General features: G+C 50.3%; 57 protein-coding genes and 1 pseudogene (1 of these 58 running past the window's edge). 37 read left to right on the top strand and 21 right to left on the bottom strand.

Annotation, left to right across the window (positions count from 1 at the left end; all coding sequences use genetic code 11):
- From CHU32_RS04165 to CHU32_RS04155, 3 genes and pseudogenes are all read right to left on the bottom strand, one after another.
- On the bottom strand, positions 1-28 hold the 5' end (the start) of the coding sequence (locus tag CHU32_RS04165) for a DMSO/selenate family reductase complex B subunit (protein WP_103674535.1). It extends 593 nt beyond the left edge of the window; 28 of the gene's 621 nt are visible here — the first part of the coding sequence; the start codon lies at positions 26-28; the stop codon falls past the left edge of the window.
- A 10-nt stretch (positions 29-38) separates the two neighbouring features.
- Positions 39-2,473, bottom strand: a pseudogene (gene ynfE / locus CHU32_RS04160) (selenate/tellurate reductase subunit YnfE).
- A gap of 193 nt (positions 2,474-2,666) precedes the next feature.
- Positions 2,667-2,969: a DUF1161 domain-containing protein gene (locus CHU32_RS04155; protein WP_103674534.1), complete on the bottom strand. Its 303-nt coding sequence runs from the start codon at positions 2,967-2,969 to the stop codon at positions 2,667-2,669.
- A gap of 104 nt (positions 2,970-3,073) precedes the next feature.
- On the opposite strand from CHU32_RS04155, the gene CHU32_RS04150 reads away from it, so the two are divergent.
- A complete protein-coding gene (locus CHU32_RS04150; protein WP_176691612.1) occupies positions 3,074-3,784 on the top strand; it encodes a YnfC family lipoprotein in 711 nt (236 codons plus the stop codon).
- 14 nt (positions 3,785-3,798) lie between these two features.
- Here the strand turns inward: CHU32_RS04150 and speG are convergent, their stop codons facing one another.
- On the bottom strand, positions 3,799-4,353 hold the full coding sequence (gene speG / locus CHU32_RS04145; protein WP_103674532.1) for a spermidine N1-acetyltransferase: 555 nt from the start codon (positions 4,351-4,353) through the stop codon (positions 3,799-3,801).
- Between the two features lie 35 nt (positions 4,354-4,388).
- Positions 4,389-4,736 carry a DUF1283 family protein gene (locus CHU32_RS04140; RefSeq protein ID WP_103674531.1) on the bottom strand — a complete coding sequence of 116 codons (348 nt, stop codon included), beginning with the start codon at positions 4,734-4,736 and terminating at the stop codon, positions 4,389-4,391.
- Between the two features lie 145 nt (positions 4,737-4,881).
- On the opposite strand from CHU32_RS04140, the gene CHU32_RS04135 reads away from it, so the two are divergent.
- From CHU32_RS04135 to CHU32_RS04105, 7 genes are all read left to right on the top strand, one after another.
- Positions 4,882-5,208 (top strand): YnfA family protein, encoded by a 327-nt coding sequence (locus CHU32_RS04135; RefSeq protein ID WP_103674530.1) that lies wholly within the window; start codon positions 4,882-4,884, stop codon positions 5,206-5,208.
- A gap of 107 nt (positions 5,209-5,315) precedes the next feature.
- Positions 5,316-6,530, top strand: coding sequence for a starvation-sensing protein RspA (gene rspA, locus CHU32_RS04130; RefSeq protein ID WP_103674529.1), 1,215 nt, complete (start codon positions 5,316-5,318; stop codon positions 6,528-6,530).
- Positions 6,531-6,541: 11 nt separating this feature from the next.
- Positions 6,542-7,561: a Zn-dependent oxidoreductase gene (locus CHU32_RS04125; RefSeq protein WP_103674528.1), complete on the top strand. Its 1,020-nt coding sequence runs from the start codon at positions 6,542-6,544 to the stop codon at positions 7,559-7,561.
- Positions 7,562-7,613: 52 nt separating this feature from the next.
- The gene (locus CHU32_RS04120; RefSeq protein WP_103674527.1) at positions 7,614-8,990 is read left to right on the top strand and encodes an MFS transporter; all 1,377 of its coding nucleotides are present in this window, start codon (positions 7,614-7,616) and stop codon (positions 8,988-8,990) included.
- 79 nt (positions 8,991-9,069) lie between these two features.
- Entirely contained in the window at positions 9,070-10,476 is a 1,407-nt protein-coding gene (uxaC, locus tag CHU32_RS04115; protein WP_103750785.1) for a glucuronate isomerase, read from the top strand.
- A gap of 27 nt (positions 10,477-10,503) precedes the next feature.
- Entirely contained in the window at positions 10,504-12,048 is a 1,545-nt protein-coding gene (locus CHU32_RS04110; protein ID WP_103674525.1) for an MFS transporter, read from the top strand.
- 151 nt (positions 12,049-12,199) lie between these two features.
- Positions 12,200-13,663, top strand: coding sequence for a mannitol dehydrogenase family protein (locus tag CHU32_RS04105; protein ID WP_103674757.1), 1,464 nt, complete (start codon positions 12,200-12,202; stop codon positions 13,661-13,663).
- A gap of 49 nt (positions 13,664-13,712) precedes the next feature.
- Here CHU32_RS04105 and CHU32_RS04100 read toward each other — a convergent pair whose 3' ends face one another.
- Positions 13,713-14,399 (bottom strand): GntR family transcriptional regulator, encoded by a 687-nt coding sequence (locus tag CHU32_RS04100; protein ID WP_103674524.1) that lies wholly within the window; start codon positions 14,397-14,399, stop codon positions 13,713-13,715.
- Between the two features lie 88 nt (positions 14,400-14,487).
- Positions 14,488-15,234, bottom strand: a complete 747-nt coding sequence (ydfG, locus tag CHU32_RS04095; protein ID WP_103674523.1) for a bifunctional NADP-dependent 3-hydroxy acid dehydrogenase/3-hydroxypropionate dehydrogenase YdfG — start codon at positions 15,232-15,234, stop codon at positions 14,488-14,490.
- Positions 15,235-15,440: 206 nt separating this feature from the next.
- Here ydfG and dcp point away from each other — a divergent pair, with 206 nt between their 5' ends.
- The gene (gene dcp / locus CHU32_RS04090) at positions 15,441-17,489 is read left to right on the top strand and encodes a peptidyl-dipeptidase Dcp (RefSeq protein ID WP_103674522.1); all 2,049 of its coding nucleotides are present in this window, start codon (positions 15,441-15,443) and stop codon (positions 17,487-17,489) included.
- A gap of 56 nt (positions 17,490-17,545) precedes the next feature.
- On the opposite strand, the gene CHU32_RS04085 is transcribed toward dcp, so the two are convergent.
- Together CHU32_RS04085 and ftrA are read right to left on the bottom strand one after the other, a co-directional pair.
- Complete coding sequence (locus CHU32_RS04085) at positions 17,546-17,788, bottom strand: biofilm development regulator YmgB/AriR family protein (protein WP_103674521.1); 243 nt, start codon at positions 17,786-17,788, stop codon at positions 17,546-17,548.
- Positions 17,789-17,980: 192 nt separating this feature from the next.
- Complete coding sequence (ftrA, locus tag CHU32_RS04080) at positions 17,981-18,994, bottom strand: transcriptional regulator FtrA (protein WP_103674520.1); 1,014 nt, start codon at positions 18,992-18,994, stop codon at positions 17,981-17,983.
- Between the two features lie 68 nt (positions 18,995-19,062).
- Between ftrA and CHU32_RS04075 the strand changes: the two genes are divergently transcribed.
- The 7 genes from CHU32_RS04075 (at position 19,063) to urtE (ending at position 26,382) form a co-directional block, all read left to right on the top strand.
- The gene (locus tag CHU32_RS04075) at positions 19,063-19,473 is read left to right on the top strand and encodes a rhodanese-like domain-containing protein (protein ID WP_103674519.1); all 411 of its coding nucleotides are present in this window, start codon (positions 19,063-19,065) and stop codon (positions 19,471-19,473) included.
- Positions 19,474-19,621: 148 nt separating this feature from the next.
- On the top strand, positions 19,622-20,725 hold the full coding sequence (locus CHU32_RS04070; RefSeq protein WP_103674518.1) for a cobalamin-independent methionine synthase II family protein: 1,104 nt from the start codon (positions 19,622-19,624) through the stop codon (positions 20,723-20,725).
- A gap of 190 nt (positions 20,726-20,915) precedes the next feature.
- Complete coding sequence (gene urtA, locus CHU32_RS04065) at positions 20,916-22,187, top strand: urea ABC transporter substrate-binding protein (protein WP_103674517.1); 1,272 nt, start codon at positions 20,916-20,918, stop codon at positions 22,185-22,187.
- Positions 22,188-22,232: 45 nt separating this feature from the next.
- Complete coding sequence (gene urtB, locus CHU32_RS04060; RefSeq protein ID WP_103750784.1) at positions 22,233-23,804, top strand: urea ABC transporter permease subunit UrtB; 1,572 nt, start codon at positions 22,233-22,235, stop codon at positions 23,802-23,804.
- Positions 23,804-24,877 (top strand): urea ABC transporter permease subunit UrtC, encoded by a 1,074-nt coding sequence (urtC, locus tag CHU32_RS04055; RefSeq protein ID WP_103674515.1) that lies wholly within the window; start codon positions 23,804-23,806, stop codon positions 24,875-24,877. The genes urtB and urtC overlap by 1 nt, the downstream gene beginning before the upstream one ends.
- Positions 24,877-25,674 carry an urea ABC transporter ATP-binding protein UrtD gene (gene urtD, locus CHU32_RS04050; RefSeq protein ID WP_103674514.1) on the top strand — a complete coding sequence of 266 codons (798 nt, stop codon included), beginning with the start codon at positions 24,877-24,879 and terminating at the stop codon, positions 25,672-25,674. Before urtC ends, urtD begins: the two co-directional genes overlap by 1 nt.
- Positions 25,675-25,683: 9 nt before the next feature.
- On the top strand, positions 25,684-26,382 hold the full coding sequence (urtE, locus tag CHU32_RS04045; protein ID WP_103674513.1) for an urea ABC transporter ATP-binding subunit UrtE: 699 nt from the start codon (positions 25,684-25,686) through the stop codon (positions 26,380-26,382).
- Between the two features lie 142 nt (positions 26,383-26,524).
- On the opposite strand, the gene ydeE is transcribed toward urtE, so the two are convergent.
- Positions 26,525-27,715, bottom strand: a complete 1,191-nt coding sequence (ydeE, locus tag CHU32_RS04040; RefSeq protein ID WP_103674512.1) for an efflux MFS transporter YdeE — start codon at positions 27,713-27,715, stop codon at positions 26,525-26,527.
- Between the two features lie 183 nt (positions 27,716-27,898).
- On the opposite strand from ydeE, the gene eamA reads away from it, so the two are divergent.
- The gene (eamA, locus tag CHU32_RS04035) at positions 27,899-28,798 is read left to right on the top strand and encodes an O-acetylserine/cysteine exporter (protein WP_103674511.1); all 900 of its coding nucleotides are present in this window, start codon (positions 27,899-27,901) and stop codon (positions 28,796-28,798) included.
- A 29-nt stretch (positions 28,799-28,827) separates the two neighbouring features.
- Here the strand turns inward: eamA and marB are convergent, their stop codons facing one another.
- From marB to CHU32_RS04015, 4 genes are all read right to left on the bottom strand, one after another.
- On the bottom strand, positions 28,828-29,046 hold the full coding sequence (marB, locus tag CHU32_RS04030; RefSeq protein ID WP_103674510.1) for a multiple antibiotic resistance protein MarB: 219 nt from the start codon (positions 29,044-29,046) through the stop codon (positions 28,828-28,830).
- A 30-nt stretch (positions 29,047-29,076) separates the two neighbouring features.
- The gene (marA, locus tag CHU32_RS04025; RefSeq protein WP_103674509.1) at positions 29,077-29,460 is read right to left on the bottom strand and encodes an MDR efflux pump AcrAB transcriptional activator MarA; all 384 of its coding nucleotides are present in this window, start codon (positions 29,458-29,460) and stop codon (positions 29,077-29,079) included.
- A gap of 17 nt (positions 29,461-29,477) precedes the next feature.
- Positions 29,478-29,912, bottom strand: coding sequence for a multiple antibiotic resistance transcriptional regulator MarR (marR, locus tag CHU32_RS04020; RefSeq protein WP_103674756.1), 435 nt, complete (start codon positions 29,910-29,912; stop codon positions 29,478-29,480).
- A gap of 240 nt (positions 29,913-30,152) precedes the next feature.
- Positions 30,153-31,346, bottom strand: a complete 1,194-nt coding sequence (locus CHU32_RS04015) for a sugar transporter (protein WP_103674508.1) — start codon at positions 31,344-31,346, stop codon at positions 30,153-30,155.
- A 186-nt stretch (positions 31,347-31,532) separates the two neighbouring features.
- On the opposite strand from CHU32_RS04015, the gene CHU32_RS04010 reads away from it, so the two are divergent.
- Positions 31,533-32,321, top strand: a complete 789-nt coding sequence (locus CHU32_RS04010) for a PhzF family phenazine biosynthesis protein (protein ID WP_103674507.1) — start codon at positions 31,533-31,535, stop codon at positions 32,319-32,321.
- Between the two features lie 33 nt (positions 32,322-32,354).
- On the opposite strand, the gene CHU32_RS04005 is transcribed toward CHU32_RS04010, so the two are convergent.
- Genes CHU32_RS04005 through CHU32_RS03990 form a run of 4 tightly spaced genes read right to left on the bottom strand, consistent with a single transcriptional unit; the run spans position 32,355 to position 36,779 of the window.
- Positions 32,355-33,674, bottom strand: coding sequence for an MFS transporter (locus CHU32_RS04005; RefSeq protein ID WP_139156237.1), 1,320 nt, complete (start codon positions 33,672-33,674; stop codon positions 32,355-32,357).
- A 59-nt stretch (positions 33,675-33,733) separates the two neighbouring features.
- Entirely contained in the window at positions 33,734-34,684 is a 951-nt protein-coding gene (locus CHU32_RS04000) for a phosphoglycerate dehydrogenase (RefSeq protein WP_103674506.1), read from the bottom strand.
- Between the two features lie 48 nt (positions 34,685-34,732).
- A complete protein-coding gene (locus CHU32_RS03995) occupies positions 34,733-35,617 on the bottom strand; it encodes a dihydrodipicolinate synthase family protein (protein ID WP_103674505.1) in 885 nt (294 codons plus the stop codon).
- Positions 35,618-35,627: 10 nt separating this feature from the next.
- Entirely contained in the window at positions 35,628-36,779 is a 1,152-nt protein-coding gene (locus tag CHU32_RS03990) for an iron-containing alcohol dehydrogenase (protein WP_103674504.1), read from the bottom strand.
- A 175-nt stretch (positions 36,780-36,954) separates the two neighbouring features.
- Here CHU32_RS03990 and dtnK point away from each other — a divergent pair, with 175 nt between their 5' ends.
- The 3 genes from dtnK to CHU32_RS03975 are packed head-to-tail and all read left to right on the top strand — an operon-like array spanning position 36,955 to position 39,944.
- A complete protein-coding gene (gene dtnK / locus CHU32_RS03985) occupies positions 36,955-38,202 on the top strand; it encodes a D-threonate kinase (protein ID WP_103674503.1) in 1,248 nt (415 codons plus the stop codon).
- Positions 38,195-39,181, top strand: coding sequence for a D-threonate 4-phosphate dehydrogenase (locus tag CHU32_RS03980; RefSeq protein WP_103674502.1), 987 nt, complete (start codon positions 38,195-38,197; stop codon positions 39,179-39,181). Before dtnK ends, CHU32_RS03980 begins: the two co-directional genes overlap by 8 nt.
- A gap of 1 nt (position 39,182) precedes the next feature.
- Positions 39,183-39,944: a DeoR/GlpR family DNA-binding transcription regulator gene (locus CHU32_RS03975; RefSeq protein ID WP_103674501.1), complete on the top strand. Its 762-nt coding sequence runs from the start codon at positions 39,183-39,185 to the stop codon at positions 39,942-39,944.
- 7 nt (positions 39,945-39,951) lie between these two features.
- Here the strand turns inward: CHU32_RS03975 and CHU32_RS03970 are convergent, their stop codons facing one another.
- Positions 39,952-40,896, bottom strand: a complete 945-nt coding sequence (locus tag CHU32_RS03970; protein ID WP_103674500.1) for an L-lactate dehydrogenase — start codon at positions 40,894-40,896, stop codon at positions 39,952-39,954.
- 89 nt (positions 40,897-40,985) lie between these two features.
- Entirely contained in the window at positions 40,986-41,861 is an 876-nt protein-coding gene (gene ptrR / locus CHU32_RS03965; RefSeq protein WP_103674499.1) for a putrescine utilization regulator PtrR, read from the bottom strand.
- Between the two features lie 106 nt (positions 41,862-41,967).
- Here ptrR and sad point away from each other — a divergent pair, with 106 nt between their 5' ends.
- The 12 genes from sad to CHU32_RS03905 all read left to right on the top strand — a co-directional run bounded on the left by sad (position 41,968) and on the right by CHU32_RS03905 (position 53,408).
- Positions 41,968-43,350 (top strand): succinate-semialdehyde dehydrogenase, encoded by a 1,383-nt coding sequence (sad, locus tag CHU32_RS03960; protein ID WP_103674498.1) that lies wholly within the window; start codon positions 41,968-41,970, stop codon positions 43,348-43,350.
- Positions 43,351-43,431: 81 nt separating this feature from the next.
- Positions 43,432-45,021, top strand: coding sequence for a methyl-accepting chemotaxis protein (locus tag CHU32_RS03955; protein ID WP_103674497.1), 1,590 nt, complete (start codon positions 43,432-43,434; stop codon positions 45,019-45,021).
- A gap of 62 nt (positions 45,022-45,083) precedes the next feature.
- Positions 45,084-46,010, top strand: coding sequence for a glutaminase B (gene glsB / locus CHU32_RS03950; protein ID WP_103674754.1), 927 nt, complete (start codon positions 45,084-45,086; stop codon positions 46,008-46,010).
- Positions 46,010-46,375, top strand: coding sequence for a DUF4186 domain-containing protein (locus tag CHU32_RS03945; RefSeq protein WP_103674496.1), 366 nt, complete (start codon positions 46,010-46,012; stop codon positions 46,373-46,375). Before glsB ends, CHU32_RS03945 begins: the two co-directional genes overlap by 1 nt.
- A 180-nt stretch (positions 46,376-46,555) precedes the next feature.
- Complete coding sequence (locus CHU32_RS03940; RefSeq protein WP_103674495.1) at positions 46,556-47,548, top strand: diguanylate cyclase; 993 nt, start codon at positions 46,556-46,558, stop codon at positions 47,546-47,548.
- A gap of 52 nt (positions 47,549-47,600) precedes the next feature.
- Positions 47,601-48,569, top strand: coding sequence for a sensor domain-containing diguanylate cyclase (locus CHU32_RS03935; RefSeq protein WP_103674494.1), 969 nt, complete (start codon positions 47,601-47,603; stop codon positions 48,567-48,569).
- Between the two features lie 82 nt (positions 48,570-48,651).
- Complete coding sequence (locus CHU32_RS03930) at positions 48,652-49,179, top strand: GNAT family N-acetyltransferase (RefSeq protein ID WP_103674493.1); 528 nt, start codon at positions 48,652-48,654, stop codon at positions 49,177-49,179.
- A 117-nt stretch (positions 49,180-49,296) separates the two neighbouring features.
- Complete coding sequence (locus tag CHU32_RS03925) at positions 49,297-50,748, top strand: tagaturonate reductase (RefSeq protein ID WP_103674492.1); 1,452 nt, start codon at positions 49,297-49,299, stop codon at positions 50,746-50,748.
- Between the two features lie 235 nt (positions 50,749-50,983).
- Complete coding sequence (locus CHU32_RS03920) at positions 50,984-51,898, top strand: bestrophin family protein (protein WP_103674491.1); 915 nt, start codon at positions 50,984-50,986, stop codon at positions 51,896-51,898.
- A 17-nt stretch (positions 51,899-51,915) separates the two neighbouring features.
- The gene (locus CHU32_RS03915; RefSeq protein ID WP_103674490.1) at positions 51,916-52,143 is read left to right on the top strand and encodes a DUF1272 domain-containing protein; all 228 of its coding nucleotides are present in this window, start codon (positions 51,916-51,918) and stop codon (positions 52,141-52,143) included.
- The gene (locus tag CHU32_RS03910) at positions 52,140-52,592 is read left to right on the top strand and encodes an NUDIX hydrolase (RefSeq protein ID WP_103674489.1); all 453 of its coding nucleotides are present in this window, start codon (positions 52,140-52,142) and stop codon (positions 52,590-52,592) included. Before CHU32_RS03915 ends, CHU32_RS03910 begins: the two co-directional genes overlap by 4 nt.
- Positions 52,593-52,700: 108 nt before the next feature.
- The gene (locus CHU32_RS03905) at positions 52,701-53,408 is read left to right on the top strand and encodes a phage antirepressor KilAC domain-containing protein (RefSeq protein ID WP_103674488.1); all 708 of its coding nucleotides are present in this window, start codon (positions 52,701-52,703) and stop codon (positions 53,406-53,408) included.
- 1 nt (position 53,409) lies between these two features.
- Here the strand turns inward: CHU32_RS03905 and CHU32_RS03900 are convergent, their stop codons facing one another.
- Complete coding sequence (locus CHU32_RS03900; protein ID WP_103674487.1) at positions 53,410-54,315, bottom strand: LysR family transcriptional regulator; 906 nt, start codon at positions 54,313-54,315, stop codon at positions 53,410-53,412.
- Positions 54,316-54,418: 103 nt separating this feature from the next.
- Between CHU32_RS03900 and CHU32_RS03895 the strand changes: the two genes are divergently transcribed.
- The 4 genes from CHU32_RS03895 (at position 54,419) to CHU32_RS03880 (ending at position 57,456) form a co-directional block, all read left to right on the top strand.
- Positions 54,419-55,279, top strand: coding sequence for an aldo/keto reductase family oxidoreductase (locus CHU32_RS03895; protein ID WP_103674486.1), 861 nt, complete (start codon positions 54,419-54,421; stop codon positions 55,277-55,279).
- 515 nt (positions 55,280-55,794) lie between these two features.
- The gene (locus CHU32_RS03890; RefSeq protein WP_103674485.1) at positions 55,795-56,031 is read left to right on the top strand and encodes a DUF2171 domain-containing protein; all 237 of its coding nucleotides are present in this window, start codon (positions 55,795-55,797) and stop codon (positions 56,029-56,031) included.
- Between the two features lie 141 nt (positions 56,032-56,172).
- Positions 56,173-56,826 (top strand): YrbL family protein, encoded by a 654-nt coding sequence (locus tag CHU32_RS03885; RefSeq protein WP_245880179.1) that lies wholly within the window; start codon positions 56,173-56,175, stop codon positions 56,824-56,826.
- A 123-nt stretch (positions 56,827-56,949) separates the two neighbouring features.
- Positions 56,950-57,456, top strand: coding sequence for a GNAT family N-acetyltransferase (locus tag CHU32_RS03880; RefSeq protein WP_176691611.1), 507 nt, complete (start codon positions 56,950-56,952; stop codon positions 57,454-57,456).
- The last annotated feature ends 215 nt before the right edge of the window (positions 57,457-57,671 follow it).

The raw sequence follows: 57,671 nt of genomic DNA, 5'->3' as shown, positions 1-57,671 counted from the left end.
CGATATAAAATCCATACTGAGTACTCATTTACAACTCCTTATACCTTTTCGATTTCAACCAAATTGGTATGCTGTGGATTGCCTTTCGCCAGGGGTGACGGGCGGTGGGTGGTAAGCGTATTCATGCACGAACCATGATCAACGCGGTCTCCGGCCATGTCTGCGTCGTGCCATGCTCCCTGGCCCATTGCGCTAACGCCGGGCATAATGCGTGGCGTGACTTTAGCGGCAATTCTTACCTCACCGCGGCCATTGAAGACGCGGACCATATCGCCATTGGCAATACCTCGTTTTTGCGCATCAATGGGGTTGATCCACACTTCCTGACGACAGGCACTCTTTAATACGTCAATATTTCCATAGCTGGAATGGGTACGCGCTTTGTAATGGAAACCAAAAAGCTGAAGCGGGAACTGCGCGCGCTGCGGATCGTCCCAGCCTTGAATGTGGAGGCATAGACTGGCAGGGGGCTTATTACTTCATCCTTTTCTAATTCCCAACTTTTTGCGATTTCAGCAAGGCGGCTGGAGTAAATTTCAATTTTCCCTGAAGGGGTTTTGAGTGGATTGGCGAGTGGATCTTCACGGAATTTTTTATAAGCGATAAAATGCCCGGCAGGATCTTTACGTTTATAAATCCCCATTTTTTTCAATTCTTCATAAGCAGGAAGCAGGGGGTCTTTTGCAATCATTTTGGCATAAAGGTATTTTAGCCATTCTTCCTGGGTGCGACCCTCGGTAAAACGCTCATAAACGTCGGAACCCAGCCTTTTTGCGATTTCGCTCATTATCCAATAAATGGGGCGGCGCTCAAATTTTGCAGTGGTTGCTGGTTGGATAAAGATCAAATAGCCCATATTCCCGGCGTAGTCGTTAGGAATAATATCTTCCTGTTCGACGGTCATTAGATCCGGCAGCACTATATCGGCATATTTTGCGGAAGAGGTCATGAAATTATCAATAACGACGATAGTTTCGCATTTGCTCTCGTCCTGAAGGATATCGTGAGTCTTATTGATATCAGAATGCTGATTGGTAATGGTATTACCCGCATAGTTCCAGATAAATTTGACGGGAACATCAAGTTTATCTTTTCCACGCACGCCATCGCGGGTCGCCGTCATCTGCGGGCCGCGCGCAATCGCATCGGTCCAGCTAAAGCAGGAGATTTGCGTTTTAACCGGGTTATCCGGCAGCGGCATACGTTCAATGGTCATTGTGTAGGTTGATTCACGTGCGCCACTATTACCGCCACTAATGCCGACATTGCCGGTCAGGATCGGCAGCATGACTATCGCCCGCGAGGTTAATTCACCATTCGCCTGACGTTGTGGTCCCCAACCTTGACAGATATAAGCCGGTTTTGCTGTACCAATTTCACGCGCCAGTTTGATAATACGATCTGCCGGGATACCGGTAATGTGCGCTGCCCAATCAGGCGTTTTCGCAATGCCGTCATCACCATCCCCGAGAATATACGCTTTGTAATGACTATTGGCAGGCGCGCCTTCTGGCAGCGTTTTTTCATCGTAGCCCACGCAGTAGTTATCCAGAAAGTCCTGATCGACCATGTTTTCCGTGATGAGCACCCAGGCCAGTCCGGCTACCAGCGCGGCATCTGTACCAGGACGGATAGGTATCCATTCATCTTCTCGTCCGGCGGCTGTGTCAGTATAACGCGGGTCTATAACGATCATTTTGGCATTTGAGCGCTCGCGCGCCTGTTCAAGAAACCAGGTAATGCCGCCGCCGCTCATTCGGGTTTCAGCCGGGTTATTACCGAACATCACCACCAGCTTTGAGTTTTCAATATCTGAGGTGCTGTTGCCTTCGTTAGAACCGTACGTGTATGGCATCGCGCAGGCAATCTGCGCCGTAGAATAGGTACCATAATGGCTTAAAAAACCGCCGTAACAGTTCATCAGCCGGGCAACCAGCGAGGCGTAGGGTGAAGAACGGGTAATATTGCCACCCACGATCCCGGAAGAATAGTTAATATATACTGCTTCGTTACCGTACTTTTTAACCACCTGCTCAAGACTATGGCTGATGGTATCCAGCGCTTCATCCCAGCTGATCCGCTCAAATTTCCCTTCACCACGCTTACCAACGCGTTTCATTGGATAGTTCAGGCGATCAGGATGATTGATGCGGCGGCGAATTGAACGTCCACGCAGGCAGGCGCGAACCTGATGATCACCATAGATATCATGGCCTGTATTATCAGTCTCAACCCAGTACACTTCATCATCGCGTACGTGCAAACGTAATGCACAGCGGCTGCCACAGTTGACCGAACAGGCTCCCCAAACCACTTTATCGGCGTGTTGTGTTGCCTGTTGTACGGCGGCGGCCGCAGCGTTAAACCCAAAAGGTAAAGAAAAATTTCCGGCTGCCAGCGCCAGCGAACCTAGTGCTGTTGATTTCACGAGCGTTCGTCGGCTGATTCCACCGGGGCTTTCGACATTGGACATAATTGCTCCATCATAATTATCGTAATAAAAACATTACCGGCCGAAATTAATACCGGCCTAATGATGGGTAATCCTACCGCTTTTGGGGTACAGGTTATTATCACCGGTCAAAAACAGGGGCTTTTAGTGGGGGAAGATGGCGTTTAATAGACTGTGCTCACAGTATTAAACGCCAGGTTGAGAATGAACTTATTTACTGCGGTTCAACAGATTGTCCATCCTGCGAGGTAGTCGCGCCTTCAGTGCTATTCCCGCTGCTGGTTCGGGTATAAAGGATCTTCCAGGTATCGTTTGCACAGTGGCCTACCACTTGTGAGTCAGGCCGATCGGGCTGATCGCTGGGTAGAATAGCGAGGGTGAAGCCAGATTCCGGAACGCCATTATTAATGATTTTCTGCTGTATATCACTTTTAACCCGCTCACATGACTCCGGGGCCGCCAGCACGGGGGCTGAACTTGCTATTAACAGTGCAAGTAACCAACGTGAAGTTTTCATCATCGTCTCCTGAACGTAGGAATTCAGGTAAAGCATAGCACAAACAGTGTAAACGTCTGTATTTGCTATTATAATTGAGAAAGGTCCTGATGCAGGTAGACAATGTGAAAAGATTACTGATGTTAATTCCCTGCGGGGCGCTGCTGGCTGGCTGCGATAAACCCTCCGAGCCAGTAGCTTTTACCCCGGAGATGGCTGGTTTCTCAAGCGAATTCGATTTCGATCCCTTGCGTGGGCCCGTAAAAGCGTTCACCCAGACGTTGGTCGATGACAAAGGCGAGGTGGCAAAACGTGTCTCAGCATCAATGTCGGAAGAGGGATGTTTTGATGTGCTGGAGCTACACGACGTGGCTAACGATTCCGGTGTCGCGCTTATCCTTGATGCCAATTTTTATCTTGATGCCCAGACGCACGAGAAAAAAGTGCGTACTCAAGGGAAATGCCAGCTGGCAGAACTGCCAGCGGCAGGGTTATCCTGGGAAACCAACGATCGTGGGTTCATCACCATGGCAAAGGGGCCTGACGTTCAGATCAAGTACCAGTATGACAATGAAGGTTATCCATTAGGCAAAATCTCGCAGGCAAAAGACAAACGACTTACCGATGAAATTAAACCCTCTGCCGATCCGCATAAAAAAATGGACTACACGGCGGTCAGTCTTTTGAATGACAAACCTATGACCCGCGCAATACAATCCTGTGATTACGACAGCCACGATAATCCGGTAAGCTGTAAGCTACAACTTACCGATGAGAGTGCATCGCCGGCAGTGCAGACACAATACACTATCAAATATACCACGGAATATTATTGAACTAACCGCGCCTTTTATTGCGCGGTCGGTTTTAATAATGTCTGGCCGGACGGTTTATGATTTTCCAGATACTCTTGCTGGAAAATACACATACGAATAGTGTTGCGATATTCGCCATTAATGAAGAACTCATGGATAAGCTCGCCTTCAATTCTGAAGCCGAGCTTGCGATAAATATGAATGGCTTTCTCGTTTTCTTTATCAACAATGAGATACAGCTTATAAAGATTTAATACTGTAAATCCATAGTCCATAGCCAGTTTTGCTGCCCGCGAAGCCAGACCTTTTCCCTGATGCTCCGGGGAAATAATGATCTGAAACTCTGCCCGGCGATGAACATGGTTAATTTCTACCAGTTCAACGAGGCCGACATTATCGCCGTTACATTCAACTACAAAACGGCGCTCACTCTGATCGTGGATATGCTTGTCGTAAAGATCTGACAGCTCGACAAACGCTTCGTACGGTTCCTCAAACCAGTAACGCATAACGCTGGCGTTATTATCGAGCTGGTGTACAAAGCGCAAATCTTCACGTTCAAGGGGGCGAAGTTTAATCACATCACTCATCAGAATTCCTTTCCTGTCATCATTCATCATGCATTTTATGGCGTAATGGCGCGACCAGTGCGGCGATCCAGGCAGCGAAGGGTGTTAGGCTCCCAGTAAGCGTTGACATTGCTACTTTGCTGGCATTTATCTTCGGCATCGAAAGCAACGTCGGCTTTATCCCACTCTTTCTCGGCGCGCTTGTTAACTTTTTGACGCAGGGAGCGGGTATCGTCCCATTGTTCTTTATCCATCGCGGCATTTTGGCGGCTTTGAGCGCTGTCGCCCGACTCAATTACCAGCTTGCTGGTTTCGGCATACACGGTGCCGGAAGCGGTATACATCACGGCAGCCAGCGCCAGCATGGCTGTCAGGCCCAGGCGTTTGCTCAATGTTATTTTCATCGCTAATTCCTCTGTCAGTGCACGAAACATCATATTGCCAATTCTACTCTATCTCTTACGGGACGCCTACCCGCAGTAGGCGAGTGAATACGATTGGCTGATTATACAGTATGATGTTTCAACCAATCCTCACCGAAACGGAACGATGCTAAAAACAACCCTCCTTTTTTTTATCACTGCGCTTTGTGAAATTATTGGCTGCTTTCTGCCGTGGCTGTGGCTGAAGCGGGGTGCAACGCCACTGTTACTCATTCCGGCTGGTCTGGCGCTTGCCATGTTTGTATGGTTATTAACCCTCCATCCGGCGGCAAGCGGTCGGGTATATGCGGCTTATGGGGGTGTTTACGTCTGCACCGCGCTTATGTGGCTAAGGGTTGTTGATGGCGTAAAGCTGAGTATTTACGACTGGGCTGGAGCACTTATCGCGCTGTGTGGGATGTTAATTATCATTGCAGGATGGGGGCGCGCGTAAGCGCCTTTTTTGTGATCGAAGGCCGCTTTTTTGATCATAATACTTGTATGGTAGTAGTTCAGGTGAGTAAATTCCCGGCATCACATATCAAGATGTAAGGGATAAAAATGAAAATTGTTGGCGCTGAGGTCTTCGTTACCTGTCCAGGTCGTAACTTCGTTACGTTAAAAATCACCACCGATGAAGGTATTACCGGGCTGGGTGATGCCACCTTAAATGGCCGCGAGCTTTCTGTTGCGTCCTACCTGAAAGACCATTTGTGCCCGCAGTTGATTGGCCGCGATGCGCATCGGATCGAAGACATCTGGCAGTTCTTCTATAAAGGCGCTTACTGGCGTCGTGGCCCGGTGACTATGTCAGCCATTTCGGCCATTGATATGGCGCTGTGGGATATCAAGGCCAAAGCGGCCAATATGCCGCTCTACCAGCTGCTCGGCGGTGCTTCACGTGAAGGCGTTATGGTCTACTGCCACACCACGGGACACTCACTGGATGATGTGCTGGAAGATTATGCCCGGCATAAAGAAATGGGCTTTAAGGCCATTCGCGTTCAGTGCGGCGTCCCAGGGATGAAAACGACCTATGGAATGTCGAAGGGGAAAGGCCTGGCCTATGAGCCGGCGACCAAAGGCCAGTGGCCGGAAGAGCAACTCTGGTCTACAGAAAAATACCTCGATTTCACGCCAAAACTGTTCGCTGCCGTGCGCGATAAGTTCGGTTTCCATGAGCATCTGCTTCACGATATGCATCATCGTCTGACGCCGATTGAAGCAGCACGTTTTGGTAAAAGCATCGAAGATTACCGTCTTTTCTGGATGGAAGATCCCACCCCGGCCGAAAACCAGGAGTGCTTCCGTTTGATCCGCCAGCATACCGTTACGCCTGTTGCCGTTGGCGAAGTATTTAACAGCATCTGGGACTGCAAGCAGCTGATTGAAGAACAGCTCATTGATTATATCCGTACCACCATCACCCATGCAGGCGGGATCACCGGGATGCGGCGCATTGCTGACTTTGCCTCTTTATATCAGGTCCGTACCGGCTCGCATGGTCCTTCCGACTTATCGCCGGTCTGCATGGCAGCAGCGCTGCACTTCGACCTGTGGGTGCCAAACTTCGGTGTCCAGGAATATATGGGGTATTCAGATCAGATGCTGGAAGTGTTCCCGCATAACTGGACCTTTGACAGTGGCTACATGCACCCGGGAGACAAACCGGGATTGGGCATCGAGTATGATGAAAAACTCGCCGCGAAATACCCCTATGATCCTGCCTGCTTACCGGTCGCCCGACTGGAAGATGGTACGTTGTGGAACTGGTAAGGGAGCGCGCTATGAAAAGCATCGTTGTTAAAAATCCTGATGAATTAGTCATTGAAGACCGTCCGCTGCCCGCTCCGGCGGCAGGTGAGGTGAGAGTACGAATCAAGCTCGCCGGGATCTGCGGCTCTGATAGCCATATTTATCGCGGGCATAATCCGTTTGCGCAATACCCACGCGTCATCGGGCATGAATTTTTCGGTGTGATCGATGCGATAGGTGAAGGGGTCGATAGCCTTCGTCTGGGACAACGGGTTTCCGTCGATCCGGTGATCAGCTGCGGCCATTGTTATCCATGTTCGGTCGGCAAGCCCAACGTCTGCACATCACTGGTAGTACTGGGCGTACACCGAGACGGCGGATTCAGTGAGTACGCCGTGGTGCCGGCAAAAAATGCCTTTGCCATTCCCGATAACCTTGCCGATCATCACGCCGTGATGGTGGAGCCTTTCACGATTGCCGCGAATGTGACCGGCCAGGTTAATCCGGGTAAAAATGATATTGCGCTGGTTTATGGTGCCGGACCAATGGGGCTGACGACCGTTCAGGTGCTGAAAGGGGTTTATAAGGTCAGACAGGTTATCGTCGTCGATCGCATTGATGAACGTCTTGCCATGGCGCAGAAAAGCGGTGCCGACACAGTAATAAATAACAGGGAACACTCTCTCGCTGCCCGGTTGATCGAGGAAGGTATACAGCCCACGCTTATTGTTGATGCCGCCTGTCATCCCTCTATTTTACAGGAAGCCATTTCACTGGCCTCACCGGCGGCGCGGATCGTGATCATGGGCTTCTCCAGCGAACCCACTGAAATTATCCAGCAGGGAATAACGGGAAAAGAAATATCTATTTTTTCTTCACGACTGAACGCTAATAAATTTCCGCTGGTCATCGACTGGTTAACTCAGGGGCTAATTGATCCGGACAAATTAATTACTCATACCTTCGATTATCAACAGGTTGCTGATGCCATTGAGGTTTTTGAGAAAGACCAGCGGCAATGCTGCAAGGTTTTACTCACGTTTCCTTCATAACTACATAAATGCGAGTAAGTAGTACGCATCTTACCTTTTTGAGATTGCCAATATGACGCAGATAAAACATGAAAGAAGCACAAAGGACTTAGTGCGGGCCGCTTTATCCGGTTGGTTAGGAACGGCGCTGGAATTTATGGACTTCCAGCTTTATTCCCTGGGCGCTGCGCTGGTTTTTCATGAAATATTTTTTCCGGAGCAATCAGCCGCCATGGCGCTTATTCTGGCAATGGGTACCTATGGTGCGGGTTATATTGCACGCATTGTCGGTGCGTTTATTTTTGGCAAAATGGGTGACACCATTGGCCGGAAAAAAGTGCTATTTATAACTATCACGATGATGGGGATATGTACGACCCTTATCGGCGTGCTGCCGACCTATGCGCAAATTGGTATTTTTGCACCGGTCTTACTGGTCACACTGCGTATTATTCAGGGCCTTGGCGCGGGCGCTGAAATATCAGGTGCAGGTACGATGCTAGCTGAATATGCGCCTAAAGGTAAGCGCGGTATTATTTCTTCGCTGGTGGCGATGGGTACCAATTGTGGAACGCTAAGCGCTACGGCTATCTGGGCTGTGATGTTTTTCTTGCTCGACCGGCAAGAATTACTGGCATGGGGCTGGCGGGTGCCGTTCCTGGCAAGCGCCGTGGTTATGGTCTTTGCCATCTGGTTGCGTTTAAATCTGAAAGAAAGCCCGGTGTTTGAGAAAGTCAATGATGGCGAACGTTCACCGGTTAAGGCCCATCCACATAAAGCAACCTTAGGAGCAATGTTTAAAAGCAAATCCTTCTGGCTGGCAACCGGGTTGCGTTTTGGTCAGGCAGGAAATTCGGGGTTGCTTCAAACCTTCCTGGCCGGTTATATGGTTCAGACCCTGCTGTTTGATAAAAGCATTCCTACCGATGCGCTGATGATAAGCTCCGTCCTGGGCTTTATCACCATTCCGGTATTGGGGTGGTTATCAGATAAGTTTGGTCGCCGCCTGCCTTATATTATCATGAACATATCCGCAATTATTCTCGCCTATCCGATGCTGGCAATTATCGTCGATAAAACCTATAGCCCTGGCGTAATTATGATGGCGCTAATAGTTATCCATAACTTTGCGGTGCTGGGACTGTTCGCGCTGGAAAATATTACTATGGCGGAAATGTTTGGATCGCGTAACCGCTTTACCCGAATGGCGATTTCAAAAGAAGCCGGGGGATTAGTCGCGGTAGGATTTGGTCCGGTGCTGGCGGGCATATTCTGTAATATGACAGGCTCCTGGCTGCCAATTGTAGTGATGCTAATTGTGTATTCGTTAATTGGCCTTGTTTCCGCATGGATTATGCCTGAGGTTAAGGATCGCGATTTAAGCATTGCGGAAGATGCCGCTGAAAGTCAGCAGGTAATAAACACAGCCAACACCCGTCACTATATCTGACTGCGTAAGGCACTGTAATATCAGTGCCTTTCCACTCGGCACCGCCAGTGAGTTTATTTCGACAGAAATGGGGAATACCATGAGCTTTATAAACGATAGCTTTATGATCAATAATCAGTCTGGTATCGAGCTTTATAACAGGGTAGCGAAGCATCTGCCTGTTATTGATTATCACTGTCATCTTGATGCTAAAGAAATTTATGAAAATAAGTCTTTTGAAAATATTACCCAGCTGTGGCTGGCGGGCGACCATTATAAATGGCGCGCAATGCGTGCGAATGGCATCAGTGAGGATCTGATTACCGGAGACGCTAGCGCAGAGGAGAAATTCCAGGCATGGGCGCAGACGGTGGAGTCATGCTTTGGTAATCCGCTTTATCACTGGACGCACCTTGAGCTGGATTTTTATTTTGCCTGCGACACTATGCTGGATAGTCATAACTGGCGCGAGGTGATGGAGCACTGTAACCGACGTTTAAAAGAGGAGGCATTTACGCCCCAGGCGCTCATTTCGCGCTCGGGCGTAGAGGTGATATGTACCACCGATTCGCCGCTTGATTCATTGCACTATCATCAACTCCTGGCCCAGGACAACGCATTAACGTTTCGTGTTTTACCCACCTTCCGACCGGATGACGTATTTAATGAAGACCCGGCTACTTATGTGGCGTTTATTGATAAGCTGTCTGCGTTAACCGGTAAAAATATTGCCTCACTTGATGATTTTGAGGCTGCAATCGCCCGGCGAATTGACTTTTTCCATGAGGTGGGGTGCCGTATCTCCGATCATGGGCCTCAGGAAATAAACTATGTGGCCGCAGATAAAGCACAGGTTGCGAGTATTTTCATAAAAAAACTGCATGGTGAAACGCTAACCCGCAATGAACATGCCATCATCAGCAGCGCGATGTTTCTATTGCTGGCAAAACAGTATAAAAAACGCCGCTGGGCAATGCAGATTCATTTTGGTGCGATCCGCAACAATAATACCAAAATGTATGAGACAGTAGGTATCAATAGTGGATTCGACTCGATTAACGATCAAATCAATTTAGCCTCCAGCCTGAACGGCCTGCTGGATGCGATGGCCCGTCAGGACGCATTACCTAAAACCATTCTTTATAACCTCAACCCTGTTTATAACGATATTGTGGCAACCACCATCGCTAATTTCCAGTCTGGCGATGAAGGCGTTAAATCGCCGATTCAGTTCGGCTCAGGCTGGTGGTTTAACGATACCCGGCGGGGGATGGAAAGCCAGCTCAACGCACTGGCCGACCAGGGGCTATTGATGAATTTTATTGGCATGTTAACCGACTCGCGCAGTCTGGTGTCCTATACCCGACATGATTATTTTCGTCGCATTCTCTGTAATTTAATCGGTGGATGGGTAGAACGTGGCGAGGTCCCTGATAACCAGCAAATACTGACGCGGATGATAAAAAATATTTGCCACGACAATGCTGAGAATTATTTCAAATTTTAATTAGTTAGCTTCCGATGAGGATAGAACATGACCCGCAAAAATAAAAAAATAACCATACCGGTAAGTATCGGCTATGGTCTGACGGACATTATGGGTGGTGGGGCATTCACGGTTATTGGTGCCTGGTTATTATTCTTTTATACCACGTTTGTTGGCCTGTCACCGGTAGAAGCCGCATCTATTGTGGCCATTGCCCGTATTGTCGATGCTATTGTCAGCCTGTTTATGGGAAGTTTCACCGATCATTTCTACAAGAATGTATTGGGTAAAAAATTTGGCCGCCGTCGCTTCTTTCTTTTAATTGGTGCGCCATTAATGCTGGTATACGCCTTGTTGTGGCTGGATGGCATGGGCTATGGTTTTTATCTTGCGGTTTATCTCGCCTTTGAAATCATTGCTGCAATGGTGCTCATTCCCTGGGAAACGTTGCCTTCTGAAATGACCAGGGATTTCAATTCACGTACCAAACTCTCGACTTGCCGCATGTTTTTATCTGCCACCGGAACATTCCTGGCTACGTTTATCCCCGGTCTACTGATCAATCATTTTGGCGAGCATAACGCGAATGCTTATTTGATTAACGGGATTGTGTTTGCCGCATTATTTATGCTTTGCGTGTTCATTTCATGGAAAGTCACCTGGGAGCGAGAATTAACGCCGGAGATGCTGTCTGAACTGGAAAGCACGGCTACGCCAAAAACATTTGCAGAAAAAATACGTATGGTCGGTGGACTATTTAAAGAGTATGCCTCAACACTCAAAGTGAGAGCGTTTAGAAAACATCTGGCTATTTATCTGTTTTCATTCACCGGTAAAGATGTCTATAACACGGTATTTGTCTTCTTCTGCGTATATTGTCTGAATGTCTCATCTGCTTTCGCAGGCAGTTTACTTTCGATGAGTATCGTAGGTTTACCCGTTACCTTACTGGCTGGCCTTGCCATCATCAAATTTGGTCCTTCGCGTCTGTATGTATTTGCCTACAGCGTTATGTTGCTTTGTTTACTGGGTTTTTTCGTTGTCTATCAATTCCCGGCATGGAATACGGTTCCAACACTGATTGCACTGGCGGCTATCTACCAGGTAGGACGCTGCGTTCTGGAATTCACTCCCTGGAATGTGTTCCCGTTTATTCCGGATATTGACGAAATGATCACCCGTCAGCGGCGTGAAGGGCTGTTTGCCGCCGTGATGACGTTTTCACGCAAAACAACGGTCGCGATTGCCACGTTTGTCGTGGGCGTATTGTTACAAAGCGGTGGCTATGTGAAAGGCAGCCAGGTGCAGCCACCAGAAGCCATCAACATGATCGCGATGTTGCTTTTTGTTGGCACGGCAGGGCTTCTGGCTATTGCGTTATGGCAGGCGCTCACTTTCCACCTAAACAAACAAACGCATAAGATTTTTGTTGATGAAGTGGAACGTCTGAAAGCTCACGGTTCTAAACAAGACGTTGACCCACAGACTCGTCGTATTGTGGAAGACCTGACCGGCTATCGCTATGAGCAACTCTGGAATACGCCAGCAAAGGCGGAAATAGCGAAAGAAACCACTTTTTCGAAAGCCAACTGATCCCAGGTGACAGTAGTGGTCATGTGCCAATGCTGTCACACATGTTTGTTTTTTTGTTATACCAATCGCACAAGATTTAATGCAAATCAATATCCTTGCTGCTTCGGAGCGTAATCTGATGCAGTGTAATCATTTCTATAGTGAGTTAAACATGGAAAACGGACTCTTAACTGCAAAAGCAACTCTTCCACATTATGACCGTAGCCGTCTGGTACCACGTATTGTTCATCTTGGATTTGGCGCGTTTCATCGTGCGCATCAGGGCGTTTATGCTGATATCCTTGCCTCAGAGCAGGGTAGTGACTGGGGTTATATTGAGGTGAATTTAATTGGCGGCGAACAGCAGATTGCCGATCTTAAAAAGCAGGATAACCTCTATACCGTAGCTGAAATGTCAGCCGATGCCTGGACCGCCCGGGTGGTCGGAGTGGTAAAAGAAGCGCTTCATGCTCAAGTCGATGGGCTTGAATACGTACTGAGCAAAATGTGTGAACCGCAGATTGCTATCGTCTCGTTGACGATCACTGAAAAAGGATACTGCCATTCTCCGGCAACCGGACAACTGATGTTAGACCATCCGCTGATCGTAGCCGATCTGCAACATCCACAGCAGCCAGCATCAGCGGTCGGCGTGGTCGTTGAAGCACTGGCGCGCCGTAAAGCTGCCGGGTTGCCAGCCTTCAGCGTAATGTCCTGCGATAACATGCCGGAAAATGGCCACGTCATGCGTAATGTGGTGTGCACTTATGCCCGCGAGGTTAATAACGAACTGGCCGACTGGATTGAGCAGCACGTTACGTTTCCTTCTACCATGGTTGACCGTATTGTACCGGCAGTCACGCCGGAGACACTGGCAAAAATAGAGCAGCTCACTGGCGTACGTGACCCGGCGGGCGTGGCTTGTGAACCCTTCCGCCAGTGGGTCATTGAGGATAACTTTGTCGCAGGCCGTCCTGAATGGGAAAAAGCCGGTGCAGAACTGGTCGCTGATGTGTTGCCATTTGAAGAAATGAAACTGCGGATGCTTAATGGCAGTCACTCTTTCCTCGCGTATCTTGGCTACCTTGCGGGCTATCAGCATATCAATGATTGTATGGAAGATGCTCATTATCGCCGGGCGGCTCATGCGCTGATGCTACGGGAGCAGGCCCCGACGCTAAAAGTACAGGGTGTCGATCTTGAGCGCTATGCTGACCGGTTGATTGAGCGTTACAGTAACCCGGCACTGCGCCATCGTACCTGGCAAATTGCCATGGACGGTAGTCAGAAGCTGCCACAGCGCATGCTGGATTCTGTGCGCTGGCATTTGGCCCACAATAGTGGTTTCGATTTACTGGCGCTCGGCGTAGCGGGCTGGATGCGCTACGTTGGCGGTGTGGATGACAGCGGAAATCCGATTGAAATTTGCGATCCGCAACTCTCTGTCATTCAGGCGGCAGTGAAGCGTAGCGAAGAGGGGAAAGCGCGAGTACTGGCTTTGCTGAGTATTGAAGCGATTTTTGGTAAGGCATTGCCGGATGACAGCGCGTTTGTCGCCAAAGTCACGCAGGCTTATGAAACATTACGTCAGCACGGCGCGAAAGCAACCGTAGCGCAATTTGCCGCTAATTGCTGATAATGAATACGCCGGGCGGTTCAAACTTGTCCGGCGTATTGCCGTGAGCTTAATCTTCACTAAACCAGTCGCGGTTTTCCTGACGAATAAGCTGCACAGAGCCGCTGATTTCCTGTAAATGCAGCGCCATAGCATTTTCAACTGCCTCTGCGTCGTGCCGCTCAAGCGCGGCAAAGATGTCCAGATGCTGACGTAGCAGCATCTCAGGTGGTGAGACATGGTCGAGGCTCATATACCGTACCCGGTCAATCGCCGCTTTGATATTTTCAACGGTATCCCATGCCAGCTGACAGTCCGCAATTAGCGCCAGTTTCTGATGAAACTCATCATCCAGCTGAAAAAAATCGTTGAGCTGTTTGCGATCAATGGCAATTCGCTGCTGGTGCAAATTTTGCTCAAGCTGCCAGAGTTGCTCATCGTTTATCATTCCCGCTGCACGCCGGACCACGGCACATTCAATCGCCTGGCGCACGAAACACCCGTTCCGAACCTGAGCAAGGGAGATCTTATTGACATAACTGCCACGCTGCGGGCGGATTTGTATAAGACCATTTTCCGCAAGCTTAATAAATGCTTCGCGTACAGGCTGACGAGAGACATCGAAACGGACTGAAATTTCTTTTTCAGAAAGGGGCGTGCCGGGTGCAATCAGGCAATGCACAATATCCCGGCGTAGAATCCGGTAGATTTGCTGATTCACAGGCTGCGTAGGGTTAAGTTGGGTCTCAAAGGTCATTCATTCTTACTTTTTAGACGATTAACCGGTTGATTTTACCATCACTTCACCATTTTCAATACCCGACCTTGCGGTCGGGCGAAAAAAATTACCCGCGATGGACACTTAATCCTGCATAGGTCTGACTGATTGGCATCATTTCGAGGGTATTAATGTTGACATGTTTTGGCAACGTAGCGACCCACCATACGGCCTCAGCGATATCCTCTGCGGACAGCGCGGTGGTATTTTCATAGGTTTTATCCGCCTTCGCATCATCACCTTTAAAACGCACATTAGAAAACTCGGTACCGCCTACCAGGCCTGGCTCAATGTTAGTCACGCGCACAGCGGTACCATGAAGATCGGTGCGTAAATTGAGGCTAAACTGCTGTACAAACGCCTTGGTCGCGCCGTAGACATTTCCACCTGCGTAAGGCCAGCTACCCGCAGTAGACCCAAGATTAATAACATGGCCCCGATTACGTTCGACCATTCCCGGCAGGATGGCGCGGGTCATGTATACCAGCCCTTTATTATTGGTGTCGATCATCGTTTCCCAGTCATCCACGTTCGCTTTATGCGCCGGTTCCATGCCCAGCGCCAGCCCCGCATTATTAACCAGAATATCAATGTCACGCCACTCAGCGGGCAGGGACGCTATTTTTTCATCAATGGCTTTGCGATCGCGGACATCCAGCTGAAGCGGGTAAATTGCCTCACCCAGTTCTGCCTGTAACGCCTGAAGTCGCTCCAGGCGGCGGCCAGTAGCAATGACTTTATGTCCATTTTCCACGAAGCGGCGGGTGATGCTTTCACCAAAACCTGCCGTTGCGCCTGTTACCAAAATAATCATCTCACTGTTCCTCAACGCTTTTTATGTTGTATAACCTTACCATGCGTTCCCGGATTGCGGGAAATCGATGTTAAGTGTGGCAAAAAAGTCCCGCCTGCGTTTGGATTGAGGGCGCATCCCCACTATTTTTGGGCGAATGTCTGAATTGAGCGCGGTATTTTAGTGTAGTGCCTGGTCAGAAACGGTTGGGCGTTCAGGAGAAAATGATGTCGGTAAATAATCCGTTTTTTTATACGAGCACGTTGCCTTATCAGGCCCCTCATTTTGATGTCATTAAAGATGAACATTATCGTCCGGCTTTTGATGAAGGTCTGCGGATAAAGCGTGAAGAAATTCATGCTATTGCGCAAAACCCGGCGCTCGCTGATGTTGAGAATACCTTTGTGGCACTGGAGAAAAGCGGCGTGTTGTTGGGACGGGTGACGAGTGTGTTTTTTGCGATGTCACACGCGCACACTAACGACACTTTGCAAAAGCTGGATGAGCAATTCTCCGCGGAACTGGCTGCGCTGGCCAACGATATTTATCTCAATGATGCGTTGTTTGCGCGGGTTGAACAAGTCTGGCAGCAACGTGAAACGCTTTCACTGGACGATGAGTCACGACGGCTGGTCGAGGTTGTCAGGCAACAGTTTGTTCTCGCCGGGGCAACTCTTGGTGAAGCAGAGAAAACGGCGCTTAAGGCGCTTAACACTGAAGCAGCGACGCTCACCAGCCAGTTTAATCAGCGGCTGATGGCAGCCAGTAAAGCAGGCGGACTGGCCATTAAGCAGGTTTCACAGCTGGCGGGGCTGAGCGAGGATGAAATTGCTGCGGCCGAAGAGGCGGCGCGAGAGAAAGGTCTCGATGGTTGGTTACTGCCGTTATTGAATACCACGCAACAGCCGGCATTAGCCGCTTTGCGCGATCGCCAGACCCGCGAGCAATTGTTTCGGGCGGGCTGGGTGCGCAATGAAAAAAATGATGAAAATGATACCCGATCGCTGATATTACGGCTGATACAGGTGAGAGCGGAACAGGCAGCATTATTAGGTTTCAGCGACTATGCCAATTGGAAGACCGCCGACCAAATGGCGAAAACGTCCGCAGCTGCGCTGGCATTTATGCGCAAAATCGCGCCCGCCGCCAGAGCTCGCGCTGAGCAGGAATATTCGGCTATCCAGCAGGTGATTAATGAGCAGCAGGGAGAGTTTCAGGCCCAGGCCTGGGACTGGGATTTTTATGCCGAGCAGGTCCGTCAGCAAAAGTATGCGTTTGACGATTCTCAGGTCAGGCCCTACCTGATGCTTAATGCGGTGCTTGAAGAAGGGGTATTCTGGACGGCATCACAACTTTTTGGGATTCGTTTTGTCGAGCGCGTTGATATTCCGGTTTATCATCCGGATGTACGGGTTTGGGAGATCTTTGACGCCAGTGGCGAAGGACTGGCGCTGTTTTATGGGGACTTTTTTGCCCGCGATTCGAAAAGCGGCGGCGCATGGATGGGAAACTTTGTTGAACAGTCGACGCTGCTCGGCACTCAGCCGGTTATTTACAATGTCTGCAACTATCAAAAACCGGCAGCAGGCCATAGTGCGTTAATCTCATGGGATGATGTTATTACGCTGTTTCATGAATTTGGTCATACCCTTCATGGGTTATTTGCCCGTCAGCGTTACGCCAGCCTGTCAGGAACGAATACCCCGCGTGATTTTGTAGAATTTCCTTCGCAAATTAATGAGCACTGGGCGACACATCCGCAGGTTTTTGCCCGTTTTGCCCGCCATCATCAAAATGGAGAACCTATGCCTGAGGCTTTACAGGCCAGTATGCTGCGGGCAGCTCAGTTCAATAAAGGGTATGAAATGACGGAACTGCTCAGCGCGGCGCTGCTGGATATGAACTGGCATAGCGTAACGCGGGACCGGTTGCCTGATTCAGTGGATGATTTTGAAATAACGGCTATCCGCAATGAAAATCTGGATCTCCCCGCCGTGCCACCACGCTATCGTAGCAGTTACTTTGCCCATATTTTTGGCGGAGGCTATGCGGCGGGCTATTACGCTTATCTGTGGACACAGATGCTGGCCGACGATGGTTACCAGTGGTTTATAGAGCAGGGCGGTTTGAGCGCTGAAAATGGCCAGCGTTTTCGCGAGGCAATTTTGTCCCGGGGCAACAGTGCCGATCTGGAGACGGTGTATCGCCACTGGCGGGGAAGCGATCCGCAAATCGAACCGATGCTTAAACACCGTGGTCTCAGTGAAAGTGCGTAATAAAGAAAAACGGGCAAACGCCCGTTTTTTTTATCTGTCCTGTTTGCTGACGTAAGTTAAATATCGTCAGGCGTATTCAGTACAACCATTTCTAATGCACTGCGGTAGATATCCAGTTTTACGACATCTTTCTCGATTTCCAGCCGCATGATCAGCTCAAGAATGATGTCTTTATTATTAACGGCGGTTTTTCTGGACAAAAGATCCTGCGTAATCTCAGAAATGACGTTTTGCCCGGCATCATCATGGCCATAACCAAACGACAACGGGGAGCTCTGGTCGACTTCTTGTATTGACATGTTTTATGTTACACCGTGCATAGTTAACGATCGTGGGCAATACCCGCCATTGGCGGGGTCTTCAACTCAACGATTTTAAACTAGTCATAAACCCGAGAATGTACAAATTCAAATGCAAAAATATTTTCAAAAGTTCAAATAAATAACAATAGTTTAACTTTTTTAATCAATTTCCCCTCTCATTAGTGGCGTTTATATAAACGACATCTTTTTACCCTGGCTATTTTCTTTACGAAATTGCGTTGGAGATAGCGCAAAGTGCTGGCGAAAATGCTGACGTAATACGCTGGCATTGCAAAATCCACTGAATTCCGCAATGGCTTCAATGCTATGCTGACTGTGAATGAGATACTCCTGAGCGCGGCGCAGACGTTGATGCAGTAGCCAGCGAGCGGGCGTTGTTCCGGTGACCTGCGCAAAACGACGCACCAGCGTTCGCGGGCTCATTCCTGCTCGTGTGGCCAGAGAGGCAACACTGTGCACTTGCCCCAGATTTTGATGGAGATAGTCAAAGAGTTGACCCAGTGACTGACTTTCGCGCGCCTTTGCAACGGGACGATCGAGGTTTTGCGTTTGCGAACCGTCTCTGTGCGGCTGAATCACCAGCCTGTGAGCAACACTATTCGCTTTTTCCAGGCCGTAATCTTCACGTACAACATGCAAACAAAGATCGATACCTGCTGCGCTGCCTGCTGAGGTCATAATGCGCTGCTCATCAACATAGAGAACATCATTCAGCACTGTGATATCAGGAAAGCGCTGCTGGAGAATGTGCGTATAGCGCCAGTGCGTAGTGGCTTTCAACCCGCGGAGTAATCCTGCGGTTGCCAGCACAAATACCCCTGAGCAGATGGAGATTATCCGACAGCCCCGATCACGCGCCTGGCGTAGCGCATTGATGAGTGCATCAGGGACCGGTGAATCGATGCCGCGCCAGCCCGGAATGATAATCGTATCCGCCTGGCTGAGTAACTCCAGTCCGCCATCGGTCATAATGCGGATACCTCCTGTGGCACGCATTTCACCACTCTCAATCCCCGCCACGGCAAAGTGATACCACTGCGCGCCAAATTCCGGGCGCGGCAGGCCAAAAATCTCTACTGCCACGCCAAACTCAAAAGTGCAAAGTCCATCATAGGCAAGTGCAATTACCCGGTGAGGTGTGCTGGCAGCGATCATTGTCATTTTCACGGCGTTTTCTGACATTTTGATGGGCGGTTTTAAGGGGCGTTATTGGGTTAACTTAGTGTTAACACAAACATGGAGAACACGCTATGAGTTACGTAACTGATTATCCCGCCGCTTTCCCCGGGGAGGCCGTAATCCATTTCTCTCGCCGCCTGAGCGTGGAAACAGATTGTTCAGATGTCCATGAGGCTATCACTCACCATCAGCAGGATTTTGTTTTGCTGCACGTGGTGGGACGAGAGGCTGATTTTGCTAACAGACATGTGCCGGGAGCGATACATCTTCCGCATGCGCACATCACGGCTGAAAGGTTAGCGCAATGGCCGACGGATACCGTATTTATCGTTTACTGCGCAGGTCCCCATTGTAATGGTGCTGACAAAGCCGCACTCAAAATTGCCACCCTCGGGCGACCGGTAAAAATCATGCTGGGTGGGATCACCGGCTGGCAGGATGAAGGTTTTGCATTTGCCAGCACAACGTTAACGGCAACATGAATTATTTTCACGAGCCATGAAATTTTCTCCTTTGCGCCATCGCGTTGTTTATGTCATCTTTTGGACATATAGCCATCCAGAAGTCTATAAGTTTACAATCTGAATTATCACTGTGGGCAATGATATGGTCACAGGTAAAGGAGAAAATATGTCGCATCCTCATGGTCCGTACCGCGCGGATATCGTTGGCAGTTTTTTACGTCCGGACAGCATAAAGCTGGCACGTCAGCAGTGGGCAAAAGGCGACATCACCGCCAGCCAGCTTCGCGACGTGGAAAACGAGGCGATCCGGCACGTTGTGCAACAACAGTGCGAGTGTGGTCTGCATGTGGTCACTGATGGTGAGTTTCGCCGCGCCTGGTGGCATTTCGATTTCTTCGACGGATTACAGGGTGTGGAACGCTATGATTCAGAGAAGGGCATTCAGTTCAACGGCGTGCAAACTAAAGCGCACGGTGTCCGCGTGACCGGCAAACTGGCTTTTGGCGATCACCCGATGCTGGAAGATTTTCGTTATCTGAAAAGTATCAGCGGTAACGCTGAAGCGAAAATGACGATTCCGTCGCCAAGCGTGCTCCATTTTCGTGGCGGTCGTAAAGATATTGATGCCAGCGTTTACCCTGATCTTGCAGAGTACTTCGCCGATCTGGCAACCACCTGGCGCGATGCTATTCAGGCGTTCTACGCTGCAGGCTGCCGCTATCTTCAACTTGATGATACGGTGTGGGCGTATCTGTGCTCTGACGATCAGCGCCGACAGGTACGTGAACGGGGTGAAGATCCTGATGAGCTGGCGAAAATTTATGCTCACGTGCTAAATGCCGCGCTGGAGGGTAAACCGGAAGATATGACAATCAGTCTGCATGTTTGTCGGGGTAATTTCCGCTCCACCTGGATTTCAGAAGGCGGTTATGAACCTGTAGCCGAAATCCTCTTCGGCAGCGTCAATGTAGATGCATTCTTCCTTGAGTATGATAACGATCGCTCAGGTGATTTTGCCCCTCTGCGCTTTATTCGCCCTGGTCATCAGCAGGTGGTGCTGGGCCTTATCACCACAAAAAACGGTGAGCTGGAAAATCCGGAGGGTATCAAGGCCCGACTTCAGGAAGCGGCAAAATATGTTGATTTAAAACAGATTTGCCTGAGTCCGCAGTGCGGCTTTGCCTCCACGGAAGAGGGGAACTCGCTGACTGAACAGCAGCAATGGGACAAGGTTCGTCTGGTCACCGATATCGCCGCTCAGGTCTGGTAACTACACCGCACAGCATTGCACTGTAATAATGCAATGCTGTGCCACAATAATGCTTTACGCCGCTTTTTCCCTGTCCTTGTTAATACTTCCCTGCCGATTTGCACCTGATAACAGACCTGGCATCCTTTTTGCCTGATCGCTACTGAATGCTTTCTTCGACCTCAGTCATTTGAATATTCAGGAGTGAATTATGCACCGTCGTACCCTGTTAAAAGCTTTTGCGCTCTCTGCCACCGTTGTCAGTATGGGAATGAGTTTCAGCGTTTATGCCGCCGACACGATTAAAGTCGGCATTATGCATTCACTCTCCGGCACGATGGCCATTTCTGAAACCCCGCTCAAAGATGTGGCGCTGATGACCATTGATGAGATCAACGCCAGGGGCGGCGTGCTGGGCAAAAAGCTTGAACCGGTGGTCGTTGACCCGGCCTCTAACTGGCCGCTCTTTGCTGAAAAAGCCCGCCAGTTGCTGACCCAGGATAAGGTTGCCGTGGTGTTTGGTTGCTGGACGTCGGTGTCACGCAAATCGGTCTTACCGGTATTTGAAGAACTCAATGGTCTGCTGTTCTACCCGGTGCAGTATGAAGGCGAGGAGATGTCTCCTAACGTATTTTATACCGGCGCGGCCCCTAACCAGCAGGCTATTCCGGCGGTGGAGTATTTGATGAGCGAAGACGGCGGCAGCGCCAAACGCTTCTTCCTGCTTGGTACTGACTATGTTTATCCGCGCACCACCAACAAAATTCTGCGCGCGTTCCTGCATTCAAAAGGCGTACAGGATAAAGACATAGAAGAGGTGTACACCCCGTTTGGTCACAGCGATTACCAGACCATTGTGGCGAATATTAAAAAATTCTCCGCCGGGGGTAAAACGGCGGTGGTCTCGACCATCAACGGTGACTCCAACGTACCGTTTTATAAAGAGCTGGCGAATCAGGGGCTGAAAGCGACCGATGTACCGGTCGTGGCGTTCTCCGTTGGGGAGGAAGAACTGCGCGGGATCGACACCAAACCGCTGGTCGGCAACCTGGCTGCCTGGAATTATTTTGAATCGGTTGATAACCCGGTTAACCAGAAATTTGTTGCCGATTACAAAGCATGGGCTAAAGCGCACAAGCTGCCCAACGCGGATACGGTGGTGACCAACGATCCAATGGAAGCCACTTATGTCGGCCTGCATATGTGGGCGCAGGCGGTAGAAAAAGCCGGGACCACCGATGTGGATAAAGTTCGTGATGCGATGGCCGGGCAGTCTTATGCCGCGCCGTCGGGCTTTACCCTGACGATGGATAAAACCAATCATCATCTGCACAAACCGGTCATGATTGGCGAAATCGAAAATAACGGTCAGTTTAACGTCGTGTGGCAGACCGACGAACCAGTCCGCGCTCAGCCATGGAGCCCGTTCATTCCAGGAAACGATAAAAAATCCGACAGCCCGGTTAAAACGGGTGGGCAATAACGAGTAGCCCTCCTGCGGGAGGGCGCGTTTCGGGAGAAACCGGTAATGAATGTTGTACGTATCCTTTGTTGTTTAATGCTGGCCTGGTGGTTCACGTGGAGTGCGCACGCTGCCGATGCCGATGAATTTGTCGCTGCCCGCCGATCCGGGCAGGCAGCATTACTGCAAAAATGGGCCGCTGCGCCCCCGGCGCAGCGTATACCCTTTCTGCGTGCGCTGACGCAGGAAAACCTGAATATGGAGGGCCAGCGACATGCCTTTATGCTGGAGAAAGGGCGTCCGTTAGCCCTGGGCGATAGCGCGGCGGTTGAGGGCAGTTTGAAAAAGGTTCGCCTGACGAACCGGCTACGTACGCTGGCGGCCACGGCGCTCGCCACGCACCTGTTAATAAGTGACAACGTCACCGAAAGGCGGGCAGCGGCATTAACCCTGCGCCGCGACGTGCAACCGGCGCTGTTACCTTTATTACATCAGCGTCTCAGCCAGGAGAGCGATGAAGACGTTAAACAGCAGTTGAGTATGGCACTTGCCAGTCTGCTCCTCACCAGCTCCGACGCCGCTGAACGTCGTCGTGCTGCGCAAGAACTGGGCAAGTCCAGCGATCCTGACACGCAGGCGTTGCTGGCTCCTCTGACCGACAGCCAGCATGAACCCGATGCCAGCGTGCGCGATGCAGCCCAGGCCAGCCTGAAGCTTGTCAAGCAGCGGCTGGTCCTTGGCGATGTGCTGGGCCAGGCGTTTATGGGACTGTCGCTGGGGTCTATTTTATTGCTTGCCGCGCTGGGCCTGGCAATTACCTATGGTCTGCTTGGCGTCATTAATATGGCGCATGGCGAGATGCTGATGCTGGGGGCGTACAGCACCTGGCTTGTACAGCAGGCGATGTCTCAACTGGCCCCTCAATGGCTGGCCTTTTATCCCCTGATTGCTCTGCCGGTTGCCTTTAGTGTGACGGCAGGAATGGGAATGCTGCTTGAGCGTACGATTATCCGCCATCTTTACGGACGGCCGCTGGAAACACTGCTGGCGACCTGGGGGATCAGTCTGATGCTTATCCAGTTGGTGCGCATGCTGTTTGGCGCGCAGAACGTTGAGGTCGCAAATCCCGGCTGGCTATCGGGAGGTATTCAGGTACTGCCGAACCTGATCTTACCGTGGAACCGGGTAGTGGTCCTGGGATTTGTCCTGCTGGTGCTGTTTTTTACCTGGCTTATTCTTAATAAAACGCGGCTGGGTATGAACGTGCGGGCGGTAACGCAGAATCGCGCGATGGCCGCCTGCTGCGGTGTACCGACCGGACGCGTTGATATGCTGGCATTTGGTCTTGGTTCGGGGATCGCCGGACTGGGTGGCGTCGCACTCTCTCAGCTTGGCAATGTGGGGCCGGAGCTGGGCCAGGGCTATATTATTGACTCTTTTCTGGTGGTGGTCCTCGGTGGCGTTGGTCAACTGGCCGGTAGCGTTGCGGCGGCCTTTGGCCTCGGGATCTTCAATAAAATTCTTGAACCTCAGATGGGGGCCGTGCTCGGTAAAATCCTCATTCTGGCCATCATTATTTTGTTTATTCAGAAACGGCCACAAGGGCTGTTCGCCCTGAAAGGGAGGGTCACGGACTAATGAGCCAGCCATTAACGCTTACTCTGGCGCAGCGCGCGCCATTTACCATACGTATTTTTGGCGGACTATTCATTGTCGGGCTGCTGATTTTACCTTTTCTGGCCTTATTACCCGCCAGTCATCCACTGGCGCTGTCAACCTGGATGCTGACGCTGACTGGCAAAATACTTTGTTACGCGGTGGTCGCTGTGGCACTGGATCTGGTGTGGGGCTATGCCGGGATGCTTTCTCTCGGGCATGGGATCTTCTTCGCCCTCGGCGGCTATGCGATGGGGATGTATTTAATGCGTCAGGCTGCCGGCGATGGTCTGCCCGCGTTTATGTCTTTTCTGGCGTGGGATGAACTGCCATGGTTCTGGTGGGGAACGGAGCATTTTGCCTGGGCGATGATACTGGTGGTGCTGGTGCCGGGACTGCTGGCGCTGGTGTTCGGCTATTTCGCTTTCCGCTCGAAAATCAAAGGAGTCTACTTTTCGATCATGACCCAGGCACTGACCTTTGCCGGTATGCTGCTGTTTTTCCGCAATGAAACTGGCTTCGGCGGTAATAACGGTTTTACCGGCTTCACTACGCTGCTCGGGTTTTCCGTTACGGCAACATCGACGCGGGTAGCGCTTTTTCTGGGGACGGTCATTTTACTTCTGGCGTCACTGGCGCTGGGCTATGCGCTGGCAAAAAGCAAGTTTGGTCGGGTGCTCACTGCCGTGCGTGATGCAGAAAATCGGCTGATGTTTTGTGGTTACGATCCGCGCGGTTTCAAACTGCTGGTGTGGACGCTTTCTGCCGTGCTCTGTGGGCTGGCTGGTGCATTATATGTTCCACAGGTCGGGATCATTAATCCAGGCGAAATGTCCCCCACAAACTCCATCGAGGCCGCAATTTGGGTGGCCCTTGGCGGTCGGGGAACACTCATCGGCCCGGTACTGGGGGCGGGATTAGTTAATGGCGCAAAAAGCTTTTTTACCGTTGCGATGCCGGAATACTGGCAGCTGTTTCTGGGGCTGATATTTATTCTGGTAACCCTGTTTTTACCGCGTGGCGTCATTGGTCTGCTGCGTAAAGGAGAGAAATGATGCAACCTGACGAAGGGCTTTTTACCCGCCAGATGCCGGGCGATCGGTTTCGCCAGCAGACCGATCCGGTACTACAACTTAAAAATATCAATGTCAATTTCGATGGTTTTCAGGCGCTTACTGACTTGACGCTGGATATTGGCGTTGGTGAATTACGCTGCGTCATCGGCCCCAATGGCGCAGGTAAAACCACGCTGATGGATGTGATCACCGGCAAGACCCGCCCTCAAAGCGGGTCGGCGCTTTACGATCAGTCCCTGGAGTTAACGGGGCTTGAGCCCATTGAAATTGCACGAAAAGGCATTGGTCGTAAATTTCAGAAGCCAACGGTGTTTGAAGCGCTGACTGTCGCTGAAAACCTTGAACTGGCGTTAAAAACAGATAAATCGGTACTGGCTACTTTGCGGGCAAGATTAAACGGTGAGCAACAGGATCGTATTGAGGAGATTTTATGCCTGTTACGCCTCAATGCTGAGCGACACCGCCGTGCCGGTCTCTTGTCGCATGGGCAAAAGCAGTTTCTGGAGATAGGCATGCTGCTCGTCCAGGAGCCACATCTGCTATTACTCGACGAGCCTGCCGCCGGTATGACCGATGCAGAAACCGCCTATACCGCTGAACTTTTTCGCCAACTGGCGGGGCGTCATTCATTGATGGTGGTTGAACACGATATGGGATTTGTCGAAACCATCGCCGACAAAGTGACCGTCCTGCATCAGGGACAGGTTCTGGCGGAGGGATCGCTGCGCGAGGTGCAGCAAAACGAACAGGTTATTGATGTCTATCTCGGACGCTAAGGAGCGATGATGTTACAGGTTACCGATCTGCATCAGTATTACGGTGGAAGTCATATTCTGCGTGGCATCAGCTTTAACGCCCGGGCGGGAGAAATCACCTGTCTTCTGGGGCGCAATGGCGTAGGGAAGACCACACTATTGAAATGTCTGATGGGGCTTATTCCGGCACGAAGCGGCACGATAATGTGGCAGGATCGGCCCGTCACAAACCGTAAACCCCACCAGCGCGTGCAGGCAGGGATTGCTTATGTGCCACAGGGGCGTGAAATTTTTCCGCGCCTGACAGTAGAGGAAAACCTGCTGATGGGGCTTTCCCGTTTTCCGGCACGTCATGCGCGCGCCGTCCCGGAAGATATTTATCAACTTTTTCCAGTCTTAAAGGAGATGAAACATCGTCGTGGTGGTGATCTCTCCGGAGGGCAGCAGCAGCAGCTGGCAATTGGCCGCGCGCTTGCCAGCCGCCCACAATTACTGATCCTCGACGAGCCGACGGAAGGTATTCAGCCTTCGGTGATTAAAGAGATTGGGATGGTGATCCGCCAGCTTGCCAGTCGTGGAGATATGGCGATTTTGCTGGTGGAACAATTTTATGATTTTGCGGCAGAACTTGCGGATAGCTATCTGCTGATGTCCCGTGGTGCCATTGTGCAACAGGGGCGTGGGGTTAATATGGAGACGGAAGGCGTCCGGGGAATGGTGGCGATTTAAAAGGGGGCGCTGATGTCCAGGCCGACACCGGCACGCGGGGATGACGTCCCCGCGCGTCAGCGTTTTCCTCAGTTCGTTAGCGAGAGTAATAAAGCGCAATACCTGGCTCGTCAGCGGTTTTATTTTCCCGCATACAAAGTCGTTAACGACTTTGCGCAACATGATGGCAGGTTCTGCTACTCATCCCGCGAATAATCATCATCCACGCCATAACGATCGCCACCATCAGAATAACAAATAACGACCAGTGCGGCAGATGGGTTAATATTAATCCTGTCGCCAGTGGATTGGCAGCTGCACCCAGCCAACCCAACGCCTGTGCGGAAAAATAACTCGCTTTCATCCCCGGTGGCGCAATATTATCAATGAGCATGTATTCACCCGGAGCATATATTATTTCGCCAATCGTAAATACAGCGGCAGAGATCCCCCAGATAATCAGATTAACGCCGGAAAGCATAAAGCCTATCAACCCGGCCACGAAAAAAAAGGTCCCTGCCGTCATTAACGGACGTAAATTAGTCGCGGTTAAACGACGGCCAATGAAATACTGCAGGCTAACCACCAGTGCCGCATTGACCGGCAGGACGACGGCAACAACATGCTCAGCAACATCGCTGTCGGCGACAGCCAGAACATACTGGGAAATACATGACGCGAAAGAGCCGCCGACAAATGAAGCCAGAAAACCTGATAAAGTAAACCAGAACAGCGCTTTATCCCGTAGCAGAATGGATGGCGACCAGACCACCGGCTCGCCACCCACATTACTGGCTGCGACTCGCTGTACATAGCGTTGGATAAAAACCAGGGGAAATGCGGCGCAAAACGCCGCCAGCCAGAAGGGCAAATTCAGGCTGTACATCACCAGTAACGTGCCAAGCGGAGGGCCAATCGTCCAGCCGATATTAAGAAAACTGTAATTCAGCGAAAATATTCGGGCTTTTTCTGTCGGCGTGAGAACATCAGCAAACCAGGCTTTTAGCACAGTGGCAAATACGGAGTACGCGCAGTTAATCATCGCAAAAAAGATGACTACCAGCATTACATTATTCACCGAGGGAATAGCAACAAAACCGATGATAAACACCAATATTGAAATCAGCATATAGCGTTTTTTATCGAATTTATCCGCCATAATACCGAAACCCAGACTAAAAATGACGCCAATCGTCAGCGCGACCGTCATAGCATAACCAATCATCTCAACGCTCATGGCATAACGGCGCGTCAAATAAATAGTCATAAAAGGAAGCGTCGCACCGCGACCAATAGTTAAAAGTAATGACGATGCCAGCAGCGCAGTAATGGAGCGCCTGGTTGAAGTAATCATTTTCCTGCCCGAGTATTGCTCTGTCTCATTATTTGGTCTTATCAGGAATATCATGCAATAAGCACAATGTATAGCGAGACCAACAGTGAAAGCGGCCTACCAGAAATAATGATCTGTTAATGCGTCTTTTTTTCCGCTAACGTGGGATGGTTCACAAAATTCTAACAACTGCAGGGGCAGGGTATGACGCGTAAAGATGGGCTGCTGGCGTTGCTGGTCGTCGTAGTGTGGGGGCTTAACTTTGTCGTCATTAAGGTCGGACTGCATAATATGCCTCCGCTATTGTTGGCGGGGTTACGTTTTTTACTGGTCGCTTTCCCTGCTTTACTGTTTGTGGCCCGGCCCAAAGTGCCGTTTCGTTTATTGCTTGGATACGGGATGGCGATAAGCTTTGGTCAATTTGCCTTTCTCTTCACGGCGATAAAGTTTGGTATGCCTGCTGGACTGGCGTCTTTGGTACTGCAGGCTCAGGCGTTTTTCACTATCATTCTTGGCGTCTTTGCTTTCGGTGAGCGATTACAGGGCAAACAACTGGCCGGAATTACGCTGGCGGTTTTTGGCGTACTGTTACTCATCGAGTCAAGTTTAAATGGACAACATGTTGCGTTGACCGGTTTTATGCTGACCCTGGCCGCCGCCCTGAGTTGGGCATGTGGCAATATTTTCAATAAAAAAATTATGCAGCTGGAAACTCGGCCACCAGTGATGTCTTTGGTGGTCTGGAGCGCGCTCATTCCCGTGGTGCCATTTCTATTAACATCGCTGTTTTTCGATGGCCCGGCGGTTATCCTTCAAAGCCTGGTGACTATTGATATCACCACGATCCTGTCGCTTATTTATCTGGCGTTTATTGCCACCATTGTTGGCTATGGGATTTGGGGCTCTCTGCTGGGACGCTACGAAACCTGGCGCGTTGCGCCGCTTTCATTACTTGTGCCAGTGGTAGGGCTGGCCAGCGCGGCGCTGTTACTCGGAGAGACGCTCAACCTTTTACAACTGACGGGCGCGGTGCTGATCATGGCGGGGTTATATATCAATGTCTTTGGGCTGCGGTTGCGGCGAGTAAAAGCGGTCAGGGGATAAAAAAGCCCCGCAGAGGCGGGGCAAAAGAATCACAGGCTGTGCTCATTGTAATAGGGCACACCCAGTGCGTCGGATTTGTCACTTCCAGTGCCCATATGATTAAAATCAAACGGAGACTGATCGTGCGTTGAAGGCATGATCAACGTCGCACGGGCGCTGCCTTCAACTGCCTGACGTGATTGCTCCGCAAAGCTCTGACCGGATGTCAGCAACGCTAATGCAAGGGTAGCGGAGACGAGCAGTTTCATGATTTCCTCGATACGTCTTAATACAGGCGATTAATAATTACAGTGGTTTAACGGTTGCAGATAGCGTGCTTCGCCGGGCATATCCATAATTCGGTACTTGTGCGGCGGCACGTCAAAATAGTTCTTGAATGTGCGTGTCAGGGTTTGCTGCGATTCAAATCCATAACGCTCGGCCAGATACAGAATCGGCTCATTACTCTGCTTGAGCTTCTGAGCGATTTCCGTCAATTTGCGGGTGCGAATATACTGACCCAGCGAATGACCGGTCTCTTTTTTAAACATTCTTTGCAGGTGCCATTTTGAGTAGCCGGAGCGCTCTGACACTTTTTCCAGTGACAGCGGCGACTCCAGATTGTCTTCGATCCAGTCCAAAATGCTATGAATTGTAATGGCGTCAGTATTACGTCTGGACATCGTCTTACCTCTTATGTTTATGGCAGCACTTTCTTGAGCAGGTATTCAAGAGTAGCCACTTCGTCTGCCGATAAGTTTTTTGTTAGTTCCTGATGCAAATCTTGCCCGACAAGCTGGTGACACTGTTCACAAATCCTTGTGCCTTCCGGCGTAAGTCTTATCAGCACGCCACGTTTGTCATTCGGATTAGGTAAGCGTTCGACCCAGCCTTTACAAACCAATCTGTCGAGCATACGAGTCAGAGCGCCTAAATCGACCGAGAGCACCTTTTTTAACTCGACCGGTGTGACGCAGACTTCACAGCGGATAGAGCAGAGCACCTTAAATTGGGTGGCAGTAATGTCCTTCGGCGAAAGGTAATCGTTTAGCAAGCGATCTTTTTTTTGGTTAACCATATGGATCAAACGTCCAAGCGGAATGATTTCGTTAAACAGATCCCCTGAACTTTTCACAATGGTTGCCCTGGCAAGTATATTAGTTGCGGAGGATATTATTGCCCAGGCAAGCATAAGTCAACTGAATGAATCCGGCTATGCCACGATTTGCTAAAAAGCGGGTTAGAAGCCTGTCACGATTGGGGTTACAACGTAAATGAGAGGGGGCATAACTGACATGCGCTGGTTGAAATGTGCTTTGAATTATTTGTTGCAGTGATGGTTTGGGGTTAATGATTTAACCCCAAACGTCCACATTTATGAATGTGGCTGTTCTTCAAGTGAGACCGGCCAGCGACGGAAAATAAGTACCGCCCAAAGGAGAGCTGCGAGCGCGGGTACGGCACCCACATAGCCGATAGCAGCCATGGAGAGATGCGTGCTCACCTGACTGCCTACCAGCGCACCAGCGCCGATACCAATATTAAAAATGCCGGAAAACAATGACATCGCAACGTCGGTAGCATCCGGTGCCAGCGCCAGTACTTTCACCTGCATTCCAAGACCAATGATCATAATGGCTACTCCCCAGAAGACGCTGAGTAATGCCAGGTGATTTTCATTACGCGCCGCGGGAACCAGCAGTAACAGGCAAACAAACAGCAAGCCAATTGCGCCTGAAATCAGTGTCGAGGCGTGCAGGTTGCCCAGACGGCCAAACAAGAGACTCCCAAGAATGCCAGAGCCGCCAAGGATGAGCAGTAACACGGTGGCAAAGTTACCGCTCAGACCGGCAACATTTTGGACAAAGGGCTCAATATAGCTGTAGGCCGTATAATGCGCCGTCACGACGACAACGGTTAACAAGTAAATGCTCATTAGCGCCGGACGGCGAAATAATACCGGCAGGCTTTTGAGAGAGCCCGAGTGTTCACTGGGTAATTTCGGTAACAGTTTAATCAGGCACAGCAGGGTAATAAGCGCGCCAGTACCGATGGCAAAAAAGGTAGTACGCCAGCCAAAATACTGACCCACAATACGGCCGATGGGAATGCCCAGTACCATTGCCAGCGCGGTACCGGTAGCAATTAAGCTTAATGCCTGGGCACGCTTACCAGCTGGCGCAAGGCGTATGGCCAGCGAGGCGGTAATTGACCAGAACACCGCATGGGCAAATGCAATGCCTATCCGGCTGATAATCAGGGTGGTGAAGTTCCAGGCCAAAAACGACAATACGTGGCTGGCAATAAACACAATGAATAAGCCGATCAGCAACTTTCGCCGCTCCATCTGACTGGTCAGTAGCATAAATGGCAGTGACATCAGGGCGACAACCCAGGCATAGATCGTCAGCATAATACCGACTTGCGCCGTCTCCATACCGAAGCTTTCAGCAATATCAGACAGCAGACCCACCGGCACGAATTCAGTGGTATTAAAAATAAACGCTGCAATGGCAAGCGTAACCACACGAAGCCACGCCACCTTGCGTGAAACAGTATTCGTTGTCATAGAGATAATCTGGGTTGGTTAGGTATAAGAAGAGAGGGTGATCTTAAAGCTTTCACTGGCGAAAACACAACCATTTTGTGACGCAGATCTCAATTTTATGTGTTGAAAATTAAAGATGGGTATACATTCCATTTACATATCGCTTCATGTCAGCGTGATGTATCGATCATGATAAGAGGAAGGGTGATGACGTTAATTGATTACTATATGGTTGATGCCTTTAGCGACCATACTTTTGGTGGCAACGCAGCAGCCGTTTGCCCTCTGACGGAGTGGTTGCCGGATGAAGTAATGCTCAAAATGGCGCAGCAACACAACCAGTCGGAAACGGCGTTTTTTGTGCCTCAGCAGAACGGTTTCGCGCTGCGCTGGTTTACCACCCGCAACGAAGTGAATCTTTGTGGACACGCCACGCTTGCCACGGCACATGTCATTTTTAATCATCTCAATTATGCCGGTGCGCAGATCGTTTTTGACACGGCATCCGGTCCCCTGATGGTAAGACGTGATGATGACTGGCTGACGCTGAATTTTCCACGTGACCGAACCGTTGCGCAAACCCCTCCCGCGTCCTTACTCAGGGCATTGGGTATTGATGCATATCGGGCCGCCCACAAAGGGCGGGCCTGGTTGATTGAACTGGCCGACCGTGAACAGGTTGAGGCTATCGCGCCGGATATTGCCGCAATGATCCCGGGCGAGCATAAAGTAACCATCACTGCGCCAGGAGGAGAAGAATACGATTTTGTCAGCCGCTTTTTCTCTCCCGGTGAGGCGGTGTGGGAAGATCCTGTTACCGGCTCAGCGCATACCATGTTAATTCCCTATTGGGCGCAGAAGCTGGACAAAACACGTCTTTTTGCTCGTCAGGTTTCGGCCCGGGGTGGCGATATTCGCTGTGAACTGCAAGGTGAGCGGGTACTGATGAGCGGCCAGGCAAAAACTTATATCGTCGGTAAACTCATGTTGGAATAACAACCATGCCCGGCGAATGCCGGGCGAAAGCCATTAATGTTGTTGTACGGTAGCCAGGTCTGCTGTTTTGGGATCGTCGATAACGATAGGTTCAACTTTACCCAGTAAAAAGAGATAATTCAGAATACCGATGACGACCAGTACCGCTGAAAATACTAATGCCCAGGTAAACGACCCTGTTGCGGCCACTATCGCGCCAGTGATAATTGGACCTACTGCGCCGCCCATATTTGAGACGGTATTTTGTAATCCCGCTACGATAGATACGCTATTTTTAGGTGCAACATCGCCCGGTAATGCCCAGACCTGCGAAGCGGCAACGGTGGTACCTGATTTTGCTACGCAAAGCAAAAACACGGTCATAAACACCGAATCGGTAAAGGGAGCGAAGCCAATACACAGTGCCATCAGTAATCCGAGGGTCAAAAATAGCTTTCTTGTCGCGGTGAGTGAGAGAATTCGTTTGTGCACGATCCGATCTGACGCCCAGCCAGCCAGGACCTCAATAACCATTCCGCATAATAACGGCAAGGCGGCAACCATCCCCATTTTGATAAAGTCCATGCCTTTGTCTTTAACAAGGTAAGTTGGCAGCCAGGTAATAAAAAAGTACGACGTATAATTTATAGTAAAGAAACCGATGCACATGGCCCAAATATTACGATAGCGCAATAATTTGTACCAGCGCATTGGTAGTACTGATTTATCGCCATGTTTTTGCCGCTGTCCCTGGCGGATATGGTTAATCTCTGCCTGACTGATTTTTTTATGGTCTTCAGGGTTTTCTGCATAAATAAAATACCATGCAATAACCCATATAATGCCAACGCTACCAATAATCAAAAACGTGAGACGCCAGTCAAACTGATAAATCATCCAGACGATTAAAGGCATGGCGATTGCGCCACCAAATTTCGATGCGCTATCAAAAAGGCCTGACACGGTAGCGCGCTCTCTGTCCGGGAACCAGCGTGCTGCGATCCCGGCGTTGCTTGGATAGGCAGCGGCTTCGCCGACGCCCAGCGCGAGGCGCAACGCCAGCAGTGATTTAAAGCCGGTTGCCAGCCCCATCATCGATGTGGCAATAGACCACCAGGCGACCGCCAGGCCAAGCCCTTTTTTCTGACCAAAGCGGTCGGCAAACCACCCGGCCGGGATTTGCAATAATGAATATGACCAGAAGAAAGCCGCCATAATAAACCCCATCATCTCGGGGTCGAGAGATAATTCATCAATAAGATGCGGGGCCGCGGCTGACAATACCGTGCGATCAATATAATTTATGGCAATAGCAAGCCACATCAATCCTGCTATCCACCAGCGAATGCGGGTTTTATCAGTTATATTATTCATATATCTGGCTCATGAGTAGATGTTGGTTGTAGGGAAGGTAAATAATACTTCCACTGGCTTTATAGTTTGTTCACAATATTATCCGGCCGCTGGTGGTGAATAACACAGCTAATAATATTTTTAACGCAGTGTTCGCTAATGCCGCTTATCGCACCGTCGGTATAACCCGCAATGTGTGCAGTGGGTAAAAAATTGGCTAATGAAAAGAGTGGATGCTGTTTACAGGGTTCCTCATCAAATACATCACATGCTGCACCTGCGATAACATTGTCTTTAAGAGCCTGATAAAGGGCTTCTTCATTAACCACGCCGCCACGAGAAACATTGATTAAAAAAGCATTTTTCTTCATTGTATGCAGGCGCGCCGCATCAAAGAGATCTTTTGTCTGGGGCGTTAAAGGGGTATGCAGGGTAATAAAGTCACTGGATTGGGAAAGGGTATCCAGGGAGACATATTCAATATTATTTTCCTGAGCAAACGCCGTATCCTGCCAGGCGTCACATGCCAGAATACGCATGTTAAAACCCCGTGCGCGTAATGCGACTTGTTTGCCAATATTACCTAATCCAACGATGCCAATTGTTTTACCATATACATCGGTGGCAAAAATTCGTGGCCACTGACCCGCGCGGGTTTCTTCTACCGCCTGGGTGAGTTTTCTGGCGCAACCGAGAATAAGGGAAAAGGCAAAATCGGCAACAGCATGCTTATTGGCGTTTGGAACATTTGTCACATAAATTCCACGTTGTTGCGTTGCGTTAAGATCGATATTGTCGACGCCAACGCCATGCTTACAGACAATTTTAAGCTGTGGGGCACGTTCAAGCAGCACGTCATTTACCTCAGTGAAGGCAACAATCATTGCAACGGCATCAGCCAGATGGGGCACAAGCATTTCCATTGTGGCATCCGCGGGCAGAGAGACCAGTTCCAGATCGGCATCCTGTAAGGCAGTGAGTGGACGAGCATCATATTTAGCAAACGATGGTGAAGTACAAATAACTTTCATAATTCGATCCCTTTAAGGTAGCGGCAGGCGTGCCGCTACCAGATTTAATTACTGCAGCCAGGTATGAATAATGTGTTTGATCTGCGCAAGTTGAGCGTCGCTGAAATGGACGGCATAACGGCTGTTTCCGACATCATGTCCCATTAGTTGCAACGCTTTTTTTACCACCGCCGGGGAAAATGCCACCTTATACAGTTCAGTACGTAACCCTGTTACGCTCTCCTGCGCCTGGTGCGATCCGGCAATATCCCCGGCATTAAAGCGTGACCAAATGGCGTTAATCTCTTTCGGTGCAACGTTCGCCAGCCCGGAGATGCAGGCGGAACAGCCGTCCACAAAGCCCTGGTGAATTAATGAGTCAGGCCCATTCAATACGTCAAAATCCTCACTCTCTTTTACCGCCTCCAGAAAATGACTCAGGCTTTCATAGCTGCCGGCACTGTCTTTGATACCAATAATATTGGGATGGCTGGCGAGGGTACGTACCGTCTGCGGTTCAATCGTATTTCCGGTGCGCGCCGGGATGTTATACATAAATACAGGCACGCTAAGGGCATCCGCCACTGCTGTGTAATGCGCAATCAGTTCATCCTGCTTTAGCGGTACGAACCACGGCGTGATCACCGAAACGGCATCAACACCAAGGGCGGCAATTTGCTTGCCCAGGCGAATGGTTTCACGGGTAGAGATTTCTCCGATGTGCGCAACAACGCTGGCGCGACCTGCCACTTCATCCATACAGGTTTCAGCGACGGCAACTTTTTCCCGCTCATTCAGAACAAAAAATTCACCGTTGGTACCGCCACAGAAAATGCCGTTTCCGGCATCAAGTTGTCTTTTAACCTGCTGGCGTAGCGCCGGCGGATTCAGTGCGCCATCGTCATCAAAAGGCGTCACGATAGCAGTCAGTACGCCTGTAATTTTTCTACTCATTATTCACTCCTTAAATGTTATTAGCGGGATACAGACTTTGATAAATTGCCTGTACTTGCGCATGGGTAACTGAACACGGGGCGTTATTCATCAGTCGTTTCACATTAAGAGCGGCATCGCTCAGCGCCGGAATGTCTTCATGCGGAACGCCCAGCGCTTCGAGGTTATCAGGCAGTCCAAGTCGCTTAACAAGCGCAGCCAGATGGTCTACCAGCGCATATGATTTTTCTTCTGTGGATAACCGGCGATCTGAACCGGGAAGTACATCCCAGACCTCGGCAAATTTATCCACGGCGTAGGGACGTACCACTTTCATGCAGGGGGCAAGCAAAATGGCATTCGCCACGCCATGCGGCAGGTGATATTTGCCCCCGAGAGGATAGGAAAGGGCATGGACCAGATGTGTGCCCGCATGGGTAATAGACACTCCGCCATAATACGATGCCCACAGCATTTCCAGTTTCGCCATCAGGTTGTCGGGTTCATTGACAGAGGTTTCCAGATGGCGCAGAAGTTTAGTCAGGCCGGTAAGCGCCGCATTATCACTGACCGGATTTGCCACGGTGGCGGTAAAGCACTCCAGCAAGTGACACAAGGCATCAACGCCGGTTGAAGAGGCGATATGCGAGGGCATGCTGGTGGTCAACTGCGGAATGAGCGCCACATAATCCGGCAGCAGAACCGGGGAAATGATCCCTACCTTAGTGTCCTGTTCTGGTATAGCGAGAATGGCATTTGGCGTGGCTTCTGAGCCGGTCCCGGCAGTGGTTGGGATTAAAAGCGAACAAAGGCGATGCCGCGGCTTCTCTCCAGCCAGCAATGCGTCGAGAGAGTGTTCATCCTGATGGCAAAGTACAGAAAGGAGTTTCGCAACATCCAGAACGCTGCCGCCACCGACGCCCACCACCATGTCAAATTGCTGGTTTTCCAGTACGGCCAGCAATGCCTTTACATCGTGCTGGCTTGGCTCGGCAGGGACGTTATCAATGATCTGCACCTTGCGCTGCATTTCATGCAGGATCGCATTGATATGTTGTGCAGCGTCAAGTTTCGCGATGTTGCTGTCAGTGACCAGTAAAATCCGCTGTTTTCCTTCCAGTATTGGCCTGAGTGCATCAAAGGCACCCGCACCACTGATAAGCGTGCTGTTAATCGTAAGCAAAATGGTCTCCCGTTTTCCATGAATGATTGAATGCAATCATCATGATTTTTCCAGAACAAGTGTGTGTGGAAGATTCTAGCGTCACAAACAAATCAAATAAATTGATCTTGCTCACATTTAATCAATTGTGATTGAATATAATCATAATCCACAATGATGAGACAGAGAAAAAATAATGCGTTTCTTCACACACAACATCCTGGTGCTGGCCGATGACTTTACCGGGGCTAATGATGCAGGCGTCAGCCTGGCAGAGGTGGGGGCGACGGTGGAGGTTGTCTTTGACCACCCCCAGGGAGTGGAAGCGCAGGCACTCATTGTTAATAGTGACAGCCGTGCTCTGGCACCTGACGACGCCGCCAGCCGTATTGCTTCGCTGTTACACCACGCGCTGCGCGCATTCCATGCTGACTGGACTATCAAAAAAATAGACTCTACTTTGCGCGGCAATATTGGTACTGAGATTGATGCCATGATGCGGGCAACAGGTTCAACGCTGGCGATACTGGCTCCGGCATACCCTTCGGCTGGTCGTATTACCCGGGAGGGGCGCTGCTTTGTAAACGGTGTCGCACTGGAATTGACGGAATTTGCTACCGATCCCAAAACGCCGGTTACGTCTTCAGATCTCATCACGTTGGTCGGCTTACAAAGCAAAATTCCCTGCACGCAACTGAAGTCAACCGAACTGGCCGGCTGGCTTGCCCGAAATATGTCGCAGACCACGCCCCGTCAGCTACTGGTGGTGGACGCCGAAACCGACCTCGATTTGGACAATATTATCCATTCAGTAAATGAAACGGCGACGCGGCCTTTGCTCATTGGGTCAGGAGGGTTATGCGATGCGCTGGTCCGGCATTTGCGTCAACCTTCGCAACAAAAGGTGCTGGCTGTAGTGGGATCGATGAGTGAAATTGCGCAAAAGCAAATCCTTCGGGCTGAAGGTCATCCTCGGGTGACCCGGCTGGTGATCCCACTGTCCGACGCCATTGAGGGCAATAGCGAACGCTGGACGCAGCGGGCCATCGCTGCGCTGAGAAACAATCGCCATTGCATTATTCAAACCCAGGTAGAAGCAGCCTCCCGGGAAAAGATCGCCGTGCTGTGCGCTGAACTCAATATGACCCGCGCCGACATAGGAGAGCGAATTTGTACCTTTCTGGGCGCACTTGCCCGGGAGGTGATGAACGAAGAACACCCCGACGGCCTTTATCTTTCCGGCGGAGATATTGCTATTGCCGTCGCCCGAGCGCTGGGGGCGACAGGTTTTCGTATCCAGGGACGCCTGGCAGGGTATGTGCCGTGGGGGCAATTTACCGGCTGCCAGCTGTCCTGCCGGGTAATGACAAAGGCGGGAGGTTTTGGCGATGAAACCACGCTCTTAGACGTTTTGCATTTTATTGAGGAGAAACTGAGTGACTAACATTATTGCGGTAACAATGGGTGACCCGGCAGGTATTGGACCAGAAATTATCATCAAATCATTAACGGAAGGGGAGCTTTCCGGGGCACCTGTGGTGGTTATTGGCTGCGCACAGCTTTTGCGGCGTATTCTGGCCATGAAGATCACGGGTTGCGCTGAACTTAATGTCATCAATGAGGTTTCTCAGGCCCGCTTTGCTGCCGGGGTGATTAACGTGCTGGATGAACCGCTGAGCGATCCCGAAGGACTGCAGCCAGGCCGGGTGCAGGTTCAGGCAGGTGATTTGGCTTATCGATGTGTCAAACGCGCCACTGCACTGGCGCTGGCAGGTGAAGTGAGTGCGATTGCCACCGCACCTCTGAACAAAGAAGCGTTACATCTTGCCGGGCATCACTATCCCGGACATACGGAACTGCTGGCTCAGCTCACCCACAGCAAAGATTATGCGATGGTGCTCTATACCGACAAACTTAAAGTTATCCATATCACCACGCATATTTCACTGCGTAAATTTCTGGATACACTCAGTCAGGAGCGGGTTGAAACGGTTATCGCTGTGGCCGACACTTTCTTGCGGCGAGTAGGCTTTGCGCAGCCGCGTATTGCAGTCGCTGGTGTTAACCCGCATGCCGGTGAGAACGGACTGTTTGGCGATGAAGAGATCCGTATTCTGATGCCAGCTATTGAAAACATGAAATCCCGCGGGCTGAAGGTGACCGGGCCTTGTCCACCAGATACGGTGTTCATGCAATGTCATGAAGGAATGTACGACATGGTGGTGGCGATGTATCACGACCAGGGGCATATTCCTTTAAAACTCTTAGGATTTTACGACGGGGTTAATATCACGGCCGGGCTGCCATTTATCCGTACTTCGGCAGACCACGGGACGGCATTCGATATTGCCTGGACAGGAAAAGCCAAGTCTGAGAGCATGGCGATCTCTATTCAGTTAGCCATGGAAATCGCCAGGGAATAATATGAAAGGATATAATCGGTTAGAGCAAATTATGGACTACCTGAAAGGCCATAATCTGGTCACGGTCGATCAGCTGGTGGTGGCGACTGCCGCTTCGCCGGCTACCATTCGTCGCGATCTGATTAAGCTCGATCAGGAAGGGGTTATCAGCCGTACTCACGGTGGCGTAACGCTCAACCGATTTATTCCCGCACAGCCAACCACCCTTGAAAAATCCCAGCGTAATCTGGCTGAGAAATACGCCATCGCCAGCGCGGCGGCGGCGTTTATCCGTGCGGGAGATTCAGTGGTACTTGATGCCGGAACAACCATGATCGAACTGGCCCGGCAGATCACCCATTTACCGTTACGGGTGATCACAAGCGACCTGCATATCGCACTTTTTCTCTCTGAATTTAAACAGATTGAAGTGACCATTATTGGCGGGCGCATTGATGATACCAGCCAGTCCTGTATTGGCGATCATGGCCGCAAGCTTTTGCAAAACATCTGGCCGGATGTGGCTTTTGTCAGTTGCAACGGGTGGGATCTGGAAAAAGGCGTGACGTCACCAACTGAAGAGAAGGCCGCGCTTAAACGCGACCTTATTGCTAACGCCCGACGTAAAGTGCTGCTGGCAGACAGTTCAAAATATGGGGCGTGGTCTTTATTTAATATCGCGCATCTGGATTCTTTAACCGATATTGTTACCGATCACCATCTGGATGACGTCGCTCGTGATTTGTTAGCCGGGATATCCCCCCGGCTGACGATTGCGCAATAACCGCAATCTACGGCAGGCGGGCAATATTTGCCTGAATGACACTGGCTGAATGGCGAAATTTTGCCAGCTCATCATCAGCAAGATGCAGTTCAATGATCTGCTGAACACCACTTTGTGCCAGCACTGCCGGCACGCCGATGGCGACATCACGCACACCGTATTCACCCTGCAGAATGCAGGATATTGCCAGCGCCCGGTGACTCCCGGTAAAAATATTGCGGCAAATTTCGGCGATGGTGCCGGCGATGCCGTATTCGGTACAGCCTTTGCCTGCATATATTTCGAAGCCAAGTTTACGTACTTTTTCCGCCAGTTGCTCGCGGTCGAGTGTTTTGCCAGTGTGCCGCTGATACACACTGCCAATTGGAGAACCGTACACAGACGAATGCGACCAGACCGGGAACTGAGTATCCCCGTGTTCACCCAAAATAAATGCATCAATACTTTGCGCGCCGATATCCAGTTGCTGGGCCAGCGTGCGGCGTAACCGCGTGGTATCAAGCCAGACGCCGGTGCCAATCACCTGATTAGCTGGCAGACCCGAGAGCTTCCATACCTGCCAGGTGATGATATCGCAGGGATTCGTGGCGATAAGAAAGATGCCGTTAAAGCCACCAGCCATCATTTGCGGCACAATACTTTTAACGATCTTTGCCGTGTTGGTTAGCTCATCAAGACGCGTCTGCCCCGGCTTCAGCGCACCGCCAGAGACCGTAATGACGGCAATGTCAACGTCGGCACAGTCGCTGGCGTCACGCGTGGAAATGGTCATCATGCCTGGCATATAGGCCGCGGCGTCGCTGAGGTCCTGCACATGGCCTTCTACCAGCGCTTTATTCAGATCGACTAAAATCAGCTCTTCACAAATATTTTGATTTAACAGGGCATAGGCGGCAGAAGCGCCGACGTTACCCGAGCCGATAATCATCACTTTACGTGCTTTGGTGTTCATGGTTAATCCGTTAATCGTGAGAACAAAAAGTAAACCTACTGCTGAAAACAGCGGTAACGCAATAACATGGCGTTATCTATATGATAATCCTATGGCAGTGTCCCGGGTAAAGACATTTTAACCATCTCAATGAACGCTTCCAGCGATCGGGTCATTCCTTCACGCCGCCACACCAGCCATGTGGTCAGCCAGCGCCAGTTATCTGCCAGAGGCCATGCGGCGACCTGGTGACAAGCCGGCATAGTTTCCAGCATTGAACGAGGGATGAGGGCCAGTCCTGCGCCGGCAATAACACAGGCCAGCATGCCGTGATAGGACTCCATTTCATGGATTGTTCCCGGAGTCGCACGGTCAGCGTGAAACCAGTTTTCAAAATGGCGGCGATAAGAGCAGTTAGCGCGAAAGGCATAAACCGTAACGCCGTTAACGTCTCTGGCCCGTGAGATGGGGGCGTGTCCTGGTGGCGCAACAATCATCATTTCTTCCTGGTAAACCGGCATGCCTTCAAGAACCGGATGCACCAGCGGACCATCAACGAAAGCCGCATTTAGCGAGCCAGCCAGCACAGCATCGAGCATAGTTCCTGATGGTCCTGTAGCGAGGTCAAACTGAATTTTAGGGTAGCGCTGCGTGTATTGTGCCAGGAGAGAGGGAATGCGTACGGCGGCGGTGCTTTCCAGCGAACCGAGTGAAAACAGGCCCTGTGGCTCATCACCGGCGACCACCTCGCGCGCCTCTTCTACCAGCGCGAGAATTTGCTGGCTGTAGCGTAAAAAATTGTGGCCAGCAGGTGACAGGCGCAGACGTTGATTTTCACGAATAAACAGGTCAACACCCAGATCGGCTTCCAGCTGACGAATACGCGTGGTCAAATTGGACGGTACGCGATGCACCTGCTGTGCGGCCTGGGTAATGCTGCCGCAAAGGGCAACAGCATTGAACATTTCAAGCTGGGTTAAATCCATGGTGTTCTCATTTCGTGAATAATTTTGTGATTATTATTCATTATTAGTGAAAGAATGAGTGTAGCAGAATAGCGTTTTGTGACGAAGAGCATAAGCGAGAAAAGCGATGACCTTACCCGAAAATGAAGCGGTTTCGATCAACCCGGCAACTGGACAAATGATTTCCTCTCTGCCATGGGCCCCGGCACAAGAGGTAGGAGATGCTATTGCCAGGTCCGCAAAAGGCTACCTGCAGTGGCGTCATTGCAGCGTTTATGATCGCGCGGCAAAACTGCGGGCGTTGGGTAACGTGTTGCGTAAGCACTGCGAAAAGATGGCGCAAATGATCTGCTGTGAAATGGGTAAACCAATCCTGCAGGCACGCGCGGAGGTGGCGAAATCTGCCGACCTGTGTGACTGGTATGCCGAACATGGACCAGCCATGCTGGCAGCGGAAGCCACCCAGGTGACCAGCCAGGCAGTCATTGAATATCGACCGCTTGGGCCCGTTCTGGCCATCATGCCGTGGAATTTTCCGCTCTGGCAGGTAATGCGCGGAGCGGTGCCGATCCTGCTGGCAGGAAACAGTTATCTGCTCAAGCATGCCCCTAATGTGCTGGGATGCGCGGCGCTCATTATGGAGATGTTTAATGAGGCCGACTTCCCCCCAGGCGTTTTTGGCTGGGTCAATGCCACCAATGAGGGCGTAAGCCAGGCGATTAACGATCCGCGTATTGCGGCTGTTACCGTTACCGGTAGCGTGCGGGCCGGAAGTGCGATTGGCGCACAGGCAGGGGCTGCGCTGAAAAAATGTGTGCTGGAACTTGGCGGCTCCGATCCTTTCATTGTTCTTAATGATGCCGATCTGGATCTGGCCGTTCGCGCTGCTGTTGCCGGGCGCTATCAGAATACCGGTCAAGTGTGTGCAGCAGCGAAGCGTTTTATCGTAGAATCAGGCGTTGCGCAGCAATTTACCGATCGATTTGTTGCCGCCGTGAGGCAACTGAAAATGGGCGACCCAATGGTGGAACATAACGATCTGGGACCCATGGCGCGAGCCGATTTGCGCGATGAGCTACATCAACAAGTGTTAAAGACGCTTCAGCAGGGCGCGATAGTATTGCTCGGAGGTGAAAAAGTGGCAGGTAAGGGGAACTACTATCCGGCAACTGTTCTGGGAAACGTCACGCCCTCAATGACCGCATTTCGCGAAGAACTGTTTGGTCCCGTCGCCGCCATTACCGTCGCTCAGGATGCGGCGCAGGCCCTGGCGCTGGCGAATGATAGCGAGTTTGGTCTCTCTGCTACGGTAATAACCGCCAGTGAAGAGAACGCGCATTATTTTGCTGAACATCTTGAATGTGGTGGCGTGTTTATTAATGGCTTCAGTGCCAGCGATGCGCGCGTGGCCTTCGGCGGCGTGAAAAAAAGTGGCGTTGGTCGGGAGCTCTCCCGTTTTGGCCTGCACGAATTCTGTAATATCCAGACGGTATGGAAAGATCGCCGCTAAACGTTTTGTCATAAAGTTGTCATGGCATTGTCATTTTCATCTCCTACACTCGCGCCTAACGTGTTGATATAGATGAAAATGATGAACTTAACTCAAATTTTTCGCCGCTTTATGCAGCGTATTACTCCCCGTCAGTTTGGCCTGCTGGCGGGAATTCTTTGTATTATCGGCCTTTTCTCCGCGCTACAAATTTCCTCCTCATTGTTGCTGTCGCATTCGCTACACAATGCGCGGCAGAATGAACAACGTAACCAGCAGACGCATCTTCAGCAATTAAAAGTCGATGAAGCCCGCGTGGCGTTGCTGACGGCCAGTGACTTATTCAACCGGGCTGGTGTCTGGTTTATGCAGGATCGTGATACGGGTTCAGTGGGGAGCTGGAACGGCTTACTGGACGATGCACAGGCGGCGCTGGTGCATTCACAAAAGGCGTGGCAAGCGTGGCGTGCCCTGAATCCGCCAGAGGATGAGGCGCTTATTTCCAGCTACCAACTGTTTTATGGCGCGATTAAAGAGCAGGCGGATGCCCTGGCGAAGACCCAGTCGATTGATGCCTTCTTTGCCGTGCCGGTTCAGGCTTTTCAAAGCGATTTTAATGACAACTATGCCCGCTTTCAGCAGGCCAGTGAACAGCGCGCCGGAGAAGGGCGGCAAACACTGATGAACAGCCTCGCTTCGCTGCAAACCCTCTTCTTACTTGCGCCAGCTTTACTGTTAGTGATTGCCGTGGCGGTCTGGCTGGGAATGTCACGCTGGGTCATTATCCCCCTGCGCAGGCTTATTAGTCATATCAATCGTCTGGCCGCGGGAGATCTTTCTGCGCCCCTGCCGCCAGTGCGTCGTTTTAACCGGGAAATTGACCAGCTCAGTTTGAGTATTGGCGAAATGCAAACGGGACTTCAGCAGCTGGTGATGCAGGTTAATGAGGCAACCACGTCAATGGTAAGTCATATTCATCACCTGGCTGAGGGGAATCAGACCCTGTATCAACACGCTGTTAAACAGACGCGTGAGCTGGATGAGGTAACCACCCATATCGCCACGCTTGAATCACACGTTGAAGGCAGTACCGGTTACGCGCAGCAGGCCAGCCAACGAGCAGACGAGGCGCGTCAGGTCGTGTCTGGCGGTGACAGGATGATGGAGACGGTTAATCAGTCAATGCGGGAGATTGTCGACCGCTCAGCGGAAATGCGCGGCATCGTGACACTGATTGATAATGTCGCCTTTCAAACCAATATTCTGGCGCTAAATGCCGCGATTGAGGCCGCACATGCTGGTGAGCAGGGCCGTGGCTTTGCCGTGGTGGCAAAAGAAGTCGGGCTACTGGCGCGTAAAAGTAGTCACTCAACCCAGACTATTCAGCAACTGATTAATCATTCACTTCAGGGGATCGAAGATGGCTCAAAAGCAGTCACCCGGCTGGAAGATAATCTTCAACAGGTAACCGGGCTGGTAGGAAAACTTAGCAGCTTATTAACGGATATCTCTGATGCGACGTTAAGTCAGGGTGAAAGCATTCACCAGATGACTCGTCAGTTGCATGCGCTAAACCTGGTCGCCCGACAAACAGGCGATCTGGTCACCCATGCGTCCCGCGCCTCTCAACAGCTACAGGATGACTCACAACAGCTTACGCTGGCGGTAACGCGTTTTCGGCTTCCTGCCTGACGTCTGTTATTCAGCTCTGTTATACTCGCAGGCCGAAAATGGCCTGCGACAAGGAGCAACAGGTGGCGAAGGTCATCACAACGCATTTACTGGAATCGATTCTGGCAGAGGTAAAACCCTTAATTGGGCAGGGTCGTGTTGCGGATTATATTCCGGCACTGGCTGCGGTCAGCCCGTATAAGCTGGGAATTGCTATCAGCACCGTCGAAGGGCAACACTTTTGCGCCGGGGATGCCAGTGAACGGTTTTCTATCCAGTCGATTTCCAAAGTGCTCAGTCTGATTGTGGCGATGAATCATTATCCGGAGGATGAAATCTGGCAGCGTGTCGGTAAAGATCCCTCCGGACAGCCATTTAACTCTCTGGTGCAACTGGAACTTGAGCAGGGTAAACCGCGTAATCCGTTTATCAATGCCGGGGCGCTGGTAGTATGCGATATGCTGCAAAGTCGCCTGAGCGCGCCACGACAGCGGATGCTGGAGATTGTCCGCCAGCTCAGCGGCGCGAAAGATATTGGCTATGATAGCGTCGTCGCTCGCTCTGAATTTGAACATTCGGCCCGCAATGCGGCCATTGCCTGGCTGATGAAATCTTTTGGTAACTTTAACAATGACGTCTCTGTCGTATTGCAAAACTATTTCCATTACTGCGCTCTGCAAATGAGCTGTGTCGAACTGGCACGAACTTTTTTGTTTCTGGCCGACAAGGGAAAAGCCCGACACCTGAGCGAGCCTGTAATTACGCCGCTACAATCGCGGCAGGTCAATGCATTAATGGCTACCAGCGGGATGTATCAGAGTTCCGGCGAATTTGCCTGGCGCGTCGGGTTACCGGCGAAATCGGGCGTTGGCGGTGGTATTGTCGCGATTGTGCCGCATGAGATGGCGATTGCGGTCTGGAGTCCGGAGCTGGATAGCACCGGTAATTCCGTTGCAGGCGTGGCAGCGCTGGAAAGGCTGACGCAGCAACCCGGACACTCGGTATTTTAATGGATCGTTTCGATACGCTTTTCGCGCGGCTGGCGCGTTCAACATTTCGCTCCCGCTTTCGTCTGGGCCTGAAAGAACGGCAGTATTGTCTGGACAAAGGCGCAGAAACCGTCAGTCAACATGCGGCAGACTTTGTGGCTCGCCGTCTGGCTCCCGCTGAACCGCAGAATGACGGTAAGCAAACGCCAATGCGGGGGCACCCGGTGTTTATTGCTCAACATGCGACGGCCACCTGCTGTCGCGGATGTCTCGAAAAATGGCATCACATTCCCCGCCACCAGGCCCTTTCTGAAGAGCAACAGTCTTATATTGTTGAGGTCATTTTTCGCTGGTTAGTGGTGCAGATGAATCCGCCTCGTCAGTAGTAATAAATGCTATTGTTTAAAAGAGGTTAGTCAGACGCTAAGAATTATCTAAATCACTTGATACCGGCTTTTATCGTCAATAAGATAAGTCTGCATACGCAGCGGAAAAATCGTGTCATGAACGAATCTGACAAGCTAATAAAGAATGAGCGGGTTACCGGAGCCAGATTTGTCAGACGCATGTATCTGATGCGTACGCTTGGCACGCTCCTGTGTTTCTTTCCAATCCTTTCTGTTTTGATAGAACTTCATCGTCCTTTCTGGCTATTTATTCTTCTGGCTATCAATGCTTTTATCTGGCCGGTTGTGGCGTATCTGCGGGCTAAAAATGCCGCTTTGCCGCTGGAGAAAGAACATCATAATCTGGTTTTTGACGCGGCTGCAGGTGGGTTCTGGATTGCGGTGATGGCGGTAAGTCTGCTGCCATCGGTAGTCATTGCCACCATTTTAATGTCGGACCGCGTTTCAGCGGGTGGCTTTCCCTTGTTACGCAAGGGCGTGGCGGTGATGCTCGGTGCATTCGCCATTACGTGGGTAGCACTGGGACTGCCTTTTGTTCCGGCCGTATCGCCAAAAACGCTTTATGCAACGTTACCGCTTATCGCTATATATGTTTTTGCACTCAGCGTACTCACAAATTCTATCGCACGTAAATTACGGCAAAACAGCCGCGAACTGGAGCGGATTGCGATGATGGACCCGCTACTGGATATTGCTAACCGGCGACTCCTCGAACAACGCATTGAATTTGAACTCATCAAGCTGCGGCATAATTCCCACAGTTCGGTGTTGATGTTTATTGATATCGACAATTTCAAAGAGGTTAACGATCGCTTTGGACATGAAGTCGGTGACTCTCTTCTGGTGACAGTGTCACAAATCCTGCATGTTGCAACGCGCAAAACGGACACTCCGGCCCGATTAGGGGGAGATGAGTTTGTGATCCTGCTTCCTGACACTCCAGACGAGGAGGCCCGGCACATTGCCAGACGGATTATGGAAGCGGTGTCAGTTATGACCGTATTGCCTGACAATTCTCTTTCTTTAACACTCAGTATTGGTATCGCGCAGGCAACCAAAGAAATGTTGTCCTCAACTGACTGGCTGAAAGCAGCCGACGACGCCCTGTATCAGGCTAAACGTGAAGGGAAAAATCGTATCTATGCACACTGATGAATTCGCAACCCTGGCATAGAATGAAGTATCAATGATAAAAGGAGATGCAATGAAGAGTCCGGCCATACCTGTGAACGAACCGCAACGCCTTGCCTCATTACATGAGTCAGGTATCCTTGAATCCGGCGATCCGCAGCGCTTTGACCGTTTGACCCGTCTTGCAAAGCGGTTGTTTGACATCCCTGTAGCGCTGGTTACGCTGGTGGATGAAGACGTCCTGATATTCAAATCTCATGACGGCATTGATATCACGACATTACCCCGCAACATCTCATTTTGCGGCCATGCTATCTTCAGTGAGTCGCCGCTGGTGGTTACCGACGCCACCCAGGACGAACGCTTTGCCGATAATCCACTGGTAGAAGGGGACGCGCACGTTCGCTTTTATGCAGGCTATCCACTGCGGTTGCCTGATGGCGCTATAGCGGGGGCGTTCTGTCTGGTAGACCGGCAACCCCGATCTTTCAGTCACAGCGATCTTGATATGCTAAAAGATCTGGCCGCAATTGTTGAAGGGGAATTTGCGGCCATCAATGCCGCTACGACAGATGAACTGACCGGGCTGTTTAATCGCCGTGGTTTTAATAGCCTGGCGAACTATGCCATTCGCTCCGCCGCACGTCGCGCCGTTCCCCTGACGTTAGGCTGGCTTGATCTTGATGGGTTTAAAAAAATTAACGATCGTTTTGGCCATGCAGAAGGTGACGTTGCGCTGAAAACAATGGCGATGCTTCTGAAAAACTCCTTTCGTGATACGGATTTGACAGTTCGCTACAGTGGCGATGAGTTTGCCATTCTGTTCTCTGATACTGACGAGAACGGCGCATGGATTGCCATGCAACATCTGGTCGAAGAAGCAGAAGCGTTCAACCTGACTTCCGGGAAACCCTGGAAGCTGGCGTTTTCATGGGGCGTGACTGAATTTAATCAGGATGGTTCAACGCTACAGGAATGGCTGAACACGGCGGATCAAAAGATGTATACCATGAAAAATAAAGAGGAGAGTAAGGGCCGGTAACATTGGCAAATCCTATGGTATAACCACTTGTGTAATTGATTTGTTAAAATGATAGTGATGTGGTCATCTTTAAGGAGCAATCATGGCTACATCCATTACCATCCGCACATTTTCTTCTGCCGATATTTTGCATCATCTTGATGCGCTCACCGATATTCTTGAAAACTGTATTCGTTGCGGTGCTTCAGTAAGCTTTATGCTTCCCTGTGAGCCGAATAATCTGCGCGCCTGGTGGCGAACGGTTGCACAAAGTGTTGAGGCAAAAGAGCGATTTTTACTGGCTGCACTGAATACGGATCAGCAGCTCGTCGGCACCGTTCAGCTCATTGTTTCCCAACCCGAGAACCAGCCCCATCGCGCTGATGTGGCAAAATTGCTCGTTCATGAGCGGGCACGACGTCGCGGTGTGGCTGCCCAGTTGATGGCGGCCCTCGAAACGCTGGCGAGTGAACAGCATAAGACGCTGCTCGTACTGGATACTGCCACTGGCAGCGGCGCGGAAACCTTCTATCAGCAGTCAGGCTGGCATAAGGCAGGCGTGATCCCGGATTACGCTCTGATGCCGGAAGGCGGTTTAACGTCAACCACAGTGTTTTATAAGCGGCTGTAACTTTTTATTACTATAGCGCCACGATTTGATCAAAACGGGGTTTTATTGGTTTAAAAGTCTGTTAAGTTATCGTACCAATTCTGCTGAGTTGTATGATTAATCAAAAAGGACCCTATTGTGAAAACGCTGAATCGTCGTGATTTCCCTGGTGCGAACTATCCTGAACGTATCATTCAGTTTGGTGAAGGTAACTTTCTGCGTGCTTTTATTGACTGGCAGATCGATCTGCTGAATGAAAACACCGATCTGAATGCGGGTGTCGTGATTGTGCGCCCTATTCAAAGTGATTTTCCGCCATCGCTGAGCACTCAGGATGGTCTGTATACCACCATTATCCGTGGTCTCAACGAGCACGGGGAGGCGGTAAGTGATGCGCGTCTTATCCGCTCGGTCAATCGCGAAATCAGCGTTTATGCGCAATATGATGAATTTCTGGCGCTGGCGCATAACCCGGACATGCGCTTCGTATTTTCGAATACCACAGAAGCCGGTATCAGCTATCATGCGGGCGACAAATTCGAGGACGCGCCCGCGGTCAGCTATCCGGCAAAACTGACCCGTCTGCTGTTCGAACGTTATAGCCATTTCAATGGCGCGGCGGATAAAGGCTGGGTCATCATTCCTTGCGAACTTATTGATTATAATGGCGATGCGTTGCAGGCGCTGGTTCTGCGCTATGCCCAGGAATGGGCGCTGCCGGCTGAATTTATTACCTGGCTTAACGATGCGAATACCTTCTGTTCCACGCTGGTAGACCGTATCGTTACCGGATATCCGCGTGATGAAGCGACGCAGTTAGAAACCGAGCTAGGCTATAAAGACGGTTTCCTTGATACTGCAGAACATTTTTATCTGTTTGTGATCCAGGGACCTAAATCACTGGCCACGGAGCTGCGGCTTGATAAATACCCGCTCAACGTGCTTATCGTTGATGATATTAAGCCCTATAAAGAGCGGAAAGTAGCCATCCTTAATGGGGCGCATACGGCACTGGTTCCCGTTGCCTGGCAGGCGGGGCTGGATACGGTCGGAGAGGCAATGAACGATGGCGAAATTTGTGCCTTTGTAGAGAAAGCCATTTATGAAGAAATCATCCCGGTTCTTGATTTGCCGCGCGATGAACTGGAATCTTTTGCCAGTGCGGTCACCGGGCGTTTTCGTAACCCTTACATCAAGCATCAGTTGCTGTCGATCGCCCTTAATGGCATGACCAAATATCGCACGCGTATTCTGCCGCAGTTGCTGGCAGGGCAGGCGCTTTCGGGTAAATTACCGGCCCGCCTGACATTTGCCCTGGCGGCTCTGATTGCGTTTTATCGTGCTGAACGCAACGGTGAAGCCTATCCTGTGCAGGATGACGCGCACTGGCTGACATCTTATCAGCAACTGTGGGCCAAACATCGCGATCAGCAGATCACCACCGGCGAACTGGTTAAAGCAGTGCTTAGTGTAAGCGAGCACTGGGAGCAGGATTTAACTCAGGTTCCCGGTCTGGTCGAGCAGGTGACGACGGATTTAGAAAACATCCTGACTAAAGGCATGCGCGAAGCCGTCAAACCGCTGTGCTAAAAGAGAGACCCGGTATTTTGCCGGGTTTATCATCGCTTTAATTAGTTACAACATACATTATTCCTTTTAATACACAACAAAAATTACCACTCTACCAAATCAACTTATTTCAACAGGAACAAAGCCGGGCTACTCGCCAATAAAATTTCTGCCCACCGATAAAAATAGGTGGCTTTTACGGCGACTTTTCGTTTCACTTAACGCCGACACTATTATTCACCTGCATATTTATAAAATGATTATTAGACCGCAACAACACTGGCTGGCGCTTATCTTTGTCTGGCACGGCTCAGTGCTTTCAAAAGTAATATCCCGGCTGCTGCTTAACTTTCTGCTTTCGATTGCTGTCATCCTGATGCTTCCGTGGTATAGCACGCTTGGTATCAAGCTAACGGTGGCACCGTTTAGCATCCTTGGTGTGGCAATTGCTATCTTTTTGGGTTTTCGTAATAACGCCTGTTATTCCCGGTTTGTTGAAGCACGACAACTATGGGGCCAACTGATGATCGCTGCGCGTTCATTGTTCAGAGAAGTTAAAAACACCTTACCAGACGATCCACGGCTCGGTGAGTTTGTCTGCCTGCAAATCGCATTTGCGCATTCATTACGAATGACGTTACGCCGTTTACCGCAGGAAAAAAAACTAAGTGTATTACTTCCGGCAGAACATCTTCAGCAGGTGCTTAGCGCTCATTCTCCGGCGAACCGTATTCTGTTGCTGATGGGGGAGTGGCTGGCCACACGCCGACGTAGCGGCACGCTTTCAGATATTCTTTTTCACAGCCTGAATAACCGTCTTAATGATATGTCTGCTGTACAGGCGGGCTGCGAACGCATCGCTAATACGCCGATTCCTTTCGCCTACACGTTAATTTTGCACCGTACCGTGTATATCTTTTGTATTTTGCTGCCTTTTGCCCTGGTCGTCGATCTGCACTATATGACGCCATTCATTTCAGTGCTGATTTCGTATACTTTTATTTCTCTCGACGCGCTGGCAGAAGAACTTGAAGATCCCTTTGGTCTTGAAAATAACGATCTTCCACTGGATGCCATATGCAACGCGATGGAAATTGATTTACGGCAAATGAACGACGAAACCGACGTCCCGGAAAAACGCCTCCCGGATAAAAATTATCAGCTCACCTGAGAATAGATGAGGTTACGATGCTTGAGCTAAGACCTAACTGCGAACACTGCGATAAAGATTTGCCGCCAGATTCCGCTGAGGCAGTGATTTGCTCCTTTGAATGTACATTCTGTATTCAGTGTGCAGAACACGATCTTCAGCATCAATGTCCAAACTGCCAGGGTGAGTTAGTGAGAAGACCTGTTCGCCCGGCAGCCAAATTACTGAAATTCCCCGCCTCTACATTGCGGGTTACGCGATCATGAGAGAGCGGCCTTCAGCCAGATTATTTATCATTGATACCGCCAGGCGAGTACTGCTTTTTCGTTTCACTCATACAACGGATGCCCTCAGGGGTCGTTGCTATTGGGCGACTCCTGGCGGGGCAGTGGAAGAGGGGGAAACCTTTCAACAGGCTGCAATAAGGGAACTTTACGAAGAAACCGGGATTATCGCTCATGATCCTGGCAACGTTATCGCACAACGTTCCTTTGCAATGCTATTACCCAGCGGCGAAGAAGTACTGGCCATTGAGAAATTTTTTATCATCAGCATAACGGACCACACGTTAAACTCAGAGCGCTGGACCGAAAATGAAAAACAGGTAATAACCCACTTCAAGTGGTGGGATCGCAAGGCGCTGCGTACCACGACGGAGACCATTTTCCCGCAGGACATTCTGTCCATTTTGCAACAAGGGCTGAAAGAGACATAAAGTCACTAAAGTCAAACCGCTCAAAAAAAGAACTGGATATTTAACCAGTACATTGTATACTATTTCAACTACCCGCATGGGTGTTGTGAGTAACTGAGTGGTGAACCTATGATGATTACGTTTGATAGCCAACGGACCCTTGATCAGTCTGCCATGATGAGTAGCCGCGAGATTGCTACCCTGACTGGCATAACTCATGGCGAAGTGAAACGTATTATTAATGGTCTGGAGACTGCGCAACGCTTTACCCAGCCCGTTACGGTAAGTCTTTATGAGCGTGAAGGCGAAACCTATCAGGAATTTTTCCTCAACAAACGCGATTCACTGCTCGCTGTTGCGCGGTTGTCCCCGGGGTTTACCGCCGCCGCGCTTGACCGCTGGCAGGAACGCGAAAAACGCGACAATCTGCCGGACTTTACTAATCCCGCAACCGCGGCGCGTGCGTGGGCAGAGCAGTATGAACAGCGCCAGATTGCAGAACAGCGTTTGGCCCTTTCAGCACCAAAAGCTGAATTTTTCGATCGCTATGTACAGGTTGAAGACTCGCTGGGTTTCCGTCAACTCTGTAAAATGCTCAGGGCGAAGGAACCCGAATTCCGCCAGTTTTTACTGGAGCGCAATATTATGTATCGTGTGAGCGGCGTGCTGACGCCTCACCACCACCACTTACAGGCGGGCTACTTCACGCTTCGCTCAGGGGTAGGTGAGAATCAGCATACTTTTTCACAGGCACGTTTTACCGCGAAAGGGGTGAAGTGGGTTGCCAGTTTATGGGCAGGCTACCTGGCGACGCAATCCAGAAGTGCAGCAGCATAATTTATTGCGCCGGAATCTCTCTGATGTAATCGATAAATGCCCGCAATGATGCGGGCACAAAACGCCTGCCCGAGTAATATAAAAAAGGACCTGAAAACGACGGCCACCAGTCTTTTAACACTGGTACCAGTTCGCCACTGTCAAACCACGGTTGTAACCACTCTTCAAACAAATAAACCAGACCGCAGCCAGAAACTGCTGCCGCCACGCCCAAATCAACGGCTCCGCCAATACGAACGATAAGTGGTCCACTGGCATCAATACGCAAACAGACTCCCTCTTTTTCAAATTCCCAAACTGCCAGATTTCCGCCAGGGAACCGCCCGCGAATACAGGCGTGCTGCATGAGTTCATGCGGATGCAGTGGATAGCCTTTCTGCCGCAGATACTCAGGGGAGGCCGCCAGTGCGGCCCGTTGTACACGTGCACCAATGGGTACGGCGATCATATCCTGCTCCAGACGCTCATCATAACGAATGCCCGCGTCGCAGCCTGCAGCAAATATATCGACAAAACTCTCCTCGGTCACAATTTCAAGTTGAACGTCAGGGTAGGCCGCAAGAAATCCAGGGATCACCTCTGGAAGCACCAGTCGCGCCGCACTCCCAGGAACATTCAATTTTAGCGTGCCGACAGGCTTATCACGAAACTGGTTTACCGAATCCAGCGCCGCCTCAACTTCACTTAACGCAGGCAGCAGACGAGACAGCAGCGCCTGACCTGCCTCGGTTGGTACTACACTTCGCGTCGTGCGATGTAATAATCTGACGCCGGTTTTTAGTTCAAGCCGCCGTATGGCTTCGCTGTAGCCAGAGGCACTGGCTCCGCTTTCTTTTGCACCACTTCGAAATCCGCCTGTACGGGCAACGGCAATAAATGCTTTTAAATCGTTTAGATCGCTTTTCATAATTGTTCGCTTTTTCGTACACCCTATGCGGATTGTGCCGTATTATCAGCAAAGGAATAAGCGATTATTGTGTTATTTCACTTTGCATAAAGGAGCAACTGTCATGCAGGCTAAACGTGATAATAGTTTCAAACTTGGCGATCGTCAGGTAAACCGCATTGGTTACGGCGCTATGCAACTGGCAGGCCCGGGGGTTTATGGCCCTCCTGAAAATATGGAGGCCGCGCGGGAAGTTTTGCGTGCGGCACTGGCCGCTGGCGTGAACCATATCGATACCAGTGATTTTTATGGTCCGCACGTCACAAACAAGCTTATCCGGGAGACCTTATCGCCTTATCCTGACGATTTAGTCATCGTGACAAAAATTGGTGCGCGTCGGGATGAGAAGGCCAACTGGCTACCGGCTTTTTCTGCACAAGAACTGCGTCAGGCAGTTGAAGATAACCTCACCAACCTGGGACTCCAGCAGCTTGATGTTGTCAATCTGCGACTCATGTTTGGCACCCATCAGCCTGAGGAGGGTTCGCTTGAAGCGCCTTTAAGCATCCTCGCTGAACTTCAACAGCAGGGGCTGGTACGTCATATAGGTCTGAGCAACGTAACGATGACGCAAATTGAGGAAGCGAAGAAAATTTGCAACATCGTGTGCGTACAGAATCATTACAATCTGGTGCATCGTCATGACGATGAGATGATTGATACGCTGGCAGCCGAGGGTATCGCTTACGTACCATTTTTCCCGCTGGGTGGCTTTACGCCCATTCAGTCATCAAAACTTAATGATCTTGCGTCACGCCACAAGGTTACGCCGATGCAACTGGCGCTGGCATTTTTGTTACAACGTTCTGACAATATTTTGCTCATCCCCGGAACAAGCTCCGTCACGCACCTTCGCGAAAACCTGGCGGCAGGAGAATTAACGCTTTCTGAGGAACTTATTGAAGAGCTTAATTCTCTGGATTAGGTTTAATGTTAAGAGCGGGGGATTTGCTCCCGCTCCTGACGTCACGTTGTCGCTGCAATACTATTTATCCCTCTGAAGGTGAGTTTAATTGCTTATTTCTCCAGGTAGGCATTTTCATTACCGATAACGATTTCTCAGGACCACAAACTAATATTCAACGGTAAACAGACCAGGAGTTAATTAATTGCCTGAGGCGTAAGAATATTGGTAATAATAATCACTTTATTAATCCTGATGATAAAGGGAAGGCAGCTTGATGTCAGGACTGGCGCGGCTTATACAGCGATCGCGCTTAATTAAATCAACGTCAGAAGGAAAGGGGGTTATAATTTGGTTATGCAAAAAAAATTTAAAAATGCAGCATAACGTCGCAACTACCCAAGTCTGTTTATGATACCGCTTAAATTCGCGGCATCACCATAATTTGTTTCAAAATGCTAACGTACCATGCAGGTTTTTATTTATGGTCTATGCTTTACAGGGTTACATAAACATCAACCAACAAAAGGTATTTTATGATTAATAAAAGCGAAATTAAAGACCATACTCAGGTAGTAGCGAGCTGCGGTACTCACGTTGGTGTTGTTGATCACCTCGATGACCAGGATCGAATCAAGCTTGCTAAAAGCGATCCGGAAGCGGGCGGTAAGCACCATTTCATCCCGCTGGCCTGGGTGGATAAAGTAGAAGATAACAAGGTTATCCTTAACAAAAATAGCAAAGAAGTCTTTGCTGGCTGGCAAGAAGCTTAAATTTCTACTAAGCCCCTTATGGGGCTTTTCATTTTAAGTCATAAAGAACTTTAAATCAGAAATGCGCCTTTTAATCTGACTATTTTTAATACTGTTGAATGGCTTGTTTATTGATTGTTAATGATCGTGCATGCATATTATGTGTTTGATAAACAACGACCTGTACGCCACCCTGGCATGGTCGTTAATAATTGCCTGCGAAAGAGTCAAAAAACCACTATGAAGCAACAGATTGTGTTGACCGATGATGACTTACTGGCCAGAGGTAATGATCGTTATGTCTTCCAGCATCCGCATGATAGCAGGCTACTGATTAAGACCGTTATTCCCGGGATTGCCAAGTTCAACAGTAAACTGCGTGAAGTTTACCGGGATTTGAAGGAATGCAAGCCGCGTAATGAGACTGATTCTCTTTTTATGCAGAAAATAGAAGGGTTGGTGGAGACCAATAAAGGCCCCGGGCAAGTCATCGTCAAAGAGCAGGACGAGCAGGGCGGCATCGCTAAAACGCTCTACCAGCTGGCCCAGGATAACGAGCTTGATTCGCTTAAGTTGCAAAAATTAAACGTATTCCTGGCCTGGTTCGTCGGCACTGATGTGATTATCAATTCTCTGCATTGTAAAAACATCGTTTATGCGTGGGACAGTGCCCGACATGAATATCGTTTCAAAGTCATTGATGGCTTTGGCGATAAAACATTTTTCCAGTTGAGCAAATTATCAACAGCCATTCGTGATAAAAACAAAATCAAATGCCTCAGGCGTATGCTCAGGGATCTTAATCGCCTTCAATAGTTATATCGTATCTGTCCCGACATGAGAACCATGTCGGGCTTTGCACAGAATGTGGTAGTACAATTTCCCTGCAACCCGCGGTGCGATACACTAAGACATTGTATCTTGCCGAGCCGGAAAACAATGCCGACCATTTTCACGGACCGATTAATCTTACGACCTCAAACTATCGCTGATTTTGCTGCATGGTATCCATTATATGCCGATCCCGTCCTGATGAACGGTTCTGGTTTTACTCCGGAAGAAGGCTGGAATCGACTGTTGCGCAATATAGGCCACTGGACAGTATTCGGTTACAGCATCTTTACCATCCGACAGAAATCAAATGGCGCGTTGCTTGGTGAAACAGGCCTGGCACATTTCCACCGGGGAATTGATGAGGATGCCGACAACTGTGCTGAAGCCTCATGGGTCATATCACAGTCAGCACAACATAAAGGCATCGCAAAAGAAGCCGCGCTGGCGGTACATCAATGGTATGTCAGCACATTTCTTCCATCGAAAACGATTTGCCTTATTGCTAAAGACAACACAGCGTCGCGTAAAGTGGCGGAGCACATCGGCTATCGAATTTCTGCTGAGTGTCTGTATAAAGGAGCCGAATGCCTCAAGCTTGAATGCAGATGGTAATGAGCGCAGGCAAGCAATGCAGTTGAATACAGTAAAATATAGCCTCCTTAACATTTGTCAAGGCTCAATTGAAATGTCCGTTATCCAGCTCAATTAAAATGACCACTTTGATCTCTCATTCTCTTTACTGATAGACTTGGCTTTGTTGAATAAATCAGATTTCGGGTAAGTCTCCCCCGTAGCGGGTTGTGTTTTCAGGCAATACGCACGCTTTC

The organism is Superficieibacter electus (assembly GCF_002915575.1).
Taxonomy (GTDB): domain Bacteria; phylum Pseudomonadota; class Gammaproteobacteria; order Enterobacterales; family Enterobacteriaceae; genus Superficieibacter; species Superficieibacter electus.
This window is presented reverse-complemented; position numbering and strand designations above follow the sequence as displayed.

Excerpts from the sequence above, each read along its gene's own strand:
- CHU32_RS04155 (WP_103674534.1), bottom strand. The coding sequence starts at position 2,969 with ATGAAAACTTCACGTTGGTTACTTGCACTGTTAATAGCAAGTTCAGCC.
- speG (WP_103674532.1), bottom strand. The coding sequence starts at position 4,353 with ATGAGTGATGTGATTAAACTTCGCCCCCTTGAACGTGAAGATTTGCGC.
- CHU32_RS04140 (WP_103674531.1), bottom strand. The coding sequence starts at position 4,736 with ATGAAAATAACATTGAGCAAACGCCTGGGCCTGACAGCCATGCTGGCG.
- CHU32_RS04135 (WP_103674530.1), top strand. The coding sequence starts at position 4,882 with ATGCTAAAAACAACCCTCCTTTTTTTTATCACTGCGCTTTGTGAAATT.
- rspA (WP_103674529.1), top strand. The coding sequence starts at position 5,316 with ATGAAAATTGTTGGCGCTGAGGTCTTCGTTACCTGTCCAGGTCGTAAC.
- CHU32_RS04125 (WP_103674528.1), top strand. The coding sequence starts at position 6,542 with ATGAAAAGCATCGTTGTTAAAAATCCTGATGAATTAGTCATTGAAGAC.
- CHU32_RS04120 (WP_103674527.1), top strand. The coding sequence starts at position 7,614 with ATGACGCAGATAAAACATGAAAGAAGCACAAAGGACTTAGTGCGGGCC.
- uxaC (WP_103750785.1), top strand. The coding sequence starts at position 9,070 with ATGAGCTTTATAAACGATAGCTTTATGATCAATAATCAGTCTGGTATC.
- CHU32_RS04110 (WP_103674525.1), top strand. The coding sequence starts at position 10,504 with ATGACCCGCAAAAATAAAAAAATAACCATACCGGTAAGTATCGGCTAT.
- CHU32_RS04105 (WP_103674757.1), top strand. The coding sequence starts at position 12,200 with ATGGAAAACGGACTCTTAACTGCAAAAGCAACTCTTCCACATTATGAC.
- CHU32_RS04100 (WP_103674524.1), bottom strand. The coding sequence starts at position 14,399 with ATGACCTTTGAGACCCAACTTAACCCTACGCAGCCTGTGAATCAGCAA.
- ydfG (WP_103674523.1), bottom strand. The coding sequence starts at position 15,234 with ATGATTATTTTGGTAACAGGCGCAACGGCAGGTTTTGGTGAAAGCATC.
- dcp (WP_103674522.1), top strand. The coding sequence starts at position 15,441 with ATGTCGGTAAATAATCCGTTTTTTTATACGAGCACGTTGCCTTATCAG.
- CHU32_RS04085 (WP_103674521.1), bottom strand. The coding sequence starts at position 17,788 with ATGTCAATACAAGAAGTCGACCAGAGCTCCCCGTTGTCGTTTGGTTAT.
- ftrA (WP_103674520.1), bottom strand. The coding sequence starts at position 18,994 with ATGTCAGAAAACGCCGTGAAAATGACAATGATCGCTGCCAGCACACCT.
- CHU32_RS04075 (WP_103674519.1), top strand. The coding sequence starts at position 19,063 with ATGAGTTACGTAACTGATTATCCCGCCGCTTTCCCCGGGGAGGCCGTA.
- CHU32_RS04070 (WP_103674518.1), top strand. The coding sequence starts at position 19,622 with ATGTCGCATCCTCATGGTCCGTACCGCGCGGATATCGTTGGCAGTTTT.
- urtA (WP_103674517.1), top strand. The coding sequence starts at position 20,916 with ATGCACCGTCGTACCCTGTTAAAAGCTTTTGCGCTCTCTGCCACCGTT.
- urtB (WP_103750784.1), top strand. The coding sequence starts at position 22,233 with ATGAATGTTGTACGTATCCTTTGTTGTTTAATGCTGGCCTGGTGGTTC.
- urtC (WP_103674515.1), top strand. The coding sequence starts at position 23,804 with ATGAGCCAGCCATTAACGCTTACTCTGGCGCAGCGCGCGCCATTTACC.
- urtD (WP_103674514.1), top strand. The coding sequence starts at position 24,877 with ATGCAACCTGACGAAGGGCTTTTTACCCGCCAGATGCCGGGCGATCGG.
- urtE (WP_103674513.1), top strand. The coding sequence starts at position 25,684 with ATGTTACAGGTTACCGATCTGCATCAGTATTACGGTGGAAGTCATATT.
- ydeE (WP_103674512.1), bottom strand. The coding sequence starts at position 27,715 with ATGATTACTTCAACCAGGCGCTCCATTACTGCGCTGCTGGCATCGTCA.
- eamA (WP_103674511.1), top strand. The coding sequence starts at position 27,899 with ATGACGCGTAAAGATGGGCTGCTGGCGTTGCTGGTCGTCGTAGTGTGG.
- marB (WP_103674510.1), bottom strand. The coding sequence starts at position 29,046 with ATGAAACTGCTCGTCTCCGCTACCCTTGCATTAGCGTTGCTGACATCC.
- marA (WP_103674509.1), bottom strand. The coding sequence starts at position 29,460 with ATGTCCAGACGTAATACTGACGCCATTACAATTCATAGCATTTTGGAC.
- CHU32_RS04015 (WP_103674508.1), bottom strand. The coding sequence starts at position 31,346 with ATGACAACGAATACTGTTTCACGCAAGGTGGCGTGGCTTCGTGTGGTT.
- CHU32_RS04010 (WP_103674507.1), top strand. The coding sequence starts at position 31,533 with ATGACGTTAATTGATTACTATATGGTTGATGCCTTTAGCGACCATACT.
- CHU32_RS04005 (WP_139156237.1), bottom strand. The coding sequence starts at position 33,674 with ATGAATAATATAACTGATAAAACCCGCATTCGCTGGTGGATAGCAGGA.
- CHU32_RS04000 (WP_103674506.1), bottom strand. The coding sequence starts at position 34,684 with ATGAAAGTTATTTGTACTTCACCATCGTTTGCTAAATATGATGCTCGT.
- CHU32_RS03995 (WP_103674505.1), bottom strand. The coding sequence starts at position 35,617 with ATGAGTAGAAAAATTACAGGCGTACTGACTGCTATCGTGACGCCTTTT.
- dtnK (WP_103674503.1), top strand. The coding sequence starts at position 36,955 with ATGCGTTTCTTCACACACAACATCCTGGTGCTGGCCGATGACTTTACC.
- CHU32_RS03975 (WP_103674501.1), top strand. The coding sequence starts at position 39,183 with ATGAAAGGATATAATCGGTTAGAGCAAATTATGGACTACCTGAAAGGC.
- CHU32_RS03970 (WP_103674500.1), bottom strand. The coding sequence starts at position 40,896 with ATGAACACCAAAGCACGTAAAGTGATGATTATCGGCTCGGGTAACGTC.
- ptrR (WP_103674499.1), bottom strand. The coding sequence starts at position 41,861 with ATGGATTTAACCCAGCTTGAAATGTTCAATGCTGTTGCCCTTTGCGGC.
- sad (WP_103674498.1), top strand. The coding sequence starts at position 41,968 with ATGACCTTACCCGAAAATGAAGCGGTTTCGATCAACCCGGCAACTGGA.
- CHU32_RS03955 (WP_103674497.1), top strand. The coding sequence starts at position 43,432 with ATGAACTTAACTCAAATTTTTCGCCGCTTTATGCAGCGTATTACTCCC.
- CHU32_RS03945 (WP_103674496.1), top strand. The coding sequence starts at position 46,010 with ATGGATCGTTTCGATACGCTTTTCGCGCGGCTGGCGCGTTCAACATTT.
- CHU32_RS03940 (WP_103674495.1), top strand. The coding sequence starts at position 46,556 with ATGTATCTGATGCGTACGCTTGGCACGCTCCTGTGTTTCTTTCCAATC.
- CHU32_RS03935 (WP_103674494.1), top strand. The coding sequence starts at position 47,601 with ATGAAGAGTCCGGCCATACCTGTGAACGAACCGCAACGCCTTGCCTCA.
- CHU32_RS03930 (WP_103674493.1), top strand. The coding sequence starts at position 48,652 with ATGGCTACATCCATTACCATCCGCACATTTTCTTCTGCCGATATTTTG.
- CHU32_RS03920 (WP_103674491.1), top strand. The coding sequence starts at position 50,984 with ATGATTATTAGACCGCAACAACACTGGCTGGCGCTTATCTTTGTCTGG.
- CHU32_RS03915 (WP_103674490.1), top strand. The coding sequence starts at position 51,916 with ATGCTTGAGCTAAGACCTAACTGCGAACACTGCGATAAAGATTTGCCG.
- CHU32_RS03910 (WP_103674489.1), top strand. The coding sequence starts at position 52,140 with ATGAGAGAGCGGCCTTCAGCCAGATTATTTATCATTGATACCGCCAGG.
- CHU32_RS03905 (WP_103674488.1), top strand. The coding sequence starts at position 52,701 with ATGATGATTACGTTTGATAGCCAACGGACCCTTGATCAGTCTGCCATG.
- CHU32_RS03900 (WP_103674487.1), bottom strand. The coding sequence starts at position 54,315 with ATGAAAAGCGATCTAAACGATTTAAAAGCATTTATTGCCGTTGCCCGT.
- CHU32_RS03895 (WP_103674486.1), top strand. The coding sequence starts at position 54,419 with ATGCAGGCTAAACGTGATAATAGTTTCAAACTTGGCGATCGTCAGGTA.
- CHU32_RS03890 (WP_103674485.1), top strand. The coding sequence starts at position 55,795 with ATGATTAATAAAAGCGAAATTAAAGACCATACTCAGGTAGTAGCGAGC.
- CHU32_RS03880 (WP_176691611.1), top strand. The coding sequence starts at position 56,950 with ATGCCGACCATTTTCACGGACCGATTAATCTTACGACCTCAAACTATC.